The following is a 57,154-nucleotide window of genomic DNA, read 5'->3' as shown; positions in this document are numbered from 1 at the left end:
CGACGACCTTTCCAGTACGATGATCTCCCAGACCAACGGCAATCCGGTTCTGGTCAAGGACGTCGCCACGGTGTCGGTCGGCGAGAAGCCGCGCCTCGGCATTGCCGGTCTCAATCAGGAGGACGATATCGTCCAGGGCATCGTTCTGATGCGCCGCGGCGAGAAGAGTTCGCCGACCATCGCGCGTGTCGAACAGCTGGTGCAGCAGATCAATCGCGGAGGCATCCTGCCGCCCGGCGTGCGGATCGAACGCATCTATGACCGCAAGGACCTGATCGATACCACCACGCATACGGTGCTGCACAACATGGTCGTCGGCATCCTGCTGATCGTGCTGCTGCAGTGGATGTTCCTCGGCAACCTGCGCAGCGCGCTGATCGTCGGCGCCACTATTCCATTCGCCCTGTTTTTCGCTGTCATCATTCTGGTGCTACGCGGCGAATCCGCCAACCTGCTATCGGTGGGCGCCATCGATTTCGGCCTGATCGTCGATGGTACGGTCATCATGGTAGAGGCCATCTTCAGACGGCTGACCCAGACCACAGAGCTTTCCGAAGCGGAGCGCAGCCACATCTCGCCCGAGACCATCATGGGCATGAAGAAGCATGGTATCCTCAGCGCATCCGCTGACGTGTCGCGCTCGATCTTCTTTGCCGCCGCTATCATCATCGCCGCGTTCCTGCCGCTGTTCACGCTGTCCGGTGTTGAAGGCAATATCTTTGGACCGATGGCGCGGACCTACGCTTATGCGCTCGCCGGTGGCCTGATCGCGACATTCACCGTCACGCCTGCGCTGAGCGCGATCATTCTGCCGGCGCATGTCCAAGAGACCGAAACCTGGATTATGCGCCAGCTGCATCGCCTCTATATGCCGGTGCTGCACTGGGCGGTCGCCAGCCGAAAGATCGTACTGGGCATTGCGATTGGTCTCGTCGTGGTGACTTTCTTCATGGCGCGTTTCCTCGGCCTGGAATTTCTGCCGAAGCTGGAAGAGGGCAATCTCTGGATCCGCGCCACGCTGCCGCCGACGATCTCGCTGCAGGAAGGCAACACTTACGTCAACGAGATGCGCAGGCTGATCCGCCAGCAGCCCGAGGTAGAATCCGTCGTCTCGCAGCACGGCCGTCCCGATGACGGCACCGACGCGGCTGGCTTGTTCAACGCGGAATTCTTCGCCCCGCTGAAGCCTGCCTCCGAATGGCCGGCGCCGCAGGACAAGGATGCGCTGACGGCGCGCCTGCTCAAGGAACTGCAGACGAAATTTCCCGGCGTCGAGTTCAATTTCTCGCAATATCTGCAGGACAACGTCTCTGAAGCCGTCTCAGGCGTGAAGGGCGAGAATTCGATCAAGCTCTACGGCAACGATCTGGATGCACTGACCAAGACCGCTAACGAGATCAAGGCCGTACTGTCGACGGTGCAGGGCGTGACGGATCTCGCCGTGTTCACATCGTTGGGACAGCCAACCATCCAGATCGACGTCGACCGTGCCAAGGCTGCGCGCTACGGATTGTCGCCCGGCGATATCAACGCCACCATCAAGGTCGCGATCGGCGGCGACTCCGCGGGCGATCTCTATGAGCCCGGCAGCGATCGGCATTTCCCGATCATGGTGCGGCTGGCGCCGGAATATCGCCGTAGCGCTGAGGCGATCCAGAATTTGCGCATCGGCGCACCAGGTCCGAACGGCACGATCGCGCAGATCCCGCTAAGTGAAGTGGCATCGATCAATCTCGTCTCGGGTGCAGCCTATATCTATCGCGAGAACCAGGAGCGCTATTTGCCGATCAAGTTCTCGGTACGCGAACGCGATCTCGGCAGCGCCATTCAGGAAGCGCAGGACAAGGTCGCCGCGCTCGTTCAGCTGCCGCCGGGCTCGCGGACCGAATGGGTCGGCGAGTTCGGCAATCTTCAGGACGCTATCGCACGGCTTTCCATCGTGGTGCCGATCAGCCTCGCTCTGATCGGCGTGCTGCTCTGGTTCAACTTTGGCTCGATGGCCGACACACTGCTGGCCATGAGTGTGATCCCGATGGCGATCTTTGGCGGCGTGCTCGGTCTACTGATCACGGGTATTCCGTTCAGCGTATCGGCGGCGATCGGCTTCATCGCGCTGTTCGGCATTGCTGTCATGGACGGCATCCTGATCCTGTCACAATACAATCAGCTGATCGACGAGGGCTATGAACGCATCAAGGCTGTGATCCGGACCGGCGAGTTGCAACTGCGGCCGGTGCTCATGACCTGCATCGTTGCGGGCGTCGGCCTGCTGCCGGCGGCGCTGTCGGAGGGAATCGGGTCTCAGGTCCAGAAGCCGCTCGCGGTTGTCGTCGTCACTGGCATGATGCTGGCGCCGCTGGTGATCCTGATCACCCTGCCGGTGCTGATCTCGTTCTTCTCAAGCCGGGCGCGTTAAACCAGCTTGCGACGGGAGCGGCTCGGGCTGTCCCTAAGGCAGCCCAATCGCGCATACCTAAAAAACCGGCCTCGAAATGGATCGAAACCGGCGCTTGCCCGTTGACCGGTTCCCCACCGGGCTATTCCGCCCGTGCGCGTTGCGGTTGGTGCTCTTGAACGCTGTATTTGCTGATCTTTTTCAAAACATGCAGCCGTGCCATGCTGGTGGCCGTCGTTTCGAGCGCCGTATCTTTTCAGAGACCCTTTGATGCTCATCAAGACTGACCCTGTCGACCTGACCAATTGCGATCGCGAGCCGATCCACATTCCCGGCAGCATCCAGCCCTATGGCTGTCTGCTCGCCTGCGATGGCTCTGCCGGGATGGTCCGGCGCCATTCGGTCAATGCCGGCGCGATGCTTGGTGTGGGATCAGGCGACATCAATGGCCGCAGGCTGGACGATCTGATCGGCGAGGGGCCGGCGCACGACATTCGCAATGCCATCGCCAAATGGGGCAACCAGCAGCGCCCGGGACTGCTGATTGATTTCAAGGTCGCGCATTCGCAGACCGCGTTCAACGTCGCTGTGCATCGGCACAAGGGCGTCAACATCATCGAATTCGAGCCTGTGGACGCCAGCGAGGCGACACCGCCTCTGGAGTTGTCGCGCTTGCTGATCGGCCGCATCGGTCAATGCAACGATCTCGACGTGCTGTTTGACAATGCGGCGCGGCTGCTGCGTGGCGGACTCGGCTACGACCGGGTGATGGTCTATCAATTCGCTCATGATGGTTCCGGCCGGGTGATCAGCGAGGCGCGCCGCGGCGATCTCGAGAGCTTTCTGGGGCAGCACTTCCCGGCCGGCGACATCCCGCAGCAGGCGAGGGTGCTCTACGTCCAGAACACCGTGCGTATCGTCTCGGATGCAAGCGGTGAGCGCGTGGCCATCGAGCCGGAGTTCGACACGTCTGGTGAACCGCTCGACCTGTCCTTTGCACATCTGCGCAGCGTTTCGCCGATCCACTGCGAGTATCTGCGCAATATGGGCGTCGGTGCGTCGATGTCGATTTCCATCATCCACGACGGCGTGCTCTGGGGGCTGATCGCCTGCCATCACTATGCACCGCGCGCGCTTTCCATGGAGAAACGCGTTGCTGCAGAGATGTTTGGCGAGTTCTTTTCCATGCAACTGGCCGGGCTTCTTCAAAAACGCAAACTGGCTGCTAGCGAAAGCGCGCGGCGCTATCTCGACCAGCTGTTGCACAATGTTTCGCATCACGGCGATGTCGAAGACCTGCTCAAGGAAAGCATTCGCGATTTTAGCGTACTGATGCCGTGTGACGGTATTGGCCTATATCTCAACAAGACCTGGACGTCTTATGGCAGTGCGCCACCGGCTGCCGCAGCGCCGGCGCTCATGGGCTTCATCAATTCAGTGGCCGAGGGCAGGGTGTGGGCGACGAGCGCATTGTCAGATCGATTGCCGGCGGCTGAAGACTATGCCGTTGCCGTTTCCGGCGTGCTGGCCGTGCCCTTGTCGCAACTGCCGCGCGATTATCTTCTGTTCTTTCGTAGCGAAGTTGCGCAAACCCTGAACTGGGCGGGTGATCCCAACAAGACGTACGAAATCGGTCCATTGGGCGATCGGCTGACACCGCGCAAGAGCTTCGCGATCTGGAAGGAGACCGTACAGCGCCAGTCCCAGCCATGGTTGCAAAACGAGCGCGACACCGCCGAGGCCGTGCGCTCGGCTTTGGTGGAAGTGGTGCTTCGCCACAACGAATTACTGGCGGATGAGCGGCACAAGGCTGACCTGCGCCAGAAAATGTTGAATGAAGAGCTCAATCATCGCGTCAAGAATATCCTGGCACTGATCAAATCGCTGGTCTCCCACCCGGTCGAGGATGGCCGCAGCATCGAGGATTATGTCGCCTCCCTGAAGGGACGTATTCAGGCCTTGTCGCTTGCGCATGATCAGGTCATCCGCGGCGCCGGTGGCGGTGCGTTGAAGGGATTGCTCGATGCGGAATTTTCGCCGTATCGCGAGTCGGTGAAAGCGATCGAGGTGACCGGCCCCGATGTTTCGCTCGACGCTCGGGCCTATTCGGTACTCGCATTGGTGCTGCACGAACTGGCCACCAATGCCGCCAAATATGGTGCGCTTTCCGTAAGCACGGGGCGCTTGTCGCTCCAGTGGAAACGCACCGATATCGGCGACTGCGAAATCCACTGGCTTGAGCGCGACGGCCCCCTTGTCACACCGCCATTGCGGCCGGGCTTTGGATCGATGCTGATCAGTCGCAGCATTCCCTATGATCTCGGGGGTGAAAGTGATGTCGATTATGAGCCGGCGGGCGCGCGCGTGCGGTTGCTCATCCCGGCGCGCTTCGTTGTCTGGCCCGCGCCGGCGGCGGCGCGCAACGTGCGCGCCCGACGCGAGGATGACAGGCCGATGGCGTCGATGCGCGGCTTGAAGGTGTTGATGGTCGAGGACCAGCTTCTGATTGCCATGGACGTCGAGACCATGCTGACCCACGAGGGCGCGGCATCGGTCGAGACAGCATCTTCGGTCAAGGAGGCATTGATCGCGCTGGCGATCATGAGGCCTGATGTGGCCATCCTCGACGTCAATCTCGGCAATGGCAGTTCGGTGCCGGTAGCCCAGGCATTGCGCGAGCGGGGCATCCCCTTCGTCTTCGCCACAGGCTATGGCGAAACCAGCCTGATCCCGGCGTCGATGGATGAAGTGCCGATCGTACGCAAGCCCTACGACCTCGCATCGCTGGTCGCTGCGATGACCACGGCGATGGTGAAGAAGAGTTCGGCCGGATAGTTTACTGCCCCGAGGGCGTGCGCAGCCCGTGCCAGGCATCGCGCACCTGATGGTAATGAACTTCTGGTAGATAGTCTGGCGTGTTCAGCCCAAGCGTCTTCACATCCAGCCTGCCAATTGCGCTGAGCAGCGAATAGGATGCGATGACCCGGTCACGTTGCGCGCCAATCAGGCGTGCCTTTGCCTGTACGAGATCCTGCTGTGAGTTCAGGACGTCGACAGTGGTGCGCTGACCGCCTTGGGCCTCGCGCTGTACGCCCTGCAGTGCAACGCCAGCAGCGCGTACTTCGGCTTCAGCGGCACTCACCGCCGTCTTGGCGCCTTCATTTGACACCCATGCACCGACGACTGCTGTGCGGGCCTGATTGCGGACCTGCTCGAGCACCAGACGGCTAACCGATGACAGTTCCTTGGCCTGGCGCGTCTGCGCAGCACCGAGGCCGCCGTCATAGATCGGCGCCGTCAATTGGCCGACGATCGAAGCCTGGTCGGTGCCAAAAGTGCCAAGCGTCGGATCCGATTGGCTGGATTTGCTGGCGCTGCCTTGTAGCGTCAGAGTAGGCAACAGGCTGCTCTCGGCCACTTTAATCGTCGTGGTCGCCACGTCGACATCGTAGCCGGCTGCCAGCACGGCGGGGTGCGCCTTGAAAGCCTGATTGACGGCATCGTCGCGGTTGCGCGGCAGCAGCCGATCCATCGGTTCCGCCGGACTGAGCCGCGAGGGTGCAGCACCAATCACCTGCGTATAAGTTGCCTGGCTGATGGCGAGATTGACCTCAGCGGCGTTGAGATCGGCCTGGCCACGCGCCAGTCGCGCTTCGGCCTGTGACGTGTCGGTGGGCGTGACGTCACCGGCGTTGAGCCGCTTCTGGGCGATGCCAAGGGTTTCGCGCAGGGAGGTGACGTTGGTGCGCTGGGCTTCGACCAGCGATTGGTTGGCGAGAACATTGGTATAGGCAACGACAGCATCGAGCAGCACGCCCTGGCCGACATTGCGCAGCGCTTCCCGGCCGGACTGGACCTGCAATTCCGCGACGCGGACACTGTTGGCTGTCTTGTTTCCGTTATAAAGCGTCTGGGTGACTGTGACGCCGATGGTCCATGGCTTCAGCGTTGCGCCCTGGATGGTGTTGTCCACGAGCAGGTTGCGTACGGCCTGAAGGCCATAGCTCAGTGTGGCTGCCACCTGAGGCCGGTAGCCGGCCATCGCTTGCGGGACGTTCTCATCGGTGGCGCGCTGGCGGGCCCGTTCGCCGTTCAGCTGCGGATTGGACTGATAGGCTTTGGCAAGGGCTTCCGACACCGTTTCGGCTCGGGCATCGACCGCAGCAAAAATGCCATAGCCAATCAGGCTCAGGGCCATGCCTGTCCGAAGCGCGCGCCTTGCGGCGAGGCCAAATATGCCGTGACGAACCATATTATCCCAAAGCAATCTTCGGACGTCCGCCCCCGCTGACGTCTAGGTATGTTTAGAGGGCGTTGCCTTTGCAGGCAAACCATCCGGCGAAGAACCTCCGGGCTTTTGCGCTTTCCCCACAGGCATTTGGCTGCCCCGATTTGCTTGATTGATCAGGACCCTAGGGTGGATGAAGCGCTCCGTGAATGCGACGAATAAACCCGCTTCACATGGCCGCGTGTGTTGCATGTCGGGCACATTTCTGAATAACCGCACGCAGTGGTAACTCTGTCCGGCTTTGCTGCGCGATTGCGCTGAGGAGCTGCCGATCCTGCCCAGCCGGAATGCCTATGCCCAAGATCTTCACTGATCCCGACGCCATCGCCGAAGACATCATTCGCGACGTTGGGACGACGCTCGTGGTCGGGCTGCCGCTCGGGCTTGGCAAGGCCAACCATATCATCAATGCGCTCTATCAGCGCGCGCTGGCCGATCGCAATGTCAGACTGACGTTCTTCTCTGCCCTGACACTGGAGAAGCCGAGACCATCCAGCGAGCTGGAGAAGCGCTTCATCAATCCGGTGATCGAACGGCTGTTCGGGGGCTATCCCGGTCTCGCTTATGCAAACGCGCTGCATAAAGGTGAGCTGCCGCCAAACATTCAGGTCAACGAATTCTTCTTCCTTGCGGGAAAATGGCTGCGGGTTGCCGACGCGCAGCAGCACTATATTTCGGCGAACTACACCCATGCGTCGTCCTATCTTCTGACGCGCGGGCTTAACGTGATCACGCAATTGGTGTCGAAGCGTGTGGTCGATGGCGCCGCGCGCTATAGTCTGAGCTGCAATACCGACACCACGCTTGATCTGATGCGGGCGCGCAATGAAGGTCGCGTCTCGTTCAGGCTAATCGGTCAGGTCAATTCGGAATTGCCCTTCATGCCGGGGCAGGGTGATCTTACCAGCGATGAGTTTCACGCGGTGCTCGAAAGCCCGGAGACTGAATTTCCGCTGTTTGCGCCCCCGTCCGAACCGGTCAACGACACCAAATACGCGATTGGATTGCACGCTGCCGGCCTGGTGCGCGACGGCGGCACGCTGCAGATCGGCATTGGGCAAGTGGGCGATGCGCTGGCGCAGGGCCTGATCGTTCGCCACCGCGACAATCCGGCGTTTCGCAATCTGATGCAGCGTCTTGCCCCCGACGCGCCTCCAAAGGAAGTCGCGACGTTCGAACACGGCCTCTACGGTGTCAGTGAAATGCTGTTCGAAGCATTTCTCGGCCTGATCGACGCCGGCATTCTCAAGCGCGAGGTGGATGGCACCATCGTGCATGGCGCGTTCTTTCTTGGGCCGAAGGCATTCTATCAGGCGCTGCGCGATATGGCGCCGGAGCGTCTGGCGAAAATCCAGATGATGCCGGTATCGTTCACCAATGAGCTCTATGGCAACGAAGAGGCGAAACGACAGGCGCGCGTCGATGCGCGCTTCGTCAACAACACGATGATGGCGACGCTGATGGGCGCCGCGATCTCCGACGGTCTTGAGAACGGCCAGGTCGTGAGCGGCGTCGGTGGGCAGTATAATTTCGTCTCGCAGGCTTTCGCTCTGGACGGCGCGCGCTCGATCCTGACTCTCGAATCCACACGCGCCGGCAAGAAGCCAGCCTCCAATATTCGCTGGAGCTATGGTCACACCACGATCCCGCGACACCTGCGCGATATCATCGTGACGGAGTATGGCGTCGCCGATCTGCGCGGAAAATCTGATGCGGATGTGATCGCGGCCATGCTGCAGGTGTCCGACTCGCGCTTTCAGCCGGAGCTGATGAAGCAGGCCAAGGATGCGGGAAAGCTTTCCAAGAGCTATGATATTCCTGCAGCATATCGCGACAACGTGCCCCAGCGGATCTCCGTTGCCCTCAAGCCGGCGCGGGACGCCGGTCTTCTGCCGATGTTCCCGTTTGGCACCGATTTCACTGCCGTGGAGCAGCGCCTGATCCCTGCGCTGCAGGTCCTGAGCGCCGCATCGGTGTCGCCACAACAACTCGCAGGCCTGTTCTGGCAGGGCATGACGCACGCCCCGAGTGCGTCAGATGAATCGGCGCTGGCGCGGCTCGGGCTCGATCGTCCGGCCACATGGGCCGAACGCGCCTATCGTGTGCTGGTTTCCGCCGCACTCGCGCGCAGCGGCTCAGCCTAGCGGTTTTTGTTGACTGGCTTCCGCTTCTCGATGAACGCAGCCATGCCTTCAGAGCGATCCTCCAGCGCAAAGGTTGCGTGAAACAGATCGCGCTCGACCTTGAGGCCTTCGGCGAGCGGCGTCTCGAAGGCGCGATTGACGGCGTTCTTCGCCATCGTCGCCACCGGGCGCGACATGGCGGCGATCTTTTCCGCCATGGCGATGGCTTCGTCCATCAGCTTGTCGGCCGGGACAATGCGGCTGACGAGACCGGAGCGCTCGGCTTCCGCCGCATCCATCATACGGCCCGTCAGGCAGAGGTCCATCGCCTTCGATTTGCCAATGGCGCGTGTGAGGCGCTGGGTGCCGCCGATGCCGGGAATGGTGCCAAGCGTGATTTCCGGCTGGCCGAACTTCGCGGTGTCCGCTGCGATCATGATATCACACATCATAGCCAGCTCGCAGCCGCCACCGAGCGCATAGCCTGAGACGGCAGCAATGGTCGGTTTGGTACAGGTGGCGACACGGTCGCCGCCGATCGCGGTGAAATCACTGGAGAACATGTCGATGAAGCTCTTTGGCTGCATCTCCTTGATATCTGCCCCGGCGGCAAATGCCTTCTCGCTGCCGGTCACGATGATGCAGCCCACGGCGGTGTCGGCTTCCAGCTCGTCGATGGCGATCTTGATTTCGCCGAACACACCGAAAGAAAGCGCATTCAGCATCTTCGGGCGATTCAGCGTGATGATGCCGACCGCGTCTTTGCGCTCAACGATGAGGTGTTCGTAGCTGCTCATGTTCCATCCCGCGGATTTTTGCGAAGCTGCCAGGATCGACAGCCCCGCGCAATTTGCCCGCTCGGGGGATGGGGTTCAAGCAATAAACATACGGGCCGCAGAGGCCATGGTCAGCAAACCGCCAAATGCGATGAAGATCTTACCAACAAGGGAGGTCTTGTCCCAGGTCGTGCTGCTCTCGGTGGCGACTTCCGGTGCCGGTGTGTCGATGGTGGCCTTTGCGAGCGTCAGCGGCGGCTTATCGTTGCTGATGGCACGATCGAGGTCGTTGAGCTGGTCAGCGGCAACGAGCTGCGCGTTGCTGGCGCCGGAATCCGGCGACGTCGTTGCGGGCTGTTCCTGCTGGCCGCCGATTTGGCCAAGCGCGCTGCCGGCTTGCGATGACATGTTGTAGGTGTTGGTCGCTGCTGTCTCAGAGGGCCATTGCGCATTGGCATTGGCGACCAATGACGGGATGGCAGTATCGCTGCTTCCCGGCTTCGCGTCTTCCGTTTTGGCAGTGTCCTCATCAGCCGATTTTTTCGACGTCTTGGTTGCCTGCCGGTCGGACTTGCGCGATTTCGTTTCGCTCTTCCTGGCACTGCGGTGCTTGGTGGCCTTCGCTGCTGGTTCGGCGGACGTGTCTGCAGCGCTGCCAACCGCTGCGGCCGGCTCGGATGCTGGAGCGTCGTTTTCGGTCGCGTGAAGCGGTGCCGATGTGCAGATCCACAATCCGGCTGCGATGACCAATGCCGCACGTCCGCTGGCTCTGATGTTCATGGAAATCTCCCCAAAGTACCGGCCCCCAATGGCCGCAAGGGAAACTGCGCAGGTGTTCACACCGGGGCAAAAAAAGGGAATCTTCGGACGAGTCCGGCAAAAACGGGGCATGAACGCTGCCGCAATTATCGTCTCCACAGGCGTCAGCTAAAATCTGCCTTTGAAATCAAGGCGACGGATGTCACTCTGACGGTTCGATGGTATGAGCCGGATGTCTTTGAATCTTCGGCTCGGGATTGGGGCGTAGGTAAGGGCTTCACGGTTCCGTGATTTTTCTCTCAGCTAGCGTAACAAACTGAATTATCCGCCGAATTGGCTTTAGGAGCGCGCGTGCGCGGACGTGACGACGAATGGACCGATCTGATGCGGTCGGCCAATGCAGGGGATAGCGTTGCTTATCATCGCCTGCTGAAGTCGGTTACGCCCGTGCTGCGCGCCGGAGCGCGGCAGGGCCTGTCACGGGCTGGCCAGCCGCCCGATCAGGCCGAGGATATTGTGCAGGACATTTTACTGGCGGTGCATTTGAAGCGGCAGACCTGGGACGCGAACGCGCCATTCGCGCCGTGGCTGTTTGCGATCGCCCGCAACAAGCTGATCGATGCGCTGCGTCGCCGCGGACGTCGCGTCTTCGTCAATATCGACGATTTTGCCGAGACGATTCCGAGCGAGCCGCCGGCCGAAACATTGCCCACCGTCGAGATATCCAATCATCTCGCCGATCTTCCGCCGCGGCAGCGCGACGTGTTGAGATCGATCGCGGTGGAGAGCGCATCCATCAAGACCACGGCGTCGAAATTGTCGATGACCGAAGGCGCCGTGCGCGTGGCGTTGCATCGTGGGCTCGCGAGCCTCGCAGCCAAGCTGCGAAAGGATTGACCATGGATACCGATCGCCTGATTCAAACGCTCGCCGCCGACAATGATCAGAGGCCACGTCCCGTGAGCACGCAGCTCGCGATGGCCCTGTTGGTCACCCTGCCGGTTGTGGCGGCGATGTTGCTGGTGACGCTTGGCATTCGCCCGGACTTCATGTCGGCCATGCGCAATCCGTTCTTCGATACGAAGTTTCTGGTGACCTTGGCGCTTGCCATTCCAGCCATCGTGATCAGTGTCCATCTGTCCCGGCCCGAGGCGTCGTTGGGGCGCTGGATCTGGCTGTTGCTGCTGTCGCCGTTTATTCTCATTGTCGCGTTGATCGTCGAAATGACGATGCCGCAGCGCGCGCCGATGATGGTGCGCATTATCGGCAGAAACTCGTCGCTGTGCTCGGCGGCGATCACGTTGCTGTCGCTGCCGATCCTCGGCGGCGCGATGATCGCGCTGCGCCACGGCGCGCCGTCACGCCCCGCCGTTGCCGGTGCGCTCGCGGGATTGATGTCAGCCGGGCTAGGGGCGACGTTTTACGCCGCGCATTGCGCAGACGACTCGCCGCTGTTTGTGGCGACCTGGTACACGCTCGCAGCCCTCGTCGTGGCGGCGCTGGGTGCAGCCATCGGTTCGAAAGTGTTGCGCTATTGAGCTGCGCGTGAGCCACGCGTTCCGCGAAAAATGAATCCGGTCAGGCCGATGCCACGGCCGCAGGACGGCCGCTCGCCGCCTTCGCGATGTCGCCGTTCAACTCGCTGGTATAGTCCTTGAAGTCGACTTCCAGCGTGTAGCGCGCTGAATTGAGCCAGGTGCTGATCTTCCTCTGGTGGAAGTCGCGGACCTCCAGCGCCATATCGCCAGGGCTGGGCAGGGCGACTTTGCCTGTCAGCACAGCTGCGATCCATCGAGCCTGGATTTCGACCAGCGGAATGGTCGGTCCGATGGGCTGCACCAATCCGGCAAAGAACAGGCCTGGTCGGTTCGGCGGTTTAATGCGCCGATAGAGATCAACCATGCCTCCGTCTTCCGGCACCGAGAAGATCTCGGGCGCGAGGAACGGGAAGCTGGTCTTGTAACCTGTCGCGTAGATCACCGCGTCGAAGCCCTCCTGCGTGCCATCGGCGAAGGCGATGGCGTCCCCCTCCAACGAGGTGACGTTCGGCTTGATGCTGATCCAGCCATGGCCGATATAAGGCAGCAACTCCTGGCTCAACGTCGCATGTTCGCGCCACATGGGATGTTTCGGCTTCGGCACGCCGAAGCGGGTCTGGTCGCCGACAGCGAGATAGATCAGGCGTGCCATGAGCATGCGCGTCAGCAGTGTCGGGAATTTCAGCTTGCGCGCGAAGAAGGCCGACCAGCGATCGATCGGGATGCCCATCATGTATTTCGGCATGATATGGGCGCCGGTTCGCGTGGACAGCACGACGCTGCTGGCGCGCTTGCAAAGATCGACGGCGATATCGACGGCCGAATTTCCGATGCCAACGACCAGCACCTTCTTGTCCTCGAAAGGCTGCGCGGTGCGATACTGGCTGGAATGAATCGCCGTGCCGTTGAATGTGCCAGAGAAGGTCGGCCAACGCGGATCCCAGAGATGGCCGTTGGCGACAATCACCGTCTTGTATTCGCGGGTGCCTTCCTTCGTCGTTACGCGCCAGCCGTCGTCGGTCTTTTCGACCGAGATCACTTCGGAGTTGAAGCGGATGCGAGATCGTGCGCCAAACCGGTCAGCATAGGCTTCAAGATAATCCAGCAATTGCTGGTGTGACAGGAAATCAGGCTTGTCGGCTGGAATCGGAAAATCGGAATAGCCGAGATTGCTGCGGCTGGTGTCGATATGCAGACTGCGATAGGCGCAAGACAGGCCATTGTCATTGCCGTAGCGCCACATCCCGCCGATATTTGAGCCCTTCTCGTAGATATCGAAACTGAGCCCCTTGTCGTGCAAGGCCTTGGCGACGGCAATGCCGGATGAGCCGGCGCCAATGACGCAGATGTCGACTGCAGGTTCGGTCATGCAGCAGATTTTTCGGCAAGACGCTGGCGATACTGGCTCACGATGTCCTCGAAACTCTTGTCAGCGACGACGCCGAGGGATGGCGCGCGGGTGGAGATGAAACCTTTCGGCCAGCTATCGACGATCTTCTTGAGATCGGAATCGAGGGCATATGTCACGTTCGGCGTGGTGTTGGTGACACGTGCGATCGATTCAATAATGTCTTCCATGCTGATCGTCAAAGCAGGTTGATTGAGCGCGCGTTTGCCGCGCATCTTGGCTGGATCGGCATTGTGAAGCGTGATCAAATTCTGCGCAACGGTCTCCACCGAAACGATCGGCACTTTCGTGTCCGCGCGCAATGGGCAAATCGACGGCTTTCCGGCGACGCCATCACGAACGATGCCTGCGATACGGTCAGATACCGACTGTGTTGGCGGGCCGGGGTGCACCAGCACGATCGGCAGGCGCAGGGCACGTGCATCGACCATTCCGTGACGCGTGGCATCCGCCAGCATCAATTCGGCAATGGCCTTGTGCGTGCCATAGGAGGTCTGTGGACGCTGCAAATGATCGTCATCGACATGATCAGGCAATAAGCCGCCGAAGACTGCGATCGAACTTGGAAAGATCAGGCGGGGCGGAGCATCCTTCGCGCCGATGGCGTCGATCAATTCCGCCAGCGCCGAAACATTCACCGCCAGCGCGCGCGTCGGGTCCTGTTCTGCGGCGCTGGTCAGCACAGCGGCGAGGTGAAACACGCTATGGGGCTTCCAGGCAGCGATCCGCCTCAGCGTATCGGGCGCCGCGATGCTGGCTGGCAGATGTCTCACGCGTCGGTCGGATGCTGGCGGCAAATGTGTGTCGAGAAGGAGGAGCTCCTCGATTGTTTCGCTTGTGCCTGCAGCATTGGTGAGAGCGCCTGCTTGAAGCAGCGCAGAAGTGAGGGTTCTGCCGATGAAGCCACCGGCGCCTGTAATCAAGACGCGCATGAATCCCGCCCTGCTTGATGCCAACCTGTTCCGGCGTTATTCGCCGTGATCGAGGCATCACTATCAGCGCCTTCACCGGCAAGTCGATGCCTGCTGACGGAATGGCTGCTCAGCGCAATTGGCGTTGCGGCGCTCGGTCGCAATGGCCAGACTGCGGCCATTCGCGTGGAAACATGTTGACTGACAAACGTCAGGCGGCAGGTAGGTCGGACGTCGCCTGCTGCATGCGGTGGAAGCGCAGGACTTGTTGCGCCGCGGAGATGCGCAGACGTTCATAGGTCTCGCGGTCGGTCGCGCTGTCAGACAGCTGTGTTCCAGCGAGTTGCTCGCGCATGTTGATGATGGTCTTGACCGTCTTCCATGAGAAATTTGCGACCTTGCACAGAATGAAAATGCCCTCGCTGCGGGATTCGACCATCATGGTTTCCGCGACGGAGATTGGCACGTTGGCCAGGCACGCGAGCGCAGCGTTTGCTTCGTCGAACTTGCTGGCTTCGGCGAATTTCGCCACTTCGTTTTCATCCAGCCGACCGTCTTCAAACAGTGAGCGCACGAGACCATGAGCAATGATGGTCTGCTGACTGATTCCGCCTGGTGCGGAGCGTGCCCGCCGCGCGACCTGCTGAACCACCAGCGATATGTCGGCGGTGTGGTGTACGTGGGCGGCTTCCAGCTTCGCCCGGACCGAGGCCGACGCCTTGGCAACGAGCTTCAGATAGTGGTGGCGCGGAATGGAGGGACGCAGGCCGACACACGTCGCAATCGTATCGTTGCCCTCGGCCCGGGAGAGCAGGGTATTGTACCCGCGCTCTGAAATGTCTGCCCCGCGATTGTTGACGGTGCTGGTGACGACGGCGTCATTGCCGCGCTCGACGAGGACATCCGTCAGGGCGCCGCTCAGGACGCTGCGCGTCGAAATCGCGAGCAGATGGTCCTGGCTCTTGGTGCGTGCATTCTCAATCAGCGCATGGTCGTCCAGTTGCTCCGATTGGGAGAGCACGGGGGCGGCGACCTCGATCAAATCGTCGAATGCGAGGGTCCGGACGACCCGGGGCGGTGCGACAGGGATGGGTGCCAGTCGCTCGGCCAGAAGGGCCCTTGCAGACGCTTCCATATGCGTCAGCAGGCAATCGAAGATGTCGTCGAACACTGCGATCTGCGCGTCGGAGTAATCCACGGCGTTGTTGACGAACAGATCCGTGACGCGGCGCAGCGTTTCCACGCGCCGCGCAACCGTCCCGTGGGCCAGTGCGGCGTCAAGCTCGTCGAGTAAATTTGCCGATAACGGTGACTTCGAAGACATAAATCAAATCCCGTAACTCTAATCGTGTCCTGCCGCGAAAATGTTGCAGTTAGGGTTCGTGAAATTCGTTCAGGCGCTTGCAATTCGATTTCGTCCGCGCTCCTTGGCGGCGTAGAGTGCGCTGTCGGCACGTGCGAGTAAGGTGTCTGGCGTGTCGTTCGGACCCAATGTCGCAACGCCGCCCGAAATCGTCACGGTCAAGCCGTCGGAAAATGCGCTCCAATCCAGTGCTTCGACGATTGCGCGCAGACGGTCGAGCATTTGCAAGGCCTTGTCATGCGGCGTGTCCGGTAGCACCAGCAGGAATTCCTCGCCGCCATAGCGGCCGAATTTGTCGATGCTGCGGATATTGGCGAAAATGGTGATGGCGAAGGTTCGCAGTACTTCGTCGCCGGTTGGATGTCCGAAATTGTCGTTAATCCGCTTGAACCAGTCGAGATCGATCAGCGCGGCGGTGCAGGGCGTATTACTGCGCTGTGCACGAATGATTTCATCGTCGAGCAGCCGCATGATGCAGCGGCGATTGAACGATCCCGTCAGTTCGTCGAGCTCCGCTAGCTCTTCGATGCGCTTGTAGGCGGCTTCGAGCTCAACGCGGCGCCGAAACAGCGCATCGCGTAGCGAGCTGGAGAAAATGCCAATGAACATACTGCGGGCGATGGTCATCGAGAATGTCAGCAAGGTGCCGAAGCGCTCGAGGGAATTGCCGGAGGGCAACGTCAAGGGCAGATCGACGAAGAAATACAGCAGCGCGAGGCCGCCGGTCATGACGCTCCAGGCGCCGACACCTTCACGGGGCGAGGTACGCAAGGCGATGACATTGGCCACAAGAAACAATGCGCAGAGAAACACGACGGCGACATTGGGCGCGGTGTAAACGAAGGCGAGCAGAAGTGCGTAAGTGACAGCCGTGTAGGGCGCTGCGAAGAAGTGATCGCGCCAGTCATCCGTCAGGCCGCTCTCGGAGATCGCGAGGAAGATCAGGACAGAGGTAAAAGCGCAGCCGGCATAGGCCGCGACGATGGTGCCATCGATAGTGCCTGCTGCAAGGAAGACGAAAAGCAGCACGACGTTGACGGCATGACTGGCGGCCGCCAATGCGAGCATTTGGCGCCGCCGCTTCAGGCGACGTGCGAGCATATCAGACCGCAACTCTCCATCGACGGCTTCGAAGTCGCCGTTGACTGGATTCAAGACTGATGAAGCGGCTGCGGTCATTGAGCCCATCGATGGGTTTTGCTGATGGAACTCTAGTGCTCAAAGCCTTTAGGTTTGGTATCTATTGCCGCAAGTCAAATCTGGTAACGGGCTACTCATTTGCTGCTCCCGGCGACATCTGTCGACAGATCGCTTACTGCGGGACTGCCAGAAGGTTTCAAGCATAGCTTTGTTGTTTAAGTAAAAATGCCCGGACCGATGACGGGCCCGGGCGAGTTGACTTGATGTGGCGGACAAGCCGCCGGGACAAGTTACGGTATTCATTGACGAGGGTTTCGGGATATGGCTGCAAAATGCAGGTTCCGCCGTCTCAAGGCTGTTCCGGAAGCCACGACTTGGTAAGGTTGCCGTGTGAATCGCTGGCGTTCGGGTCGGAAATGCCCCAGCATTATGCTACCTGTTACCCGTTCCGCCCAAGAAAAGGGCGGTAAAAGCCCGTTCGGCGCGGTTAAAACAGCCGCGACCGGTATATTCCTGCCCATTCGAGAAGATTTTATCTTGTCAATCGAACCTCTTACATCCTCATTCAGACCAACTTTGCGAGACGGGCAGTGAGTGCAACACAGGCGGCATCGGATGAGATTCTGATCGCCCGGATTGCGCAAGGCGACCGTCTTGCCATGCAGGTGCTTTATGGCAGGCACCACGTCCGGGTGTTTCGCTTCGGCCTTCGGCTGGTGCGGAACGAACAGATTGCTGAGGATCTTATCAGCGAAGTGTTCCTGGATGTGTGGCGGCAGGCAGGCAAATTCGAGGGCCGTTCCGCGGTCTCGACCTGGCTCCTGGCGATTACGAGGTTCAAGGCGCTGTCCGCGCTGCGCAAGCGCAAGGACGCCGAACTGGACGACGAGACGGCCAACGCGATCGAGGATACGTCCGATAATCCCGAAGTGTCGGTTCAGAAAAAGGATACCAGTGACGCGTTGCGAAAGTGCCTGACATCCCTTTCGCCCGAGCATCGGGAAATCGTCGATCTCGTCTACTACCACGAGAAGTCCGTGGAAGAGGTGGCCGAGATCGTCGGAATTCCCGAGAACACCGTCAAGACGCGCCTGTTTTATGCGCGCAAGAAATTAGCCGATCTGCTCAAGGCAGCCGGCATTGAACGAGGCTGGCCATGATGGCGATGAGCAACAAAGTGCCGACCCAGGAGCCAGGCGAAATCGAGGCATTGCTGCCTTGGCACGCCGCGGGCACGCTCAACGCGCGTGATGCTCGCCGCGTCGATGATGCACTGGCCAAGGATCCGGAACTGGCGAAGCAATATGCCGTGATCCAGGAAGAATACGCGGAGACCATTGGCCTCAATGAGAGCCTCGGTGCGCCGTCCTCACGGGCAATGCAGAAGCTGTTTGCTGCGATTGACGCCGAGCCGGTGCGCAGCGGATCGACGTCGGTCGGTCTGTCGGCGCGGATTTCCGGATTTTTCGCATCGCTTTCGCCGCGGACGCTGGCGGCTTCGGCCGCTGTTGGTGCGCTCGCCATCATGCTGCAGGCCGGTGTGATTGGCACCGTGCTGATGCAGCGCGATACACGCACATTCCAGACTGCGTCCTATGAAGCCGCGCCGTCGCCAACGAGTGCACCGACCACTGTCACCCGGTCGCTCGCGCCGGCACCGGCCTCGGTAGAAGCCCCGACGCGCCTGTTCGTCCGTTTTGCGCCGACTGCGCGGGTGTCTGACATCACGGCGCTGCTCGATGGCTATCAGGGTACGATTGTTGACAACGGCAAGGACGGGCTGTTCCGGCTGCAGTTCGGCAATCGGGTGATGACCAAGGACCAGATCGCCGGGCTGATCCGCCGGCTGGAGAACGAGAAGATCGTCAGCATGGCGGTTCAGGCGCAGTAGGCGCCGTCGGTTGATCCGATCCGCATTGTGCGTGCGAGGCCTGTTCCATGAGACATGATCGTGGTGCCTCCGGGCCAATGATGAAATGCACGGCCGCTGTGCTTTCGCTCGCTGTCGCATGGCCGTTCGGCCTTTCGGTCGCGGGCGCGCAGAGTATGATGCGCTCGCCGAGCCTCAATATCGGATCGCGCGTTCCCACGATCGCACCCAGCACGACACCGCGCATCAATCCGAACATCGCTGCCGGCGCGGGTCGCATCGCCGGCCGTGGTCCGAATATCGTGAGCCGTGGACCCATTGCTGGTCGCGTCGGTATCACCAGCGTCGGCCCGCGCGGGGCGGCGATCGGCACGACAGCCGGCCGGACACCGCCCATATCCTCGCGGCCAGGGCGTACGCCGCCGCTGAAGATCGTGGGAGTGCTGCCAACCATTCCTTATGTGCGCTATTCCCCCAACACCTATCCGAGCTGCGCCTATGCCAATCGCGCGGCATCCGGCGAATGCAACGAGAAGCCATTCGTTGCTGATCTCGGCGGCGGCCCGACGCCGCGCAGCCAGAATGCCGGTGGTGGACCGCGCAGCAATGGCCCACAGGCGGCGCTGAACACGCGTTATGTCCCCCGACAGATCGTCGCCGAACTCGACAGCGCGCTGACGCCCGACCAGGCAGATGCGCTGGCGCGCCGTCTGCGCCTGGAGCGTCTGTCGTCGCAGGACTTTCCGCTGATCGGCGCCAATATCAGCCTGTTCCGCATCACCGACAACCGTTCGGTCGAGACTGTCGAATCCCAGATGCGCGCCGAGGCCGACGTGCGCGCTGTGCAACCCAATTTCCGCTATGTGCTGCAGGACCAGGTGACAACGCCGGCACCGGGTGAGGGCGATCCTGCGCAATATGCGCTGGCGAAGCTTCGTCTGCCTGAGGCGCACAAGCTGTCGGCCGGTGCCAATGTCACAGTTGCCGTGATCGACTCCGGCATCGACGTCGCGCATCCCGAACTCGCTGATGCCATCGTGGGTTCGTTCGATGCGCTTCGCAGCAAGGAAGGGGCGCACGTGCACGGCACTGGCATTGCGGGGGCGATCGTATCGCATGCACGGCTGATGGGCAGCGCGCCGCGCGCGCGCATCTTGGCCATTCGCGCTTTTGGTGTGTCGCAGGGCGGTGCCGAGAGTTCGTCTTTCGTGATCCTCAAGGGTATCAACCACGCGGCCATGAATGGCGCCCAGGTCATCAATATGAGCTTTGCCGGTCCGCAGGATCCGCTGATCGAGCGCGGTATTGCGGCCTCAGCCAGCAAGGGCATCGTGATGGTCGCAGCATCAGGCAATGCCGGACCGAAATCGCCGCCGCTTTATCCTGCTGCAAGCCCCAGCGTGATCGCAGTCAGCGCCACCGATGCGTATGACAGGCTGTTCTCCGCGTCGAACCGTGGCAGCCACATCGCGGTGGCTGCGCCGGGCGTCGATATCTTCCTGCCCGCGCCGGACAACAAGTACCAGATGACGTCGGGCACCTCGTTCTCGGCGGCTTACATCAGCGGGCTCGCCGCATTGATGATCGAGCGCAATCCGCAACTACGGCCGAACGAGATCCGCAGCATCCTGATGACAACCGCGCGTGATCTTGGTGCGCCCGGCCGTGACGACCTGTTCGGTGCCGGCGCGGCGGATGCCTATAGTGCGGTATCGGCAGTGCAGGGCGCTCAGCAACCCGTGGCGACAGCGCCTGCGCCCGTGACGCCCGTTGTCGTCACCGCACCGGCGCCGACGACGCGTGCGGTCGAGGCGTCGTCGCCGTCGATGGCGTCAGACGTCCAAAAATAATCCCCTGATCGTTGAACGTTTGGCCGGGTCTGCCGGACATATGGATGTGGGAGCGGCATTCCCTCCCCAACGAGGCCATATCCGGCGCATGCGCCCAAACATTCGCGCCGGTATAGCTTGACCCGTCCGGTTGTCCCCCCGGACGGGTCTTTCGTTTTTGTTAACCAAAAATTTTAACCTTCAGGTCATAGATTGCCGGTGCATGGCCCGGCATCGAGCAAGGCTCAAGCAAGGCTTGACTGCAATACCTCAGGTTTGACGGGGCTTTCTCACGCGTTTCCAACGCAATTGTCCAAGTTTGACCACATTGCGCTGGACCCCGAAAACTTTTCCACAGAAACTCTCCAAGTATTGGTGAGTGATTCGTTTGTTGCTTTGCGTCCGTTTTTTCTCTTGCGGACATTTCCATGTCATCTCACCTGAATTTTCCTTACCCGCATGCCGGCATCGGTCGGCCACTGGCCCAGCGCTGGTGCGCTCTTGCCGAGAGCCGGCTGGATTACCTGACAGAACTGTTCGAGAGCGGGCGGTGGCGCCGTTTTCACAGTGAAGCTGAATTCCTCGACAACATTCAGGAAGCCAAGGACGCGGTTGAACGCTGGCGGCTGATGGTCGAGGGCGAGACCGCCGCCGTGAGGCGCGTGCTGTCTTCGGAAGGGGTGATCTACCGGGCGCCGCGCGCCCCTGAACCACCACGGCCTGCTGCCGTCGCGGCTCCTGCCATTGCAGCGCCTGCGGTTGCGCCCTTGCAGCCCGACATCGAGCCGGTGGCTGAAGCGGCTTCGCCCGTCCTGATCCCGATCGAAACCCTGTTGCGGCAGGCTCCGCCGCGGCAGGCGGCGGTGACGCCGGCGGATCTGGATTGGCAGAAAGCGCTTGATCCTCTGGTGATGAGCGCGCGCTATCCGATGCTGCGGACAGCGCTTTAGCGCACCGTGTTCCCGGAGAGGGCAATCTGCTGATAGCGCTGTGCGCCATCGGCCGTGAGGTCAGGGGTCACCGGCTTTGCATGATCGAGGCCGACCACAGCGCCGCGTGGCGCGCCTGAAATCATGTTGTTGCTCACCAGCGCGGTGCCGGCTCCCGGTGCCACCGATACACCGATGCCGATGAAGCTGTTGCGCACCACGTTGCCGGTGATGGCGACATCGCGCAGATACTTGCCCCAGCCCGCGATCATGCCAAAGGATGGCGCGTTCTCGACGACATTGCCCGTCACACTGGCATCCGCCTCGATATAGATGCCGATGCCGGCATCGTCGTCGGGCGCCGTGCCGATCGGTCGCTTCGGGAGCAGGTTGCGGATGATGTTGCCCTGAACCACAGCGATGCGGCCGCCCTCGTTGAAGTTGCAAACCGAGATACCGAGCGCCGCACCATCGACGGTGTTGTTGGCGATCACTGCAGCCTCAAAGGCAAATTCCGAATAGAGCGCGACTTCACGCACGCTCGACACGCTGTTGCCGGTGATGTGGATGTTCGACGCGGAATTGCCGCGCACGGCCGAGTAGTCACAGTTTCGAATGCGATTGCCGGAGACGATGACATTGCTCGCACGAAAAGCGTTGATGGCGTTGCCATATTGACCGGAGCCGCCAGGGCCGGCCTTGATATCCTCGATACGATTGTCGATCACTTGCGTGCCGTCATCGCCGATGGCGGTGCGCAGGATCTCGATGCCGTTGCTGCTGGTGCCGGAAATGGTGTTTTGCGCGACGATCAATCCCTGCGCATCGAACGAGACGATGGCCGTGGTGGCGATGTTGGTTAGTGTATTGCTGGTGATCGCGCCCGCCGTGTTGTCCAGCCAGATGCCCGCGCCGCCGCTATTGGTCACGGTGCAATCGCTGATGCGGAGTTCGCGCGCCTGCACGATGTGCAGCAGCCCGCGCCGTGGCGGCAGGTTGGCGAAATTGCCGTCCAGCGTGAGGCCGCTGAGGCTGACATAGTCCGCGCCTTCGCCTGACAGCAGTGACGCGCCGCCGCTGAAGGTGAGGGTCGTTGCACCGCGCATGCCGATGATCTGCGAGCCGCGCGCGAGCCTGAGCATGCCGGTGCGATAGTTGCCGGGCGGCAATGCGAGCGGTGCCTGCGCACGTGCCGCCTCGTCGATGGCGCGTTGCAATGCGCGCGTTTGGTCGTCCTGGCTATTGGCGCGCACGCCATATTGCGCGGCGTCGCGTCCGAGCGTCGAGGTGAGCGGGGCGGCGCGTGCCGCATCGCTCGATGCGGCGAATGCGCCGGCGGCGAGACCCGCGCCGGACGCAGTCAGCAGATGGCGGCGATGCAGGTCCATGGTTCGAGGTCCCGGTGGATGTCCGCTGATGAGGTAACGCAAGATGATGCGTGTGACGTTGCCAGGCGAGAGTGGCCGCGATGAATGTGCAGGGTAGGGTTAATGATGCTCTGACATATGGAACGGTAAGAGCGGGTGCATCACTCCCGGTCGTCATGGCCGGATGGCGCGAAGCGAGCTTCGCAATAATCCCAGACCTCTCCCCACGTCATGGCCGGGCTTGACCCGGCCATCCACCTTGTCTTGTGCGACGGTGTGCGGGCCAAGCTGGATCCCCGGGTCAAGCCCGGGGATGACACCTGTGGGTCCGGCGCCTCCATCGCGCCGTCGCAAATCCAAAATGTCAAATAGCCACTGCTCTTCAGACATGCGTCATCGCCCCCATTGTTTGCGGCGCGGGGGCGCCGTCGTCTCTTGCATTCCCGCCCCCCTGTGAGAGGGCGTGCGGAACGCCGGGTGCCCGTTGCACCCTTGGGCCTGATGCGAATGCGGTCTTCCGCAGGTTAGTGTGCATCAGGACTTTCGGATGCGCCGAGCAAGTGCCCGGCGTTCCGCATACGGTGTTTTTTCGGTTGCTTGCACTTTGCCTCGACGAACGCTCCGATCGCGAATTAAAGTCCCAAGGCGATGGGAAGGGAGCCTCAAGCGAGTAAGCCGAACGCGTTTCGACTTGGTCGTCCGTCACACTGTCCAGGGGTCTGTCCATCCCAAGGTCGGCCGTCTCCTTGCCAGTGGCAGTGCTGGCGCAGATCCGTCCTGCCCGAAGACAGACGTTCCCCCATGAACCGCGTGACGCCGCATCTCCGGCGTCCACCGCATCCTGCCCCGCGAACGTGACGATCGCGATCGCCCTTCTCGGTGGGGTAGGACGGAGGGGAATATAAACCTGGTGGGGATATTGTCAACGGGAAATAGGAAAATATGTTTGGGTCGAACCTCTCCGCTGTCGTCCCCGCCTAGCACGCCGAAGGCGTGCCCGGGGCGGGACCCATAACCTCCGAGCAGGAAGTTGAGACAGCGGCGTCGCGACGACGACGGTTTCGCTGTCTCTTCGGTGTGTATGGATCCCCGCCCCGCGCACGCCTTCGGCGTGCTACGCGGGGATGACAATGGAGAGGTCATCGCGCCTTCACACTCAGGTGTGCCTGGGAATGACGAGCGTGTGTCGAGGAATGACATGCGTATGAAGTAGCGCCCCGCGCTATCGTCCCTTCAGCGCGAGCTGGAAATCCTTCTCGGCCTGGGCGTCGCGTTCGTTCTTTTCCGGGCACTCGCCGGGCTCCGCCTGGCAGGGACGGATCTCATAGTCGTTGTCGAGCACGCGGTACGGTGTCGGCTTCGAATTCTTGGCTTCGACATCGGTGACAAGGCCGCTCTCCGCGGCGAGTTTCCAGACGTCGGCCTCGGTCGGATAGGATTTGCTTAGTTTCGCGTCGTCACAGAACAGTGCGTAGGGCATCGGATTGCTCCGGTAAAAATTGATAACGTTCATGGCGGCGCCGGGTTCGCCCCGACGTATTCCCAGACATTTCAAAATTGCGCGACGGCCATTCGGCTACGCCGCGAGAGCGTTCAGCTCACCATCTTGTGAGACTTGAACAGGCGGCCTTTTTCCACCACGAGGATCACCGCGAATGCAGTGAGGGTGCAAAGAAAAAGGCCGGTCGCGAACGGCAGCAGAGTGCCGTCATAGTGCTGGCCGATAACCGTGCCGATGGCGATACCCAGCAGCGTGGTCAGCGTCCCGTAGAGCGAGGAGGCCGTGCCGGCGATGTGGCCCTGCGGCTCCATCGCCAGTGCGGTGAAATTCGAGAACATCAGGCCGAAGGCAAACATCATCAGCATCGACAGCGCGATGAACAACCATAGCGGCACGAAGCCCATCGCCACGGCCAATAACATCGCCGCGCCAGCAGTGACGAAACCGAGCAGGGCGCCGTGGGAGAGTGCGCGCATGCCAAGGCGATGGACTACGCGCGAGTTGAAGAAGCTGGCCGCAGCGACGCCGAAAGCGATGGAAGCAAAGGCAAGCGGGAAATATGGCCCGAGATGGAAAATCTCGGTGAACACCTGCTGCGACGTAAACACGAAGGCGAACAGTGCGCCCTGCAGGATGCCGGCAGCGAGGCCGTAACCGAGCGTCTGCCGATGGCTGACAGTTTGCCGATAGGCATACAGCACATCACGAATGGCGAGGGAGCGGCGTTTGGCGACCGGCAGCGTCTCCGGCATTCGCCAGGCACTCCAGGCCAGCGTCAGCAGGCCGTATAGCATCAGCACGACAAAGATGCCCCGCCATTCCGTGAGCACCATCAGGGCTTGGCCGAAAGACGGGGCGATGACCGGCACCGAAATGAAAACCATGATGGCCAGTGACATGACGCTAGCCATGCGGCCGCCGGCATAGCAGTCCCGGACGATCGACACCGCGATTACACGCGTCGCCGCGGTGCCGACGCCCTGCAGCAGGCGGGCAAGCAGCAGGATTTCGAACGAGGGTGCGAACAGCGCGAGCACGCTCGCGGCGCAATAGACGGCCATTCCGCCGAGCAGGATGGGGCGCCGACCGTAGCGGTCCGACAGCGGGCCCATGGCGAATTGGGCCACGCCGAAGCCGAGCAGGAAGACCGAGAGGACGGTCTGAAGGTGGTTGGCATCAGGGACCTTGAAGGCCGCACCGATATGCGGCAGCGCCGGCAGCATGATGTCCATGGCAAGCGGATTCAGCGCCATGATCGAAGCGATCACGACGACGAATTCGCCAAATTTCATTGGGCTATGGGTCGATGACACCGCGAGGGGGGCGTCGGCGTTGATGTCGGTCACAAAGCTGTCCCTGAAAGCATTCCCGCCATTAGGGTCTTCATGTTGCGATGCACAAGTTGACTTTCGGCATGGCTGCGTCGCGGAAACCGGCGGAATTTCCCCAACTTATGAATTAATGTTCAGAGAATAACCGGGGGCGCCGTCTTGACGGCCTCACACCCCGGAATTCCGGGCTGCGTCACGCAGCTTGACCCGGGTCATGCGGATCATTTCCAGCAGGATCGCTTCACCGGTATCGGTGAGCTCGTCGGAGGTCATGCGGTGCGAGGTGGCGTCTTGTGCCAGCAGCGGCACATGGACGAAGGCCGCGAGGCGTGGCCCGTTCGGCGCGCGGGTGGCCTCGATGCTGCGCCAGGACAGGTAATTGCAGAGATAGCGGCCGGCATCGCGTGAGGGGCGCACGTCGGCGCCACTGGCGAGGGCAGCCCGGAACAGACGTGCCGTGTGCGGGCCGAACATCTGCGCGTCAGCGCCCGGAACAATGCTGGCGCGGCGCACCGTTGTGTGGCCGGCATCGGGCCACAGCATCGACACCGCATTGCGGGCGCGCGTCTCGATCCGGATATAGGGCGTGCGTGCGGCGAGGCCGAACATCAGCAGCGCATCCGGGCGATGGCGTGCGATCTGCTCCGGCAGTTCGCGATCGACGGTGGCATAGGTGACGTCGAAAATATGCGCGATGCGGGTGACGTCAGCGAAAGCGGGGCGGCGCAGCGTTGCGAGTTTTCGCACCAGCGCCTGCGTCGGGTTCACCGGCGCGCCGGGGAAGGGGCCGAAGCCGGTGATGAGGATGCGGGGGGCGCTGCCCATCTCAATCCTTCAACAGCGTGACGATCGCCTCCGCCGCGACGGCAGGCGTCATCGTGCCGTCGGCGACGTCGCGTTCGACCTGTTTGACCTTGCTGCGAATGCCGGGATCGCTGCGCAGCCGCGCCTTCAACCGATCCTCCAGCATGGTCCACATCCATTTCACCTGCTGCTCGCGGCGGCGGCCGGCGAAATCGCCGGAAGCATTCATCGCCGTGCGATGCGCGACGACCTTGTCCCAGAGCTCGGCGATACCCGTCTTGGTCAGCGCCGAATAGGTGACCACCGGCGGATGCCAGTGCTCCGAGCGTGGCGCCAGGATATGCAGCGCGCCGCGATAATCCCCAGCGGTGATATTGGCGCGTTTGAGGTTGTCGCCATCGGCCTTGTTGATGGCGATCATGTCGGCGAGTTCGATCAGGCCTTTCTTGATGCCCTGCAACTCGTCGCCGCCGCCGGGCAACATCAGCGCCAGAAAGAAGTCGGTCATGTCGCAGACCGCGGTTTCCGACTGGCCGATGCCGACGGTCTCCACCAGCACCACGTCGAAACCTGCCGCCTCACAAAGTAACATCGCCTCGCGCGTTTTCGCCGCGACGCCGCCGAGCGTGCCGGAGGACGGCGAGGGACGGATGAAGGCGTTCGGATGGGCAGACAGATCGTTCATCCGCGTCTTGTCGCCGAGGATCGAACCACCGGTGCGCGCCGAGGATGGATCGACGGCCAGCACCGCGACCTTGTGGCCGCGCTCGATCAGATACATGCCGAGCACATCGATGGTGGTCGACTTGCCGACGCCGGGCGAGCCGGTGATGCCGACGCGAAACGCACGGCCGGTGTCGGGCAGGAGTGCCTGCACGAGTTCGCGCGCGGCGGCCTGATGATCGGCACGGCGGCTTTCCACCAGCGTGATCGCCCGCGCCAGCGCGGCGCGGCTGCCGGCGCGGACGTCACGCGCGAGGGCGTCGATGTCGATGGGTGCTCTCGTCACTGCGGCCCCTTGTCGTCGTCCTTCGGCCGCTCGCCGGCGAAGATCGCGCTGCCCTCGGCGGACAGATAGGGCTTGAGTTTCTCCCACGGCACGAAGGCGTCGTAATCGCCCTCGGCATAGGATCCGACCGCATAGGGGCCGTAATGGAAGCTGAGACCGGAGCTCTTGCCGGCTGACGTCGATGGCGTCAGCGATACCGGCCCGATCTTGAGCAGCTTCGGCTCCAGCGCATCGACGAGGCTCATGTCGGGATTGTCGTTGTCGCGCTTTTTCTTCTCGATTTTCAGATCGGCGACGACCGCATCGCGGATCGCCGTCATCGCCGGCCCGCTATCGGCGAGCTCGGTGAAGAAAGGACGAATGCTGATCATCTTGCCGACCTGCCTGTCCCACAGCAGCGTGTCATTGGCACGATTGGGATGCGCGCCGCCGGTGTAGTTGTAGTCCGCGCGAATGATGCTGACATAGCGACCCGCGACCAATGAGCTTTGCGCATAGGTTCGTTCGGATTCCCATGGCCGGTTGCGGATGTCGGCAGGGAGATCGTTCATCTCCTTGCGCTGCTCGGCCAGCTCCTTGAGCGTCTTCGCAGCCCAGCCATTGCTGGCGGATGTGAGATATTTCAGCAGCGGGGCATCCGACTTGATCGCGGCATCGAAGAAGACGGCGACCTCGGTGTATTTGGCCTTGAGCTGGATGTCGGGCTTTAGCTCAGCGGCGAGGGCGGGCGCGATGCATGGCAGTGCGAGGAGCAAAGCCGCAAGCAGCGACTGATGAAAGGCACGTATAGTCATTCGCGGATGACGCTTTCAACAAAGGCTTTGAGGGGAGGCAGGTCATTCTGCACGATCTGCCAGACTTCGTCCGCATCCGTTAGATGATAAGCGTGACGGAGGTGATTTCCGAAATCATTCATTCTTCGCCAATTGATATGCGGAGCGAGAATCTTGACGTTATCCGGTAACCGCAATGACGCTTCGCAGATGATGGCAAGGAAGCGCTCTACCGCACCGCGAACAACTTCGTCTTCGGCGAACTGATCCGGCGCCATGCCGCTCGTGACGCGCTCGATGAGATGAACGCGATCAAGAATGTCTTTCAGACGATCTTCGGACGTGGGAGGCATCAAAACACCTCGATCAGATCGTCGGCCATGCGTTCCCTGATGCGAGGTGTCAATTCGGTTGGAAACATGACGTGCGGCCAAATTCCAATCGTATCCTCGATGAGATGCATGACCTTGAACAGATCGAAGCGTCGCGCTGAAGACGCTCTGTCGAACGTCTCAATCAAAATATCCAGATCGCTGTCCGGCCGTGCGTCACCGCGAACCCTAGAGCCGAACACGGCCAGCCGCGTCACGCCTTCTGCTTTGATGGCAGGCGCAATCGCTCGCAGTTTTGCGAGGATCGTCTCCAGCGGGATGTCGATCACGTCGGTCATCCCGCGATCCTACCACGTTTGCCGTGACGCTGCAGCTACGCCGCCGCCTCGCTATGGCCCAGCCGTGCATTGAGCTTGTGGATCAGCTCTTCGGCGGCCTCGGAGATCACCGTGCCGGGCGGGAAGATCGCCTCGGCGCCGGCCTTGTAGAGTTCGTCGTAATCCTGCGGGGGGACGACGCCGCCGATGATGATCATGATGTCCTCGCGGCCCTGCTTCTTGAGCGCGGCCTTGAGTTCGGGCACCGCGGTCAGATGGGCTGCGGCCAGCGACGACAGGCCGAGGATGTGCACGTCGTTTTCGACGGCCTGCCGCGCGGCTTCATCGGCGGTGGCGAAGAGCGGCCCGATATCGACGTCGAAGCCGACATCGGCGAAGGCCGAAGCGATCACCTTCTGGCCGCGGTCATGGCCGTCCTGACCGATTTTCGCGACGAGGATGCGCGGGCGGCGGCCCTCGGCGTCCTCGAAGGCGTCGATCAGCGCCTGAACCTTCTGGACCTTGTCGTTCATGGTGGACGCCTCGCGCTTGTAGACACCGGTGATGGATTTGATCTCGGCGCGGTGGCGGCCGAACACCTTTTCCATCGCATCGGAAATTTCGCCGACGGTGGCCTTGGCCCGCGCGGCATCGATCGCCAGCGCCAGCAGGTTGCCGTTGCCGTCCTTGGCGCTGCGCGTCAGCGCCGCCAGCGCGGCATCGACGTCGGCCTGGCTGCGCTCGCCACGAAGCCTCTTCAATTTGTCGATCTGCAGCCGGCGCACGGTGGAGTTTTCCACCTTGAGCACGTCGAGCGCTTCTTCATTTTCCGGCTTGTACTTGTTGACGCCGATCACCGCCTGACGGCCGGCATCGATGCGTGCCTGGGTCTTCGCCGAGGCTTCCTCGATGCGCAGCTTGGGCACACCGGCCTCGATGGCCTTGGCCATGCCGCCGAGCTCTTCCACTTCCTGGATGTGCGCCCAGGCCTTGGTGGCGAGATCATGTGTCAGGCGCTCGACGTAATAGGAGCCGCCCCATGGATCGATGATGCGGTTGGTGCCGGTTTCCTGCTGCAGGAACAGCTGCGTGTTGCGGGCAATGCGCGCCGAGAAGTCGGTGGGCAGCGCCAGCGCTTCGTCGAGCGCATTGGTGTGCAGTGACTGGGTGTGGCCCTGCGTCGCCGCCATCGCCTCGATGGTGGTGCGCATCACGTTATTGTAGACGTCCTGCGCGGTCAGCGACCAGCCCGAGGTCTGGCAATGGGTGCGCAGCGACAGCGATTTCGGGTCCTTCGGATTGAACTGCGTCAGGAGTTTGGCCCACAGCAGCCGCGCGGCGCGCATCTTGGCGACTTCCATGAAGAAGTTCATGCCGATCGCCCAGAAGAACGACAGCCGGGGCGCGAAGCGGTCGACATCGATGCCGGCGGCAAGACCCGCGCGCAGATATTCGACGCCGTCGGCGAGCGTGTAAGCCAGCTCAAGATCCTGCGTCGCGCCGGCCTCCTGCATGTGATAGCCGGAGATCGAAATCGAATTGTACTTGGGCATCTTTTGCGAGGTGTAGGCGAAGATGTCCGAGATGATCCGCATCGAGGGCGTCGGCGGATAGATATAGGTGTTGCGCACCATGAACTCTTTCAGAATGTCATTCTGAATCGTTCCGGTCAGCTTCTCCGGCGGCACGCCCTGTTCTTCGGCGGCGGCGACATAGAGCGCGAGGATCGGCAGCACCGCGCCGTTCATGGTCATCGACACGCTCATCTGGTCGAGCGGAATACCGGCGAACAACGTGCGCATGTCATAGATCGAGTCGATCGCCACGCCGGCCATGCCGACATCGCCCGAGACGCGCGGATGATCGCTGTCATAGCCGCGATGGGTGGCCAGATCGAACGCGACCGAGAGGCCCTTCTGGCCGGCGGCGAGATTACGGCGATAGAAGGCGTTGGAATCTTCCGCGGTGGAGAAGCCGGCATATTGCCGGATCGTCCAGGGCTGGTTGACATACATGGTCGGGTAGGGGCCGCGCAGGAATGGCGCGATGCCGGGATAGGTATCGAGGAAATCGATGCCCTTGACGTCATCCTCGCCGTAACCCGGCTTCACCAGGATGCCTTCGGGCGTCAACCATGGTTCGCCCTGCGACGGCGCGCCGGCGGCACGGGCGGCGAAATCGATCTCGGCGAAGTTCGGAATCTTGCTCACGAGCGGCGTTCCTTCAATTTCTTGATTCTTGTTTCGCAGTCAGCGAGGCGTTGACGTATTTGGGGTTCACCGGCCGTTTGTCCGCCGGGGACGAGAAAGATGAGTTCGAATACTGTAATCGGAATGCCGAAGACGGTTATCTTGCGCATTCCGATCAACGCCATGAGCGCCAGGACGATGGTCAGCGCGACAACGTTCAACAGACTATATTCACCCGCTATCACTCCGGACACGAAAATCCACCCGAGGAGCAAGAGCATTCCGGCACACAACCCGACGGCCAACGGCGGGATCGTCGTGGAAGTCGACGGATTGCGATAATCGAGTGTCGGATTGTGATAGTCGATCATCGACTGCAAGCGGGCTCGCTCCGCTTCGAGTTTATCCAGCTCGTGTTGGTGAGACATGAGTCAGTTCCCATCATCTCAATCATGATCCGGGTGCTGATAGCTGAACACTTCCGCGCATTTCTCCGGTCCGAAATTCTGCATCGTCGTCTTGCTCGGCAGGTTCGACACGTTGCCGACCCAGCCCAGGCGTGACTCCGTGCCGAATTGCTGCGTCGGCACCACGCGGTCCGGCCTGTCGAAGGCGCCGGTCATGATCTCGATTTTGGGGCCGCCGATGGCGCGATAGCTCAGCGGCGTGCCGCATTTGGCGCAGAAGTCGCGCTCCGCAATCGACGATGACTTGAACGCCGCCGGCTTGCCGCGGGTCCATGCAAAGTTCTCGTTCGGGATATCGGCCAACGAGGCGAATGGCGCGCCGGTGGCCTTCTGGCACATGCGGCAATGGCAGATGCTGACCCGGGTCGGCGCAGCCGACAGCGCAAAGCGGATCGCGCCGCATTGGCAGCCGCCGGTCAGCGCGGGTTTGCTCGCCGTTGCCGTCATGGCTTACTCCATCAGGCTGAATTTAGTAGATCGTGGGCCTGCACCAGCATCGCCAGCGCATCGCCGCCGGCAATGATAAAATCCCTAACGCCTGCGTCGCGCAAGGGCGCCTCGAGGTCGCCGGGGCGGCCTGCCAGATAGATATGCTTTGCGCCGGCGGCCTGAAGCGCTTTTGCTGCGGGCGCGGCCTGGCCGGCATAGAGCTTGTCGGACGAGCAGATACATACCAGCGCGGCGCCGGAGGCCTTCCAGGCCTTGGCGAGTACGGCCGGATCGGCGAACCCGTCGCTGTCGAGGGCTTCGATGCCGCCGGTCTCGAAGAAGCTCTTGGCGAAGGTCGCGCGGGCCGTGAAATCGGCCGGCGTGCCGAGATTGGCCAGAAACACTTTCGGACGGGCACCCTTGCGCGCCAGCAGATGATCCGACTTGTCGCGCAGCGCCTCGAAGGGCGAGGCCAGCCGGATCGGTTCCAGCGGGTTGAACTTGATCTTGTCCTTGCCATAGGGCTTGCCGGGGATCGGCTTCACCTTCAGCACGGTGGCGCGGGCCTCATGCAGGTTCGGGAATTCGCTGGCGCCGGTGAGCACTTCGCGGCGCTTGGCGACGCTGGCCTGACGTGCAGCGCGGGTGGCGGCGACCTTCGGCTGGATCAGGTTGTTGCCAAGCGCCGGGAAAGCGCCGCCGGCTTTTTCGATGTCCTGGAACTGCGCCCATGCGGCGTCGCACAGTTCGCGCGTCAGCGCCTCGATGCCGCCGGCACCGGCGGCGGGATCGGTGACCTTGGCGAGATTGGACTCTTCCAGCAGCACCAGTTGGGTGTTGCGCGCAGCACGGCGTGCGAAACCGTCGGGCAGGCCGAGGGCCAGCGTGTGCGGCAGCACGCAGATGGAGTTGGCACCGCCGAGACCGGCGGCGAAGGTTGCCATGGTCGCACGCAACATATTCACATAGGGATCGCGCTGCGTGAGCATGCGCCATGCGGTATCAGCAGCGATGAACAGCGGCTTCGGCGCGAGGCCACAGCTTTCCTCGATGCGCGCCCAGAGCAGGCGCAGCGCGCGGAATTTCGCCATGGTGAGAAATTGATCGGCATCAGCCGCGAGACGCGCATAGACCATGCCGCGGGCCGTCTCGAGCGGAATGTTATGGTCTTCCATCGCGCGCAGATAGGACACCATCACTGCGAGGACGTAGGACAGCTCCTGCACTTCGGAGCCGCCGGCATCGTGAATGATGCGGCCGTCGGCGACGGCGAACGGGCCCTTGAAGCCTTGCGCGGCGAGCTTCTTGATGGTGTCGGTGACGGCGGGCGCCATCTCCCACCAGTTATAGGCGCTGGTGCCCCATACTGCGGTGGCGCCGATGGGATCGAGACCAAAGCGGATGTCGCATGTGGCGGGATCGATGCCCTTCGTCTTGATGTAATCGGCCAGATGCGTCACGGCCATGCGCGACTGCGGGCCGGCATGGAGTTCGATGCCGATGCCGGCGTCGAGGTAAATGCCGTCGAACAGCGTCTCGATGGTGTCGGGCGACGCGACGAGGCCGAAGCCACGCGCGCCATTGGCGCCTTCGAACACCAGCGTGAGACCAGTGGCGCCGTTTTCGAGATCGTGCAGGGCCTGCTTGTTCGACTTCGCGGCATCGGGGTGGTCGATCCGCTGCATGATCTGCCATGGCGCCGCGGCCGGCCGGCCGGCAATCGGCGCCGCATCCTGGGCGCGCGGATAGATCGGCTGGATCTTGACGCCGTCATAGGTCTTGCTGATCAGCTTCTCGAACGGCGCGCCTTTCAGCACGCCATCGACGAGCTTGCGCCAGTCATCGTAACTCGCAGGCGCAAAATCGGCGGCCAGCCGCAGGTCGTCAGTCGCAGTCGACATTGAGGAACTTCACTCCCGGTATTGCTTCGTGGTTGAGCCGGAAAATGCCATGCCGAGAAGGGGTTGCCAATGGCTGTTCGAGCATGGGGATGCGCGGAATTGGCGCTTTCTTCCCTCTCCCCGCAATGCGGGGAGAGGGCGGCGTCGCGCAGCGACGACGGGTGAGGGGCGGGGCACAGAGCCAAACCAATCTGGTCGGAGCGGATCGCACGGTGGGATCCGCGAATGACGTCGTGACGATAGGCGGCGCGCTGCCCGTCGCCCGCCGTGAAGGCGCGGTGACCTCTCCCGCCTAGCGAAGCTTCGCTAGGCACGGGGGCGGGGAGAGGTTAGAGGCCGGCGCTCAATCCAGATCCGGCAGCTTCTCGATGCCGTCGGTTGAGAGCGCCTTCAGATGCTCGGCAACGGTCTTGCCTGATATCATCCGGTCCGGGGCGATCTCGGCCAGCGGCACCAGGACGAAGGCGCGTTCAGTGGAGCGCGGGTGGGGGAGGTGCAGTTCCGGCTTGGCGATGACCACGTCGTCATAGGCGATCATGTCGAGATCGAGCGGACGCGGACCCCAGTGCCCCTCGGCAACGCGGTTGCGGCCGAACTTGTGTTCGATCCTGTGCAGCGTGAACAACAGCGCGTGCGGATCGAGTTCGGTCTCGATCTCGATTGCCGCATTGACGAAGTGGTCCTGCGGCACATCGCCCACCGGCGGTGTGCTGTAGTCTGCCGAGCGTTCGATCAACGCGGCCTGCGTCATGCCGCAGATATTGCCGATCGCCTTGCGGAAGGTCATGCGGACATCGCCGACATTGCCGCCGAGCGCGATGAGGACGCTGGCCATCGGTTATGCCCGCGATCTGCGCAGCACCACGCCGACATCGTCGAAGATCGCGGCGATCGGCGCGTGCGGCTTGTGCACGGTGACCTTGACCGAGCTGATACGCGGAAAATCCGCGAGCACCGCATCGGCTACCGCACCGGCGGCGCGTTCCAGCAGCTTGTAATTGGTGTCTTTGAAAGCAGCGATCGCGGTGGCGACGACATTGGCATAGGACACGGTATCGGCAAGGCGGTCGGTGCGCGAGGCAAGGTCGATATCGGCATCGAGTTCGAGATCGATGACGAAGCGCTGCCCAACCACGCCTTCGTAATCGAGCACGCCGTGATGGGCATGCACGGATACGCCCTTGATGAAGATCATGTCGGTCATCTTAATTCCTCGATGGCTGCGGTGACGCGCAGGGCCTGAACGGTTTCCGCGACGTCATGGGCGCGGACGATTTTGGCGCCGTGCCGCACCGCCAGCAGATGCGCGGCGAGGGATCCGCCAATGCGCTGCTGTGGCTCCGACGGTACGACGGTCGATATGAATTTCTTGCGCGAGGCGGCGATCAGCACCGGCAGGCCGAAGCTGGTCAGCGCGTCGAACCGCGCCAGAGCAATCATGCTCTGCTCAGGCGTCTTGCCGAAGCCGATGCCGGGGTCGAGCACGATGTGGCCCGCAGGGATGCCGGCCCTGGCGGCGATCTCCAGCGAGCGCGCGAAAAAGTCTTTCATGTCGGCGACGATATCGATGCTGCCATCGACCTCGTCGCGGTTATGCATGACGACGACCGGCGCGCTGTGCTCGGCGATGACGCGCGCCATGTCGGGATCGCGCTGCAGTCCCCAGATGTCATTGGCGATGGCGACGCCGGCGGCGAGCGCTTTCGCGACGACGGACGCCTTCATGCTGTCGATCGACACCGGCGTGCCGAGCGCGACGACGTCGGCCAGCACCGGCACGAGCCGCGCCCACTCTTCATCGGCAGTGACCGGCCGGGACCCATAGGGGCGCGTGGACTCGGCGCCGATGTCGATGATCCCGGCGCCCTCGGCAATCATCCGCCTGGCCTGCGCCAGCGCGCGCTCCGGGGCATCGAACTGGCCGCCATCGGAGAAGGAATCCGGGGTGACATTCAGGATGCCCATCACGGCAGGCACCGGCGATGCCAGCAGCGCGGCCAGCACCGGGTGGGCGGTCGGAGCAGACGTGGTCGGACGCGCGATCATGAGGTCGCTTTGCGCGGTCGGGGGGAGGGAGTCAAGATGGGGCGATGCCCAACCTCTCCCCGCTAGGCGGGGAGAGGTCGCCGCGCCTTCGCGGCGGGTGAGGGGCCATGCTCGATAGAAAGAGCAGGGGCCGCACCAACGGGTCGGTTTGAATAAACGCCTTATCGATCCGAGAGATCTTTGCAGAGGTTGATCGTGTGCCTCGCCCCTCACCCCACCCCTCTCCCCGCAAAGCGCGGGGAGAGGGAGCGCTGCCGCGCCTTCGCTGACAGAATGGGTTGTCTCAATACGAAATCTTCAGCGGCAACTGGCGGGCCTTCTCGATCAGGTCGCCGACCGACTTCTCCGAGGGCATCACCCGCACCAGCTTGCGCTTGTCATTGGCCTCGCGCATCGCCTGAGCCAGGCGGGACGGGTTGCGGTGGGTCAATTCGCGTACCGTGTTGACGCCGGAGGCGCGGAGCAGTTCGGCCTTGGCCTTGCCCATGCCGGGGATGCGCAGGTAGTCGGCGAGGTTCGCCCATTCGAGCAGTTGCTGTTCGCTGAACCCGGTCTTGGCAGCGAGTTCCTTGCGGCACTTCGCGGAGTGAGCGGCGTCCAGCAGCCCTTCCATGGTGCGGATGCCTGCCTTTTTCAGTTTGGTCGCGGCGAAGGCCGTCAAACCGTCAATCTTGGAGATGGGATATGTCATGGTACTCAGACGTATGAAGATCGGACGTATGAAGATGCTGGACGCTTACGCGCGGCTGCTGACGTAACAGACGGTCAGGAGAACTGGCTCAGGCCAGGTGTGCCGGCAACGATCTCGTCCATGGCATCCGCGCCGATCTTCTCGCGGCCGAACTTGAACAGTTCGCGCGCGACGCTCTGGATCTCGCCCATGCCGAGGCCAAGACCCATCAGCTTGCTGCCCAGGGCCATGATGCCGCCGCCCATCAGGCTGCTCAATCCACCACCGCCCTCTGACGATGCGATGGCTGCATCCGCACCCGGAATTTTTTCGATGAGCGCATTGACCGGCGCGGCCGGTGCTTCCTTGCGCAGGAACCCCAAGATAATGCCGACAGCCTTTTCAGCCACAGCTTCGTCGATGCCGACCTTTGCGGTCAGCGCTTTGATCAATTCGTCCATGATGCCCCGCCTCACATCGGTTGAGTGCCGATGCCCTTATGTTGAAAAGTGATCTTGAGCCGCTGTGATTCGAATTACAAGCGCGCCAACTCGCCCGACGTGCGATTCAGTGTGATCGCGTATCGAGTGTTGCACCAATGCAAGAGCAAACGTGAAATTTTGGTCAATTGTTCGCAGATGCGACAGCGCCGTACTTTGGAAAGAGCAAAAAGATACGGCTTGTGTTTCGTCCGTGGGAACGACGGACGGGTTTCAAGTGTGGCGGGAACGCTTTGCGTTTCAATCGCTCGCCAAGATGCGGTAAGATCATGGTGAGCCGCAAATTTTTTTGAAATCTTTTTCTTGATGCGCGCGACAGAGGCGATCCGATGGCGACCACCGAACTGAAGTCAGGCGATACCGACGGCAAGATCTTCATCGGCAAGGGCGACCAACCGGCATGGCTGACGCTGGCCCTCGGCAATCGCCACGGTCTCGTCACGGGCGCGACGGGAACAGGTAAAACCGTATCGCTGCAGGTGATGGCGGAGGGCTTTGCACGTGCCGGTGTGCCGGTCTTCGCTGCGGACATCAAGGGCGACCTCTCGGGTATCGCCGAAGTCGGCGAGGGCAAGGACTTCATTTTGCAGCGCGCCAAGGAGATGGCGCTGACGTTCCAGCCCGATCAGTTCTCGACCGTGTTCTGGGACGTGTTCGGCGAGCAGGGCCATCCGGTGCGCGCGACCATTTCGGAGATGGGGCCACTATTGCTGGCGCGGCTGCTCGATCTCAACGATGTGCAGGAAGGCGTGCTCAACGTCGCCTTCCGCGTCGCCGACGAGAACGGTTTGACGCTGCTCGACATGAAGGATCTGCGCGCGCTGCTCGATGCCATCGTGCCGATGACCGCCAAGAAGGACGAGGTCGATCCACTCGCCGATGTCCGCAAGTCAGCCTTGAGCTTCGGAAACGTCACCAAGGCGACAATCGGCACCATCCAGCGCCAATTGCTCGTGCTGGAGAACCAGGGCGCCGATAAATTCTTCGGCGAGCCGGCGCTGGAGCTGAAAGATTTTCTGAAAACCGACCGCGACGGCCGCGGCATGGTCAATATCCTCGTTGCCGACAAGCTGATGTCGAGCCCGCGGCTCTACGCAACCTTCCTGCTGTGGCTACTTTCGGAACTGTTCGAGGAATTGCCCGAAGTCGGCGACCTGCCGAAGCCCAAACTGGTATTCTTCTTCGACGAGGCGCATCTCTTGTTCAACGATGCGCCGAAGGCGCTGCTCGACAAGATCGAACAGGTGGTGCGCCTGATCCGCTCCAAGGGTGTCGGCGTCTATTTCGTCACCCAGAACCCGATCGATGTGCCCGATCGCGTACTCGCCCAGCTTGGCAATCGCGTTCAGCACGCTCTGCGCGCCTTTACGCCGCGGGACCAGAAGGCGGTGCAGGCGGCAGCACAGACCTTCCGTGCCAATCCGAAACTCGACACGGCCACGGTCATCACCGAACTCGGCAAGGGCGAGGCACTGGTCTCATTCCTCGAAGGCAACGGCACGCCTGCGATGGTCGAACGCATCATGGTGCGTCCGCCGACCGCACGGATCGGGCCGATCACGCCTGAGGAGCGCAAGGCAATCCTCGCGGCGAGCCCGGTGAAGGGCAAATACGACACCGCGATCGATTCCGAATCCGCTTACGAGACGCTGCAGAAGCGCATCGCCGGGACGGCGGCGACGCCCGCCGAGGCTGGCGACGCGGCGGGCGGTGGTGGTGGATTTTTGGGCCAGCTCGGTGCGATCGTCGGCACCATCTTCGGCACCAATACCGGCCGCAACAGGCTCTCCACCGGCCAGGTGATTGCGCGCAGCGTCACCCGCAGCGTGACCAACAAGGTCGTCGGCGGCATCGTCGCCAATATCGGCAAGCAGGTGGGCGGCTCGCTGGGAAGCTCGATCGGCCGCGAGATCGTACGCGGGACGCTGGGCGGGATTTTGAAGCGGTAAGTGCCATTCACCACGTCGGTATACGCCGGCCTGCGCCTTTGCAGGTCCGGCGCCATCTGCTACCCACCGCGGTCTGAACGCGCTGCCTCGGCGCGTCTTTGAAGCGGGACTGCGAAGTGACGAAAAGTGACGGCGAAATGCCGGTTTTGCGGTGGCCGTCCTTGCGGCAGCCGCTCGACGTGCTGTTCCTGATCACCTGCGTCCTGCTGACGGCGGATGTGCTCGTTCCGGAAATCTTCGGCAACGGCAAGACCAAGGACTACGCGCTGTGGTTCTGGGCCGGGCGGCAGGTGCTGCATGGTGCGCCGCTCTATGAGGCGAAGACCAATGGGGCGCTGGACTTCATCTATCCACCGCTGTCCGCGGTCTTGCTGGCGCTCCCGAGCTGGTTCGGCAAGGTCCCGCTTTATCTCTTGCTCTCGATCCTGAATTCGGCGGCCTGGGCGATCACCAGCCAGCTGTCCAATGCCATGACCGGCTCGAAGAAAATTCCGGCGGCGTGGCTTGCGGCGCTGCCGGGCTTTGCGACCATCACCTTCGTGTTCGACATGTACGATCTCGGCCAGCCCAATCTCGTGCTGCTGGCGATGATGCTGCTCGGCTTCTGGTGGATGCAGAAGGATCGGCCGTGGCTCGGCGGCAGCATGTTTGCGCTCGCCACGGCCATCAAGGTGTTTCCGGTGGCGGTGCTACCCTATCTGATCTGGCGGCGGCACTGGGCGGCCTCGGCCAGCATGATCATCTGCACGCTGCTGTTGCTCTATGTCGTGCCGGCGCCGTTTCGCGGCTTCGAGCGCAATGCGGCCGAGGTGAAGACCTGGTACACGGAAATGGTCGGCTCCAGCTCCGAGAAAGGCTTCGGCCAGCGCGACGAACAGAACTGGTCCTGGGTCAATCAATCGATCATCGCGATGACGCATCGCCTGGTGCGGCCGATCGATTATTTCCAGGACGATCGCAAGCGTGGATCGGCCACGATGAACCTGATCGATGTCAGCTACAAAACCGCGAACCTGATCGTGCTCGCGGTGTCAGGTCTGATCGGCCTCGGCTTCATCTGGTCGCTGCTGCCGCGATCGAAACTCACGCCGCGCTCACGTGCCGAAGAACTCGGCGTGCTGTTCTGCCTGATGACGGTGGCATCGCCGCTGGCGCGGCAATATTACTTCATGTGGCTATTCCTGCCGCTCACGGTGCTGATGCATCGCGCTGCCGATGATCCCAGGCCGAATGTACGGACCGGAACATGGTGGCTGCTCGGCGTTGTCGGCGCGTTGATGGCGCTGTCGATCCCGGTATTCCCGGCCATGCTGCAGGCTTGGGGCAATAATCTGCTGGCAACGGCCATCCTCGCAGGCGGATTGATCTGGCATATGCACCACCCGCCGGTGCTGCTAGATTCCACCGAAGTTCCGGACCATCACGCTTAAGGAAATTCGCCCATGTCCAATACGCAGCTTGCATCCGTTCTCGATCGCGTCGATGCCGATTTCGACAAGGCTCTGGAGCGGTTGTTCGCACTGTTGCGGATCAAGTCGATTTCCGCCGATCCGGCTTACGCCGAGGACTGCAAGGCGGCGGCAAAGCATCTGGCCGGCGAGATCGAGAGCCTGGGCTTCAACGCCGAGGTACGGCCGACGGCGGGCCATCCCGCCATCGTCGCCACCGCCAAGGGCAACACCGGCAAGCGGCCGCATGTTCTGTTCTATGGTCATTACGACGTTCAGCCGGTCGATCCGCTGAACCTGTGGCATCGTCCGCCGTTTGAACCGGTCGTCACCAAACATGCCGATGGCCGCGACATCATCGTTGCGCGCGGTGCGCAGGACGACAAGGGCCAGCTTTCGACCTTCGTGGAAGCCTGCCGGGCCTGGGTGAATGTCACGGGCTCGCTGCCCATCGATCTCACCATCTGCATCGAAGGCGAGGAGGAGGTCGGCTCAAAGAATTTCGTGCCGTTCCTCGAAGCCAACAAGAAGGATCTCGCCGCCGATTTCGCGGTGGTCTGCGACACCGGCATGTGGGACCCGTCGACCCCGGCGATCACCACGTCGCTGCGCGGGCTCGTCTATGAAGAGGTGAAGATCACCGCGGCCAACCGCGATCTGCATTCCGGGATCTATGGCGGCGGTGCGCGCAATCCGATCCGCGTGCTGACCAATATTCTCGGCAAGCTGCATGACGACAATGGCCGCATCACCATTCCCGGCTTCTATGATGGCGTGAAGGATCTGCCTGCCGATATTCTGGCGCAGTGGAAGGGCCTCGGTCTCACCGCTGAGTCATTCCTGAAGCCAATCGGCCTGTCGATCCCGGCCGGCGAGACAGGCCGCGAACTGATCGAACAGATCACGTCGCGCCCCACATGTGACATCAACGGCATCGTCGGCGGTTACACGGGCGAGGGCTCCAAGACGGTGATCGCCTCGCATGCCTCGGCCAAGGTTTCGTTCCGCATCGTCGAGGGCCAGGACCCCGGCAAGATCCGCGATGCGTTCCGCGCTTTCGTCACGTCGCAATTGCCCGGCGATTGCACCGCGGAGTTTCTCGATCACTCCAACGCGCCGGCTATCGCGCTCGACTGGAACATGAAGCCGCTCGCCGCAGCGCGCGATGCGCTGACCGACGAATGGGGCAAGCAGGCGCTGCTGATCGGCTCAGGTGCGTCGATTCCCATCGTCGCGGATTTCAAGCGCACGCTTGGTCTGGACTCGCTCCTGATCGGCTTCGGCCTCGATGACGACAATATCCATTCGCCGAACGAGAAGTACGACCTCAAGAGCTTCCACAAGGGCATCCGGTCGTGGGCGCGGATCATTGCGGCGCTGGCGGATGTGAAGAAGTAAGCTACACATTCGTCATTCCGGGGCGCGAGCGCCACTTGGCGATCGCGAACCCGGAATCTCGACGTGTTCATCACTGCGGGATTCCGGGTTCGGTCCTGTCGCCTTCGGCGCCCGTTCCGCCCCGGAATGACGAGTATGGCTGCGCGTTGACCCACATCAAGGCTTGCGTCAGGCTTTCCTGATCGAAAGACAAAAGGGAGAGAACGCCGTGTCTGCATCCGAAATCGCCAATACTCATTTCTCTGCTGCGATGGCGGCAGCACAAGCCGCCGGGGTCGATCAGGATGGCGTCTGCCGCTCCCTGGTGAATCTCGTGGTCTCGAAATATCTCGAAACCAGGAGCGCGACTGACGTGCAGTCGGAGCTGCATTTCGTTGCCGATAATTGCGATCCCGACACGGATTTTGCGTTCATGCGGCCGTGATTAATCCCGTCATTCCGGGGCAGAACCAACGCCGAAGGCGATGGGGCTGAGCCCGGAATCTCGTGGTGATGAACAGGTCGGGATTCCGGGTTCGCTCGCAAGTGCGAGCGCCCCGGAATAACGAGAAAACCAAAACAAAGAAAAAACGCCGTCCGGAATTGGACGGCGTTTTGAATCACTGTGTAGAGGTCTATGACCTCTCTATAGCACCAAATCTCAGGTCTTGTAAGACGGATCGCGGCGGTCGAGCTTGCGCAGCATCGGCGGCCAGACCAGCTTGGTCGAGCGCAGTTCGGCCTTGTCGGGGTTGCCCACCAGCGCGGCGTTCTTGTCGATGACGATCTGGTCGACCGGATAGGCGGTCGGGCCGAGCATCCGGGTGCGGACCTGCATGGTGCAGGCGCGTTCCAGGTAATACATGCGCTCGAACGCCGAGGCGACCGAGCGGCCGACGGTCAGCGTGCCGTGATTGCGCAGCAGCATGGCGTTCTTGGTGCCAAGATCCTTCTGCAGGCGCGGGCGCTCGTCGTGATCGAGCGCGACGCCTTCATAGTCGTGATAGGCGAGTTCGGGGATCACGAGCTGAGCAGTCTGGTTCAGGGGCTGCAGGCCCTCCATGCAGGAGGCCACTGCGGTGCCGTCCGGGGTGTGCAGATGCATCACGCAGCCGGCGTCTTCGCGGACTTCGTGGATTGCCGAATGGATGGTGAAGCCGGCCGGGTTGATGCTGTATTCGCTTTCGGACAGCTGGTTGCCGTCGAGATCGACCTTGACCAGCGACGATGCCGTGATCTCTTCGAAGATCAGGCCATAGGGATTGATCAGGAAGTGATGGTCGGGGCCGGGCACGCGGGCGGAGATGTGGGTGTCGATGAGATCGTCCCAGCCGTAGAGCGCAACGAGGCGATAGGCAGCGGCGAGATTGACGCGCTGGGCCCATTCGCCCTCACTCATATGCGACGGCACTTCCTTGAGGCGGGCTTCGGCTGGTGACATGTTGAGTGCTCCCGGATTGACTGGCAGTGTTTTGGCGTTTGGCTGATGCCAGCCTAATCCCGCCCTGTTGCGGCAGCAAGCCAGACGGTTTGCGCGGCAGACATGCTTACCAGGGTGGCAGAAGGCCCGATCGCGACATTCAGGAACTGAAACGCGCGCGATAGTCCTGCGGCGTGGCAGAAAGCAATCGCAGGAAGCTGCGTCGCATGGTTTCTTCGGAACCGAAGCCGCAGCGTTGCGAAATGCGTTTCACCGGCAGTTTCGTTTCCGAGAGCAGCCGCCGTGCGGCTTCGACGCGCAACTGCTCGACGGCGCGGGCGGGCGTGATGCCGGTGGCGTCCGCATAGTGCCGGCTGAAGCTGCGCTCGCTCATGCCGGCCTGTTCTGCCAGCATGGGTAGCGAAATGTCGTCGGCGAGATGCTTGCCGATCCACTCATGCAGCGCGCCGAATTTGTCGTCCGCGGTCTGCAGCGACAATGCCGCGCTGAATTGCGACTGGCCGCCGGGGCGCTTGAGAAATACCACGAGATGGCGCGCCACCATCAGCGCGACGCTGCGTCCGAGGTCTTCCTCCACCAGCGCCAGCGCGAGATCGATTCCCGCGGTCACGCCGGCCGATGTCCAGAACGCGCCGTCGCGGACGAAGATCGGGTCGGACTCCACATGCACGTCGGGAAAGCGCTGCGCGAGTTCGGAACACCAGGACCAGTGGGTGGCGGCACGACGGCCGTCGAGCACGCCGGTTGACGCAAGCAGGAACGCGCCGGTGCAGACCGAGGCGGTGCGCCGCGCCTTGGCCGCGCGCTTGCGCACCCAGGCGACCATAGCGGGATCGGAAGCGGCGGCGTGTACGCCGGGACCGCCGGCAATGAGCAGCGTGTCGATCGGTTCGGCCTGGCGCGGCAGATCGCTCACGGCGAGGCCAAGTCCGGCAGAGGCGGTCACACTATGGCCGCCGCGCGCGATCACGCGCAGCCTATAGGGCGCAGGTTGTCCCTTGCGTTGCATGATCTCATTGACCGTGGCGAAGACCTGCAGCGGGCCGGACACGTCGAGCAGTTGCACCGACGGGAACGCCAGCACGTCGATAACGCGCGGAACCGTCGCAACAGAGTTTGGCGGGGAACGAGGGGTCTTTGGCATATTCGCCAGACTGTGCCGGGCTAGGTTCGGCTTGTCCATTCACAAATGCTTGGAGCATTCCATGATCCCGCCAGACCAACATCTCCAGATCGGCTCGCTGTTGTTTGAGGGGCTTGACCAGATCGATCTCACCGGCCCGTTCGAAGTGCTGTCGCGGATCCCGAATTCGACCTATCGAATCTATGGCAAGACCACCGATCCCGTGCGCGACTACAGGGGGCTTCGTATTACGCCGGATGCCGCCATTGGCGACGCGCCCCAGCTCGACGTGCTGCATGTGCCCGGCGGCTTCGGCCAGGAAGCGCTGATGGACGATACGGTTGTGCTCGATTGGCTCCGTCAGCAGGCCGGACATGCTCGAATCTTTTCGGTCTGCACCGGCGCGCTGATCTGCGGCGCTGCGGGATTGCTGATGGGCCGCCGCGCGACCACGCATTGGGCGTCGTTTCATCTGCTGCGCTATTTTGGCGCAACGCCGGTCAACGAGCGCGTGGTGATCGACGGCGACTGGATCTTCGCCGCCGGCGTGACGTCGGGCATCGATGGCGCGCTGCGTCTGGCTGCAGAACTGCGCGGCGACGAGGTGGCGCAGGGAATTCAGCTGTTCATGGAATATGCGCCACAGCCGCCGTTCAACAGCGGCACGCCCGAAACCGCACCGGCGACGGTGCTGGCGCAGACCCGTCAGTCGGTGGCGAAGATCACCGCGCAACGCGAGGCCACCGCACAACGCATCGCGACGAAGCTTGGCATCATCGTGCCGACAGCGGCGGAGTGAGTTGCGCAAGCCGCTTCTAATATGATCGAAAGGATCATGATCATGAACCTCACGCACATCCATGCATTTACCCAAGCGATGCAGCGCAAAGACCTCGATGCCATGCTCTCGCATATGGCCGACGACATCGTGCTGAAGACGCCGCTCGCGGCCGAGCCGTTCAAGGGCAAGGCAGCGATCCGGCCGGTGGTCACGGCGCTGCTGGGTGTCGTCGACAGCTTCGACTTCCACGAAGTGCTGCAGGGCCCGGAACACGTGTCCGCCTTCTTCGGTATCACCGTTGGCACAGAACAGCTGGATGGCGTCGACTACTGGCGTCTGAACGACGCCGGCCTCATACAGGAAATGACGGTGCTGTGGCGACCGCTGCCGGCGGCGCTGGCCGTCGAGAAGAAGCTCGCGGCTGCATAGGAACGTCAGCCCTTCGGCCGCTTCGGTGCCTTGCCGGAGTGGCCGCGTGGCGGAGCTGTGGCGCGCAGCACCTGTCCGACGATGGCGGCAGCCTTGTCGATCTCCTGTTCGTTCCAGGCGGAAAAGCCCATGAACAATCCCTGGCCGGCCACAGGTCCGGTGAAATACATCGATAGCGGGCGGCCGGTCACGCCGAGCTCGGAAAGTCGTGCCGAAATGGTGCGGTCGTCGCGATCGAGATCGAGATGGGCTAGCAACTGCATGCCGCCGGCCGGCGGTTCGATCGTCAGGTGATCGCCGGCATGAACTTGCAGTGCCTGCAGCAGGTGATCGCGCCTGCTGCGATAGACACGCGTCATCTTGCGGATATGCGCCGCGAAGTGACCGTCGTCGATGAATTCGGCCAGCGCATCCTGCACCGGCGCCGGCACGATATGGCTGCCGTGGCGCTGCGCCTTTTCGAACAGGTCGGCAAGATCCGGCGGCACGATGGCGTAGCCGCTGCGCACATCCGCGAACATCGGTTTCGAGAACGTGCCCACATAGAACACGCGGCCGTTGTCATCGAGGCCCTGCAGGGCGGCGACGGGGCGGCCGTCATAGTGGAATTCGCTGTCATAGTCGTCCTCGACGATGGCAGCCCCAATGTCATTGGCAAATGCAAGCAATTGCTGCCGCCGGCTCACAGGCATCAGCCGTCCGGTGGGATGCTGATGCGACGGGGTCACGAAGATCAGCCGCGGGCGATCGCGCCGGCCTTTGATGGAGAGGCCGCTGCCATCCAGCGAAATGCCGCGCATGGTCGCGCCGGCCGCATTGAGCGCCGCATATGCGCCGCCATAGCCGGGGCTTTCGACCCAGGCGAGATCGCCGGCATCGAGTAACACGCGCGCGATGAGTTCAAGCGCAGACTGCGCCGATGGCATCAGGATAATCTGTCGTGCCTCGGCCCGCACGCCGCGATAGGCGATGAGATGGCGGAGCAGGGCGTTGCGCAACGAGGCGCGATTGATGGCGGGATCGCCGGTCGATCCGCGTCGCGCCGCGCGGCGCAGGCAGCGCGCCCAGATGTCGTGGGGAAACAGCCGCGCATCTGCCAGCGCCGGGGCCAACAGCAGTGGCCTCCCTTTGTTGATGAACGGCCAATCCGACTTCTGCACGCGCTCGGCCCAGCGCGACAGGCCGAGCGGCTTCGGCGTCTTGCCGGCAATGTTGCGCCCGGTCAGCAACGCCTTGCGCTCAGCGGCGGCGACCGTCGGGCGTCGTCCCTGCGCGACGTCGAGATAGCCTTCCATGGCCAACTGATCGATGACGGACGAGACGGTGTTGCGGGCGAGGCCGAGCTGCTGCGCGCAGTCGCGGCTCGACGGCAGGCGATGGCCTGGCGGCAGCGCGCCGCTCAGGATCGCCGCGCGGAGCTGATCATAGAGCTGCCGCGTCAACGTCTCGCCGCTCGCGGACCCGCGCGCGATATCGATCAGCCCTGCGAGAATGTCGCCCATCAAACTGGCTCAGTCATTTTTACTGGAATGGATCTTTGATTGGGGCCAGTAAAACCTAGTGTCCTCGGTCTGTCGAGTGCGCCATGCACCGAAGCCGTGAGATGAAGCCATGTCCGAACATCCCCTGTCGCGCCGCACGGCGCTGCTGCTGTTTGCCGTCGTCGTGACCATGTGGGGGCTGAACTGGACGCTGACGAAATTTCTGGTGCAGCACATTTCGCCGCTGTGGTCGGTGGCGATCCGCGCCGTGATTGCCACGCTCGCTCTTGCGGCGATTACGCTGGCGCGCCGGCAATTCATCGTGCCGCGGCGCGGCGACATGCCTGTGATCGTCAGTGTCGCGGTTCTGCATATGGGCCTATTCTCGGTGCTGGTTGCCTTCGGCCTGCAATTTGTGCCGGTCGGGCGCTCCATCGTGCTCGGCTACACCACGCCGCTCTGGGTCGCGCCGGCCGCTTGGCTGCTGCTGCGTGAGCCCGTTCCGCGAGAACGTCTCGCGGGCATCGTGCTCGGGCTTGCCGGCATCGCTGTCATGTTCAACCCGTCGGCATTCGACTGGAGCAACGGCAATGCGCTGATCGGCAGCGGGCTGTTATTACTCGCGGCGCTGTGCTGGGCGGCGAACATCGTCTATGTCCGCGGCCACCGCTGGATCTCCGAGCCGTTTCAACTCGTGTTCTGGCAGGCGCTGCTCGCGAGCGTGCTGCTGACAGTGCTGGCGCTGATCCGCGAAGGCGTCCCCGATATCGCCTGGACGCGCGAACTCGTCGGCGCATTGCTGTTCGGCGGGATCTTCGGCACGGCGCTGGCGCATTGGGCGATGGTGATCATCAACCGCAGCCTGCCGGCGACCATTACGTCGCTCGGCCTGCTGGCAACGCCGGTAATGGGCGTTGCGATTTCCGCGCTGGTGCTGGGCGAGGCGATCGAGCTGTCGCTGATCGCCTCGATGGCCATGATTCTTGGCGGGATTGTCGTCGGAACGATGTCGCGCCGGAAGCCAGATGTTCTGCCGACGACGCAGCCTATCCCAGTTGCCGCCCGACCATCTCGCCAATCGCCGTGAACACCGTCTCCAGTTGCGGAGCCGTCGGCGTGCCGCCCTGCGTATAGGCGGCGATGACGACGGGCTGGTCTGGCTTCGGCCAGGTCACGGCGATGTCGCCGGCGGCGTCCTTGCCGTTGTTGCCGGTCTTGTCGCCGATCTTCCATGTCTTCGGCAGCCCGGCGCGCAGGCGCTTGTCGCCGGTCTTGCAGTTCACCATCCAGTCGGTGAGGCGTTCGCGCGAGGCGGGCGTTAACACGTCGCCTGTCACGAAGCGTTTGACGTTGCCGGCCATCGCGGCAGGCGTGGTCGTGTCCTGCGGATTGCCGGGACGCGAACGGTTCAATAGCGGCTCGTTGTGATCGAGGCGCGAGACGCCGTCGCCGGTCTTGGTCCAGAAGGCGGTGAGGGCGGCCGGACCGCCGACGCGCGCCAGCAGCATGTTGGCGCAGGTGTTGTCGCTGAGCTCGACGATGGCCTTGCACATGTCGGCGACCGAGAGCGCGCCCTTGGCAAGATTGTCGCGCGCGACCGGTGCATATTGCAGAAGGTCTGCAGCGGCATAGGCAATCATCTGATCGGGCTTGTCTTCGCCGCGGTCGATGCGGGCGAGAACGCAGGCGGCGAGCGAGGCCTTGAACGTGCTGCACATCACGAAGCGCTCATGGGCGCGCCACGCGATCTTTGCGCCCGTCTTGAGGTTTTCGGCATAGACGCCGATCCGCCCGCCGGTGTCGCGTTCATAGGCTTGCAACGCTGCCGGCGCGTCCTTTGCCGTTTCCTTGGCAAAGGCCGGCCACGCCATGAGCGCCGGCGCAGCCGCCAGCAATGTTCGTCGATTGATCATCATGGCGTGTCATTCGCGGGCGAAGAGGGAGAATTGATGGCGGGCGATTGGAAGTCCGCAATTTCGCGGGGAAGGGGATTGCGCTACACTGTGATTCTGGCGCGGCCCACGCCTCCCCCCTCCAGCGGGAAAGTATCGATCATACCGGGCTCTCTGATCACCGAACCAACTGTTCGAGCATCAAGCATAAGGAGGGGTTGTGACAACGCTCGCACCAGGAGGTTCTCACAATGCGTCTTTCTGCGCCTGTTTATCAATTGAAGCGCAAGGCCAGGCTTCTATCCCGCGCCGATAACATTCCTCTGCACGAGGCACTCGACCGGATCGCCGTGCGAGAAGGCTTTGCTGCCTGGAGCCTGCTTGTGGCCCGAATGTCTTCGGTGGCACCTGCCGCGAAACTGTTCGAACAACTGTCTCCTGGCGATCTCGTGCTGGTCGGCGCGCGCCCGGGCCATGGCAAGACGCTGATGAGCCTGAAGCTCGCCGTGGAGGCGATGCAATCCGGCCATCGCAGCGTGTTCTTTTCGCTGGAATACAGCGAAAAGGACGTGCTGGACCGTTTCAGTGCCATCGGCGTGGAGCGGGGGCGTTTCGATACTCTGTTCGAATTCGACAATTCCGACGACATCAGCGCCGACTACGTCGTCCGGAAACTGGCCGATGCGCCGCGCGGCACGCTTGTGGTGATCGACTATCTGCAACTGCTCGATCAGAAACGCGAGAACCCGGCCTTGATGGTGCAGGTGCGTGCGCTGCAGTCATTCGCGAGGGAACGCGGGCTGATCTTCGTCTTCATCTCGCAGATTCATCGGTCCTACGACCCCGCCGTGAAGCCATGTCCCGATCTGGACGATGTGCGGTTGCCGAATCCTGTCGATCTCGGCCTGTTCAGCAAGACGTGCTTTCTGAACAACGGCGACATCAGGTTTCAGGCGGCGCGTTAGTCTACGACACGGGCCATGAACAACAAGAGTCGTCATGGCCGGGCTTGTCCCGGCCATCCACGCCTTTCATGATCGCCAAGACGTGGATGCCCGGCACAAGGCCGGGCACGACGAAAACTTGGAACTTAGTACTAACGCAGAATTTTACGGCGCGGGGATCGCGAGCAGGCTCGAAATGCTGCTGCCGCGGATGTCGTAGACTTTGGCGAAGACGACGTCGTCGCGCTTGATCTCGGCAATCACGGGGGCGGTGAGGCCCTTGCAGTAGAACTCGCCAAGCGTCATCGCAAAGTCGGCCGACTGGCTGTCCCAGCCGATGGTGAAGTCGGGACCGAGCGCGACCTGTGCCGGACGCTGCGGGCCGCACACGGCGACCTTCCACTTGCGGCCGACCGGCGGGCTTTCCTGGCGCTCGACGATCTGCTCGCGCAGCGCATCGGAGGCCTGCTTCAGCGCAAGGCCCCAATAGTCCAGCATGTACAGCGCATCGGCCTGGCGAACGGTGCCGGCGATGTAGTTGAAGTGGGTGTACTGATACGGATGCAGCCGGATCATCTCGGCCGTCGGCAGCATCAGGCCGAAGGAGAACACGGCGACGGCAGCCGCTTGCGCGCCGCGATGATTGACGCGCAGCCAGTCCATCAGCGCCGCGAAAGCCGCGCCGCCGAGCACGGCCATCGGCGGAAGCACGAAGATGAAATGCCGGATGCCGTTATACAGCGCCGGGCGCTTCACCATGGCGATCACCAGCGGCAATGTGGCGGCAAAGGTCAGCATCAACAGGATGGTCTTGCGACGTGCGGGCACGGTGTCGCGCGACAGCGACATGATGGTCAGCGCGATGCCGCCGAAGGTGAGGCTGAGCAGCACTTCCGGAAGCTGCAGCGCGAACAGCGTCGGCAGATAGGACCACGGCATGTCCGGCACCGAGATCATCGCGCCGTCGAACATCTCTTTCCACGGTTTCTCGAAGAAGTGAGAGAAGTAGCCCAGGGCGCGCAGCGGATTGGCGGGCTCGAGAATCGACCACGGCCAGATCAGGCCCATGATCAGATAGCCGAAAGCGAGGCCGGGCAGCAGCACGTAAAGGACATGCAGCAAGCGGTGCACGCTCTCGCGCACGCCATTGGTGCGGACATCCTCGATCCACAGCGGCATGAAGCCGATCACCGCGTAGATCAGCGTCAGGCCGGCGAGAATGCGGCAGCCGATCGCGCAGCCGGCACCGAGGCCGAGGATCAGGACCGTGCGCGGCGACGGATTCGGATATTCCTGCGCAAGGCGCACCAGCCCGAGCATCAGGATGACCATCGCCACGGCGAAAGGCGCATCCTTCGGGTTCATGAACATATGGCCGTAGAAGGTCGGGCACAGCGCCAGCAGCAGCAGCGTGGCGAGGCCGCCCACGGGGCCGGCGACACGGCGGCCGAGGCGCCAGGTGACGCCGAGGCCGATGACGCCGACGATCGCGCCGAGCAGGCGTCGCGTCTCGAACAGCTCCAGCGGGATGATCTTGTGCAGCAGCGCGGCCGCCATATCGAAGCCGCCGCCATACATGTAGAGATTTGCAAACGACAAAGCGCCGGTGTCGGTGAAGCCCGACCCGTACATCTTCAATAGAAGATCTGCATATTCAGCGTGGGTATAGTCGTCCCATCCGAGACCATAGTCCCGGAACGTGAAGCTTGCGACGATACTGACAACGACAAGCGCCAGGATGGCGAGGTCGTCACACGTCCGTTCCACCGAGCGCCTTACTGGCGTGTCGATGGCCGCAGTCGTAATCGATGACATGGCGATGGATAACCCGGTGTCCCCAATGGCTCGGCTTTAGCGCTCTTTGAGCCTCGTTTCCCCGGCATCGATATAGCGCACTTCTCTTTTGAAGTAATTGAGAATTGTGGCTGAAGTTTCTTAATGCGTTGCAACAAACAGGACAAGGTAAAAGCTTTACCGTTTAGGGATAGATCGGCGTCGGCTGTCCCAAACCTGTTGTCTCCGGTGGAAGAAAACTCTCCCAAAACTTACCACCAGGCCGATGTACAAGGGATGAACGCAAAATGCCGTTTGGCGGTGCACGCAATATGACGCTATCGTGGCACCCATGACGAGACTCGCGAGTGGTCCGTCGAGGAGTTCGAAGACTATGAAATTGCTGCTGATTGCCGGGATCGGGGTCATTCTGGCGGGCCTTGCCGCGATCGGCTTCGGCATTCCGGTCAAGGAATTCGGCTTCGGCAATACCCTGATCCTGACCGGAACGGTCGGCGCCTGCACCGGCCTGATCATGGTCAGCATGGCGCTCGCCGTCGGCGAGCTGAAGAAGTTTGGACCACAGGGCGAGATCGATGAACTGGTTCCGTCGCCCCGGCTGCCGCGCCGGGAACTGAAACTGCCGCCGGTTCCGAGGGAGGACGCAGAGGAGGCGGATGACGCGCCGGCGCCGGCCCCGCTGTTCAGCCGTGACCAGCCGGCCGCGCGACCTGCCGTTCCGGAGCCAGGTGTTCCCCCATGGCAGGACGAAGTGCTGCGCGACCGTGAGCGGCTTGCGTCCGCGGCCGCCGAGGCACCGGTGCCTGAGGAGCCGAAGCGTCGCAATCTGCTGTTCCAGTCGTCGCGCCGGGAGCGGGAGAGGGCCGAGGCAGCTGCCGCATTCGAGGCGGCCATGCCAACGCCGGAGGCGCCCGCCGAGCAGCCGAAGAGTTTCGAGGATGCCTGGCCGCAGCCGGATCGGTCGCGCTCCGACGCGATCCGCCGCGCCGCCCGTACCTCGTCCTCGCCAAGCGACAAGCTGCCCGATGCCGCGCTGATTCCGGATCGCTACGTTCCGCCGACGCCGGCTGAAGAGCCGTCGCAAGCACCGGACGTCACCGTGCTGAAATCGGGGGTCGTCGATGGCATGGCCTATTCGCTGTATTCCGACGGCTCCATCGAGGCGCAGATGCCCGAAGGCATGATGCGCTTCGCCTCGATCGACGAGTTGCGCGAACATCTCGACAACAGGGGCTGACGCTCAGCCCATTGCCGTTGGCGGTCACTTTCAGCTGATCTCGACTAATCTTGCGCGCAGAATGAAATCGGCGCGCTATACGTTGTTATTGCCCTCGTGGCTGTAATGCCCGCATGATTGTCAAGTAAAGTGCGGCTCCAATCCTTGAAAGACGACGGATCATGAACGACATCGCCGGCAAGAGCTTCATCGATCTCACGGCGACGATCGTGTCGGCCTATGTCGGTCACAATCCAACACCGGCGTCAGAACTGCCGGCGCTGATCGGTCAGGTTCACGCTGCCCTGGTGCGGGTGTCGAACGGCCGGCCGGAGGTCGCAGCGGAGCCGGCCAAACCGGCGGTGTCCGTCAAGAAATCGATGACCGCCGAATATCTGGTCTGTCTCGAGGACGGAAAACGCTTCAAGTCGTTGAAGCGCCATCTGCGCACGCAGTACGCGATGACGCCGGAACAGTATCGCGAGAAGTGGGGCCTGCCGGCCGACTATCCGATGGTCGCGCCGAACTATGCGGTGGCGCGTTCGCAGCTCGCCAAGAAAATGGGGCTGGGTCAGCAGCGCCGCCGGCGCAAGTGACCTGAACAGGTGACCTGAGCAAGCGATCTGGGCGAGCGATCCCGCAAGTAATCCGCACAAGTAAAGCTAAGCAATAAAGTCAGGTTCCATCCGCAGGAACCAATATAGAACAAATCGGAGACGAAGAAAGTTCTACGTCGGGATGCGGGATACATCTCCCGCCACGCGCAATTGGTGTGTGACACCACAGGCAGGCGATACGTGAACTTGGCGGGTATGACGGGAGACTTTCAAGCGGACGTTGAGGCCATCCCGCGCATCGATGCCGTGCCGCGAATTCTGGACGTGATCTGTCGGACGACAGGGGTGGGCTTTGCCCGCAGGTCGTGGCCGAAGACTGCGATGAACTCTTCGCGCGCGCCGGCCGCGGATCAATCGCGGTCGCCGCCGGAAACCCGCTTTCTCAACGCCGCAGCTTCGAGCGATCGTGCGAAGGCACTCGTTCCTTTGAATAAAAGCCGATAAAGGAATAAAGTCTAAAATTCTGCTTGTCGGGCCGTTCGGGATGTGAGCTTATTGTCCTAAATGGAGTCGCCCGATGAAGACATCCCGCAGCACCGCCAAGCATCCCGACCGCGTCGACCACCATCGCGCGCAGCATCTATCGCTGGAAACGCGGCAGATCCTCACCGATGACGGCGTCGCCAGCGTCCTCGTCAATGACAGTGAAAGCCCGCTCGGCTGGCTGGCCCGGCGCAAGGGCCGCGATGGTCGCAGCATGATCAGCCCGCATCAGTTCATCGCCGGCGAGAAACTGCGTGCCGATTTCACGCGCGGCAACATGGCGCCGCGCATGACGGCGAACTGGGCCGCGCCAACCGGCGGTCGCCCACGCGGGGCCAGCAGTAGTCCCGGCGAGATGACGGACGTCATGGTGACGTCGCGCCAGCGCGTCAGTCAGGCGCTGGAGGCCTGCGGGCCCGAATTTTCAGGGGTTCTGATGGATGTGTGCTGCTTTCTGCGCGGCCTCGAAGACATCGAGCGCGAACGCAACTGGCCGGCGCGTTCCGCCAAGGTCGTGTTGCAACTCGCGCTGGATCGCCTCGCGCGGCACTACGGCTTCGCCAGTGAGGTCAGGGGGCAGCCATCGAAAGTGCGAACCTGGCTCGCAGACGATGCGGCGTTCGAGAGCTAGGAACGCTGAGTCGATCGTAGGCAGCCGGGTGCGGATGGATGCGAGCCTGACGACGGGGAGGTGGGTGGCCGCGCTCACAGGCCCGCGACGTCAAGCAGCTTTCGTTGACGCATGCGCGTTTTGCCGCCATATACGGCGCATGAACAAGCTTCGATCAGCTGCATTGACCACCACGGCGACCGCTCACGGCGGATCGCCTTCTGGTCGCGCGCGCTAGAGACAAGCGTACTTCACCCAGAAAAGGCCCCGCCGGCGACGGACGGGGCCTTTTCTGTTTTTGATGATCCCCGTCCGCGCTTTTTCCCCTCGTAAGGAACACAGCCATGGACGATCTCGACCACAGAAATCTCGGCGTACAACTCAAACTCTGGCACCTGCAGGACGATGCGCCGGGCATGGTGTTCTGGCATCCGCGCGGCTACGCGATCTACCGGGTGCTGGAGGACTATCTCCGGCGCAAGATGCGCAGAGCCGGCTATGCCGAGGTCCAAACGCCACAGCTGCTGCCAAGGGAGTTCTGGAGCCGCAGCGGCCACTGGGACAAATTCCGCGAGCACATGTTCCGGGTCGATGACGGCGAATTGGCGATGGCACTGAAGCCGATGTCATGCCCCTGCCACGTGCAGATCTTCAACAAGGGTCTGCGCTCGTGGCGAGAGCTTCCAATCCGCTATGCCGAGTTTGGCGCTTGCCACCGCAACGAGCCGTCCGGTTCGCTCCACGGCATTATGCGAACGCGCGCCTTCGAGCAGGACGATGCGCATGTGTTCTGCCGCGAGCAGGACGTGGAGGACGAAGTCGCGCGCTTCATCGCTTTGCTGGGCGAGGTGTATCGCGATCTTGGCTTCCTCGACTACGAGGTGGCGCTGTCGACGCGTCCGGCGATGCGCGCTGGCGACGACGCGGCTTGGGACTGGTCGGAGGCGACGCTCGGCGATGCCGCGCGGCAATGGGGCCTCGCGCCTCAAATCAATCCTGGCGAAGGCGCGTTCTACGGACCGAAGCTGGAATTCGCGTTGCGCGACCGGCTGGGACGATCCTGGCAGTGCGGCACGGTGCAGCTCGACAGCGTTCTCCCGCAGCGGCTCGACGCGTCCTACATCGCCGCCGACGGCAGCCGCGCGAGGCCCCTGATGATCCACCATGCCATCTTCGGATCGCTTGGCCGCATGATCGCGATCCTGCTCGAGCACCACGGCGGCGTGCTTCCTTTCTGGTTGTCGCCGGATCAGGTCGCCGTTGCGCCGATTTCGAAAGACCAGGCCGGATATGGCGCTGACGTTGTGGCGGCGTTCGAGGATGCGGGGATTAGGGCCGTTGCCTATGACGGCGCCGATACGCTTTCACGGCGCATCGTGGCGGCGCATGACATGGCGGTGCCGGTGATGGCTATCGTCGGTGGGCGCGAGATGAGGGACGGCCGTGTGAGCCTCCGCGAGCGAGACGGCTCACAGGCCGACGTTCCTTTGGCCGAGGCAGTGTCCCGCCTGCAGGAGAGGGCTCGGTCGGGCGCCCTTGGGGCCGAAGCCCGGTAAAGGTGCCTCAGCTGCGCTCCGATCAGTGAAAGCCTGGTGGGCACTAGCGCAGTGCCCGCAACAGCTCGAGCCTATGGGTTCACGCCCTGGTTCGCATCTGCCAAGGTCTCGGTGGCGTCCCGGCGGATGCGCTCGACCATGGCGCGCAGGCCGTTGGAGCGCTGCGGCGTGAGGTGTTCCTTGAAGCCGAGTTCGTCGAACACCTTGATGGCGTCGGTGGCCAGAATGTCCTCGGCCTTGCGGCCCGAATACAGCGTCAGCAGGATCGCGATCAGCCCGCGAACGATATGCGCGTCGCTGTCGCCGAGATAGCTGAGCACCGGCGTGCCGTGGTCGCGAGCGACCTGGCGCGACAGCCAGACCTGGCTCGCGCAGCCGTTGACCTTATTGGCGGAGGAATGTTCCTCATCCGGCATCGGCGTGAGGCTGCGCCCGAGTTCGATGACGTACCGGTAGCGGTCGTCCCAGTCCTCGAGTAGCTCGAAATTATCGCGGATATCGTCAATCGTGGTCATCGGGGCCTGCAAGCAATGTCAGGCCCTATATAGGGACGAACAGCGCCGAAAGCGACCGCCGTTTGCGGTATTTATCCGCCGCAATCAGCCGTTTAGGGAGCAGCGGTTGGTGGCTGCCATTCGGCGGCGAGGTCGTCCTGGGTGAGCGTGTCGGGCCGGGCCATGGCGACCGCGCCCTGATCTTCGCCTTCGCCACCGATGGAGCCGGTGGTATCCGGCTTCTTCTCGGTGATGATCTGGTAGATTTTCTTCGCGCCGTCCTTGGCACGTTCGCCGATCACGGTGGCCGCGTGGCCGCCGACTTCGCAGGTGGCCGGCTGGCGCTTGCAGAATTGCGCCATGTCGGACATCGCCGCACTCGCAGCCGATACCGCATCGGAAGCGCCGATCTGCGGCAGCTTGTCCGATTCCGGCGTCTTGTCCCTCGGCAGCAGCACGAGCACGAGCCCGAGCCAGAATGCCATGCGAAGCAGGAAGAACATCGCGAACCCCGTTAGTCTCTTCGAACCGTTGCGATTTGTCGCAATTGGGAT

Annotated in this window: 52 protein-coding genes (1 of these 52 running past the window's edge); 21 read left to right on the top strand and 31 right to left on the bottom strand. The window is 62.4% G+C overall.

All coding sequences use genetic code 11. The annotated features are described in order from the left end of the window. Positions 1-2,416: the 3' portion of an efflux RND transporter permease subunit gene (locus AB8A23_RS24330; RefSeq protein ID WP_439057909.1), read on the top strand. 707 nt of this gene lie to the left of the window's left edge; 2,416 of the gene's 3,123 nt are visible here — the last part of the coding sequence; the start codon falls outside the window, past its left edge; the stop codon is at positions 2,414-2,416. Positions 2,417-2,665: 249 nt separating this feature from the next. Next, the gene (locus AB8A23_RS24325) at positions 2,666-5,230 is read left to right on the top strand and encodes an HWE histidine kinase domain-containing protein (protein ID WP_439057911.1); all 2,565 of its coding nucleotides are present in this window, start codon (positions 2,666-2,668) and stop codon (positions 5,228-5,230) included. A gap of 1 nt (position 5,231) precedes the next feature. On the opposite strand, the gene AB8A23_RS24320 is transcribed toward AB8A23_RS24325, so the two are convergent. Further along, positions 5,232-6,647 (bottom strand): TolC family outer membrane protein, encoded by a 1,416-nt coding sequence (locus AB8A23_RS24320; protein ID WP_089266977.1) that lies wholly within the window; start codon positions 6,645-6,647, stop codon positions 5,232-5,234. Between the two features lie 329 nt (positions 6,648-6,976). Between AB8A23_RS24320 and AB8A23_RS24315 the strand changes: the two genes are divergently transcribed. Then, on the top strand, positions 6,977-8,827 hold the full coding sequence (locus AB8A23_RS24315; RefSeq protein ID WP_439057912.1) for an acetyl-CoA hydrolase/transferase C-terminal domain-containing protein: 1,851 nt from the start codon (positions 6,977-6,979) through the stop codon (positions 8,825-8,827). Here AB8A23_RS24315 and AB8A23_RS24310 read toward each other — a convergent pair. After that, a complete protein-coding gene (locus AB8A23_RS24310; RefSeq protein WP_439057913.1) occupies positions 8,824-9,603 on the bottom strand; it encodes an enoyl-CoA hydratase in 780 nt (259 codons plus the stop codon). The genes AB8A23_RS24315 and AB8A23_RS24310 overlap by 4 nt on opposite strands. Positions 9,604-9,678: 75 nt before the next feature. Continuing rightward, positions 9,679-10,362 carry a hypothetical protein gene (locus AB8A23_RS24305; protein ID WP_439057915.1) on the bottom strand — a complete coding sequence of 228 codons (684 nt, stop codon included), beginning with the start codon at positions 10,360-10,362 and terminating at the stop codon, positions 9,679-9,681. Between the two features lie 330 nt (positions 10,363-10,692). Between AB8A23_RS24305 and AB8A23_RS24300 the strand changes: the two genes are divergently transcribed. After that, positions 10,693-11,238, top strand: coding sequence for a sigma-70 family RNA polymerase sigma factor (locus AB8A23_RS24300; protein ID WP_175366665.1), 546 nt, complete (start codon positions 10,693-10,695; stop codon positions 11,236-11,238). Between the two features lie 2 nt (positions 11,239-11,240). Beyond that, a complete protein-coding gene (locus tag AB8A23_RS24295; RefSeq protein ID WP_175366664.1) occupies positions 11,241-11,879 on the top strand; it encodes an NrsF family protein in 639 nt (212 codons plus the stop codon). Positions 11,880-11,919: 40 nt separating this feature from the next. On the opposite strand, the gene AB8A23_RS24290 is transcribed toward AB8A23_RS24295, so the two are convergent. The 4 genes from AB8A23_RS24290 to AB8A23_RS24275 all read right to left on the bottom strand — a co-directional run bounded on the left by AB8A23_RS24290 (position 11,920) and on the right by AB8A23_RS24275 (position 16,662). Beyond that, complete coding sequence (locus AB8A23_RS24290) at positions 11,920-13,248, bottom strand: flavin-containing monooxygenase (RefSeq protein ID WP_439057917.1); 1,329 nt, start codon at positions 13,246-13,248, stop codon at positions 11,920-11,922. Further along, the gene (locus AB8A23_RS24285) at positions 13,245-14,219 is read right to left on the bottom strand and encodes an NAD-dependent epimerase/dehydratase family protein (protein WP_439057919.1); all 975 of its coding nucleotides are present in this window, start codon (positions 14,217-14,219) and stop codon (positions 13,245-13,247) included. The genes AB8A23_RS24290 and AB8A23_RS24285 overlap by 4 nt, the downstream gene beginning before the upstream one ends. A gap of 190 nt (positions 14,220-14,409) precedes the next feature. Further along, positions 14,410-15,522 (bottom strand): DUF2336 domain-containing protein, encoded by a 1,113-nt coding sequence (locus AB8A23_RS24280; protein ID WP_439057921.1) that lies wholly within the window; start codon positions 15,520-15,522, stop codon positions 14,410-14,412. Positions 15,523-15,591: 69 nt separating this feature from the next. Further along, positions 15,592-16,662, bottom strand: coding sequence for a GGDEF domain-containing protein (locus AB8A23_RS24275; RefSeq protein WP_439057922.1), 1,071 nt, complete (start codon positions 16,660-16,662; stop codon positions 15,592-15,594). A 629-nt stretch (positions 16,663-17,291) separates the two neighbouring features. Between AB8A23_RS24275 and AB8A23_RS24270 the strand changes: the two genes are divergently transcribed. From AB8A23_RS24270 to AB8A23_RS24255, 4 genes are all read left to right on the top strand, one after another. Beyond that, on the top strand, positions 17,292-17,861 hold the full coding sequence (locus AB8A23_RS24270; RefSeq protein WP_089266985.1) for a sigma-70 family RNA polymerase sigma factor: 570 nt from the start codon (positions 17,292-17,294) through the stop codon (positions 17,859-17,861). After that, the gene (locus tag AB8A23_RS24265; RefSeq protein WP_439057924.1) at positions 17,858-18,592 is read left to right on the top strand and encodes a hypothetical protein; all 735 of its coding nucleotides are present in this window, start codon (positions 17,858-17,860) and stop codon (positions 18,590-18,592) included. The genes AB8A23_RS24270 and AB8A23_RS24265 overlap by 4 nt, the downstream gene beginning before the upstream one ends. 47 nt (positions 18,593-18,639) lie before the next feature. After that, on the top strand, positions 18,640-20,421 hold the full coding sequence (locus tag AB8A23_RS24260) for a S8 family serine peptidase (protein ID WP_439057926.1): 1,782 nt from the start codon (positions 18,640-18,642) through the stop codon (positions 20,419-20,421). Positions 20,422-20,828: 407 nt separating this feature from the next. Beyond that, a complete protein-coding gene (locus AB8A23_RS24255; RefSeq protein ID WP_439057928.1) occupies positions 20,829-21,350 on the top strand; it encodes a TIGR03809 family protein in 522 nt (173 codons plus the stop codon). On the opposite strand, the gene AB8A23_RS24250 is transcribed toward AB8A23_RS24255, so the two are convergent. The 17 genes from AB8A23_RS24250 to AB8A23_RS24170 all read right to left on the bottom strand — a co-directional run bounded on the left by AB8A23_RS24250 (position 21,347) and on the right by AB8A23_RS24170 (position 36,926). Next, on the bottom strand, positions 21,347-22,717 hold the full coding sequence (locus tag AB8A23_RS24250; RefSeq protein WP_439057930.1) for a TIGR03808 family TAT-translocated repetitive protein: 1,371 nt from the start codon (positions 22,715-22,717) through the stop codon (positions 21,347-21,349). The genes AB8A23_RS24255 and AB8A23_RS24250 overlap by 4 nt on opposite strands. Positions 22,718-23,918: 1,201 nt before the next feature. Beyond that, positions 23,919-24,176: a hypothetical protein gene (locus tag AB8A23_RS24245; RefSeq protein WP_439060464.1), complete on the bottom strand. Its 258-nt coding sequence runs from the start codon at positions 24,174-24,176 to the stop codon at positions 23,919-23,921. A 113-nt stretch (positions 24,177-24,289) separates the two neighbouring features. Then, positions 24,290-25,543, bottom strand: a complete 1,254-nt coding sequence (locus AB8A23_RS24240) for a multidrug effflux MFS transporter (RefSeq protein ID WP_439057932.1) — start codon at positions 25,541-25,543, stop codon at positions 24,290-24,292. Between the two features lie 153 nt (positions 25,544-25,696). Then, entirely contained in the window at positions 25,697-26,353 is a 657-nt protein-coding gene (locus tag AB8A23_RS24235) for a pyroglutamyl-peptidase I family protein (RefSeq protein WP_439057933.1), read from the bottom strand. Position 26,354: 1 nt separating this feature from the next. Further along, positions 26,355-27,341, bottom strand: coding sequence for a methylmalonyl Co-A mutase-associated GTPase MeaB (gene meaB / locus AB8A23_RS24230; protein WP_439057935.1), 987 nt, complete (start codon positions 27,339-27,341; stop codon positions 26,355-26,357). After that, positions 27,338-28,135, bottom strand: coding sequence for a DUF3298 domain-containing protein (locus AB8A23_RS24225; RefSeq protein ID WP_439057937.1), 798 nt, complete (start codon positions 28,133-28,135; stop codon positions 27,338-27,340). Before AB8A23_RS24225 ends, meaB begins: the two co-directional genes overlap by 4 nt. Beyond that, positions 28,132-28,467, bottom strand: a complete 336-nt coding sequence (locus AB8A23_RS24220; RefSeq protein ID WP_175367531.1) for a HepT-like ribonuclease domain-containing protein — start codon at positions 28,465-28,467, stop codon at positions 28,132-28,134. Before AB8A23_RS24220 ends, AB8A23_RS24225 begins: the two co-directional genes overlap by 4 nt. Further along, positions 28,467-28,784: a nucleotidyltransferase family protein gene (locus AB8A23_RS24215; protein ID WP_093759043.1), complete on the bottom strand. Its 318-nt coding sequence runs from the start codon at positions 28,782-28,784 to the stop codon at positions 28,467-28,469. Before AB8A23_RS24215 ends, AB8A23_RS24220 begins: the two co-directional genes overlap by 1 nt. A 35-nt stretch (positions 28,785-28,819) precedes the next feature. Continuing rightward, the gene (gene scpA / locus AB8A23_RS24210) at positions 28,820-30,973 is read right to left on the bottom strand and encodes a methylmalonyl-CoA mutase (protein ID WP_439057939.1); all 2,154 of its coding nucleotides are present in this window, start codon (positions 30,971-30,973) and stop codon (positions 28,820-28,822) included. Beyond that, complete coding sequence (locus AB8A23_RS24205; RefSeq protein ID WP_309944810.1) at positions 30,970-31,380, bottom strand: hypothetical protein; 411 nt, start codon at positions 31,378-31,380, stop codon at positions 30,970-30,972. Before AB8A23_RS24205 ends, scpA begins: the two co-directional genes overlap by 4 nt. 18 nt (positions 31,381-31,398) lie before the next feature. Further along, positions 31,399-31,866, bottom strand: coding sequence for a GFA family protein (locus AB8A23_RS24200; RefSeq protein WP_093759041.1), 468 nt, complete (start codon positions 31,864-31,866; stop codon positions 31,399-31,401). A gap of 11 nt (positions 31,867-31,877) precedes the next feature. Continuing rightward, the gene (locus tag AB8A23_RS24195) at positions 31,878-33,749 is read right to left on the bottom strand and encodes a methylmalonyl-CoA mutase family protein (protein ID WP_439057941.1); all 1,872 of its coding nucleotides are present in this window, start codon (positions 33,747-33,749) and stop codon (positions 31,878-31,880) included. A 343-nt stretch (positions 33,750-34,092) separates the two neighbouring features. Next, the gene (gene folK / locus AB8A23_RS24190) at positions 34,093-34,584 is read right to left on the bottom strand and encodes a 2-amino-4-hydroxy-6-hydroxymethyldihydropteridine diphosphokinase (RefSeq protein ID WP_439057943.1); all 492 of its coding nucleotides are present in this window, start codon (positions 34,582-34,584) and stop codon (positions 34,093-34,095) included. 3 nt (positions 34,585-34,587) lie between these two features. After that, positions 34,588-34,953, bottom strand: coding sequence for a dihydroneopterin aldolase (gene folB / locus AB8A23_RS24185; protein ID WP_089266999.1), 366 nt, complete (start codon positions 34,951-34,953; stop codon positions 34,588-34,590). Next, positions 34,950-35,795, bottom strand: a complete 846-nt coding sequence (gene folP / locus AB8A23_RS24180) for a dihydropteroate synthase (protein ID WP_439057945.1) — start codon at positions 35,793-35,795, stop codon at positions 34,950-34,952. Before folP ends, folB begins: the two co-directional genes overlap by 4 nt. Before the next feature lie 283 nt (positions 35,796-36,078). Beyond that, positions 36,079-36,486: a DUF4332 domain-containing protein gene (locus AB8A23_RS24175; protein WP_089267001.1), complete on the bottom strand. Its 408-nt coding sequence runs from the start codon at positions 36,484-36,486 to the stop codon at positions 36,079-36,081. 74 nt (positions 36,487-36,560) lie between these two features. After that, complete coding sequence (locus AB8A23_RS24170) at positions 36,561-36,926, bottom strand: hypothetical protein (RefSeq protein WP_068734292.1); 366 nt, start codon at positions 36,924-36,926, stop codon at positions 36,561-36,563. Between the two features lie 368 nt (positions 36,927-37,294). Between AB8A23_RS24170 and AB8A23_RS24165 the strand changes: the two genes are divergently transcribed. The 4 genes from AB8A23_RS24165 (at position 37,295) to AB8A23_RS24150 (ending at position 42,184) form a co-directional block, all read left to right on the top strand. Continuing rightward, positions 37,295-38,914, top strand: coding sequence for a helicase HerA-like domain-containing protein (locus AB8A23_RS24165; RefSeq protein WP_439057948.1), 1,620 nt, complete (start codon positions 37,295-37,297; stop codon positions 38,912-38,914). A gap of 137 nt (positions 38,915-39,051) precedes the next feature. After that, a complete protein-coding gene (locus AB8A23_RS24160; RefSeq protein ID WP_439060465.1) occupies positions 39,052-40,344 on the top strand; it encodes a glycosyltransferase family 87 protein in 1,293 nt (430 codons plus the stop codon). Positions 40,345-40,356: 12 nt separating this feature from the next. Then, positions 40,357-41,760: a M20/M25/M40 family metallo-hydrolase gene (locus AB8A23_RS24155; RefSeq protein ID WP_439057950.1), complete on the top strand. Its 1,404-nt coding sequence runs from the start codon at positions 40,357-40,359 to the stop codon at positions 41,758-41,760. 208 nt (positions 41,761-41,968) lie between these two features. Continuing rightward, complete coding sequence (locus AB8A23_RS24150) at positions 41,969-42,184, top strand: hypothetical protein (RefSeq protein ID WP_439057952.1); 216 nt, start codon at positions 41,969-41,971, stop codon at positions 42,182-42,184. 216 nt (positions 42,185-42,400) lie between these two features. On the opposite strand, the gene AB8A23_RS24145 is transcribed toward AB8A23_RS24150, so the two are convergent. Continuing rightward, entirely contained in the window at positions 42,401-43,180 is a 780-nt protein-coding gene (locus AB8A23_RS24145) for a class II aldolase/adducin family protein (protein ID WP_089267004.1), read from the bottom strand. Positions 43,181-43,319: 139 nt separating this feature from the next. After that, complete coding sequence (locus tag AB8A23_RS24140; protein ID WP_439060466.1) at positions 43,320-44,324, bottom strand: GlxA family transcriptional regulator; 1,005 nt, start codon at positions 44,322-44,324, stop codon at positions 43,320-43,322. Between the two features lie 61 nt (positions 44,325-44,385). Here AB8A23_RS24140 and AB8A23_RS24135 point away from each other — a divergent pair, with 61 nt between their 5' ends. Both AB8A23_RS24135 and AB8A23_RS24130 read left to right on the top strand, forming a co-directional pair. After that, positions 44,386-45,102 carry a DJ-1/PfpI family protein gene (locus AB8A23_RS24135; RefSeq protein ID WP_089267005.1) on the top strand — a complete coding sequence of 239 codons (717 nt, stop codon included), beginning with the start codon at positions 44,386-44,388 and terminating at the stop codon, positions 45,100-45,102. A gap of 42 nt (positions 45,103-45,144) precedes the next feature. Continuing rightward, entirely contained in the window at positions 45,145-45,513 is a 369-nt protein-coding gene (locus tag AB8A23_RS24130; RefSeq protein ID WP_184519389.1) for a nuclear transport factor 2 family protein, read from the top strand. A gap of 5 nt (positions 45,514-45,518) precedes the next feature. Here AB8A23_RS24130 and AB8A23_RS24125 read toward each other — a convergent pair whose 3' ends face one another. After that, positions 45,519-47,015 carry a PLP-dependent aminotransferase family protein gene (locus tag AB8A23_RS24125; protein ID WP_439057955.1) on the bottom strand — a complete coding sequence of 499 codons (1,497 nt, stop codon included), beginning with the start codon at positions 47,013-47,015 and terminating at the stop codon, positions 45,519-45,521. A 109-nt stretch (positions 47,016-47,124) separates the two neighbouring features. On the opposite strand from AB8A23_RS24125, the gene AB8A23_RS24120 reads away from it, so the two are divergent. Beyond that, positions 47,125-48,081: a DMT family transporter gene (locus tag AB8A23_RS24120; protein ID WP_439057957.1), complete on the top strand. Its 957-nt coding sequence runs from the start codon at positions 47,125-47,127 to the stop codon at positions 48,079-48,081. On the opposite strand, the gene bla is transcribed toward AB8A23_RS24120, so the two are convergent. Next, positions 48,041-48,910 (bottom strand): class A beta-lactamase, encoded by an 870-nt coding sequence (gene bla, locus AB8A23_RS24115; protein WP_439057959.1) that lies wholly within the window; start codon positions 48,908-48,910, stop codon positions 48,041-48,043. The genes AB8A23_RS24120 and bla overlap by 41 nt on opposite strands. Positions 48,911-49,137: 227 nt before the next feature. Here bla and AB8A23_RS24110 point away from each other — a divergent pair, with 227 nt between their 5' ends. Then, on the top strand, positions 49,138-49,851 hold the full coding sequence (locus tag AB8A23_RS24110; protein WP_439057961.1) for a DNA helicase: 714 nt from the start codon (positions 49,138-49,140) through the stop codon (positions 49,849-49,851). Between the two features lie 144 nt (positions 49,852-49,995). On the opposite strand, the gene AB8A23_RS24105 is transcribed toward AB8A23_RS24110, so the two are convergent. Next, positions 49,996-51,645, bottom strand: a complete 1,650-nt coding sequence (locus AB8A23_RS24105) for a glycosyltransferase family 39 protein (RefSeq protein ID WP_089267010.1) — start codon at positions 51,643-51,645, stop codon at positions 49,996-49,998. A 352-nt stretch (positions 51,646-51,997) separates the two neighbouring features. Between AB8A23_RS24105 and AB8A23_RS24100 the strand changes: the two genes are divergently transcribed. The 4 genes from AB8A23_RS24100 to thrS all read left to right on the top strand — a co-directional run bounded on the left by AB8A23_RS24100 (position 51,998) and on the right by thrS (position 56,106). After that, positions 51,998-52,861 (top strand): DUF308 domain-containing protein, encoded by an 864-nt coding sequence (locus AB8A23_RS24100; protein WP_439057963.1) that lies wholly within the window; start codon positions 51,998-52,000, stop codon positions 52,859-52,861. 161 nt (positions 52,862-53,022) lie between these two features. Beyond that, the gene (locus AB8A23_RS24095; protein WP_089267012.1) at positions 53,023-53,436 is read left to right on the top strand and encodes a MucR family transcriptional regulator; all 414 of its coding nucleotides are present in this window, start codon (positions 53,023-53,025) and stop codon (positions 53,434-53,436) included. Positions 53,437-53,974: 538 nt separating this feature from the next. Continuing rightward, entirely contained in the window at positions 53,975-54,571 is a 597-nt protein-coding gene (locus tag AB8A23_RS24090; protein ID WP_439057965.1) for a DUF6456 domain-containing protein, read from the top strand. Positions 54,572-54,894: 323 nt separating this feature from the next. Continuing rightward, on the top strand, positions 54,895-56,106 hold the full coding sequence (gene thrS, locus AB8A23_RS24085; RefSeq protein ID WP_439057967.1) for a threonine--tRNA ligase: 1,212 nt from the start codon (positions 54,895-54,897) through the stop codon (positions 56,104-56,106). A gap of 71 nt (positions 56,107-56,177) precedes the next feature. Here the strand turns inward: thrS and AB8A23_RS24080 are convergent, their stop codons facing one another. Further along, positions 56,178-56,621, bottom strand: a complete 444-nt coding sequence (locus AB8A23_RS24080) for a SufE family protein (protein WP_439057969.1) — start codon at positions 56,619-56,621, stop codon at positions 56,178-56,180. Positions 56,622-56,713: 92 nt separating this feature from the next. Continuing rightward, positions 56,714-57,103, bottom strand: coding sequence for a DUF5330 domain-containing protein (locus tag AB8A23_RS24075; RefSeq protein WP_175367487.1), 390 nt, complete (start codon positions 57,101-57,103; stop codon positions 56,714-56,716). Between the last annotated feature and the right edge of the window lie 51 nt (positions 57,104-57,154).

This window comes from Tardiphaga sp. 619_E2_N8_4, from assembly GCF_051810905.1.
Lineage (GTDB): Bacteria > Pseudomonadota > Alphaproteobacteria > Rhizobiales > Xanthobacteraceae > Tardiphaga > Tardiphaga robiniae.
This window is presented reverse-complemented; position numbering and strand designations above follow the sequence as displayed.

Excerpts from the sequence above, each read along its gene's own strand:
- AB8A23_RS24325 (WP_439057911.1), top strand. The coding sequence starts at position 2,666 with ATGCTCATCAAGACTGACCCTGTCGACCTGACCAATTGCGATCGCGAG.
- AB8A23_RS24320 (WP_089266977.1), bottom strand. The coding sequence starts at position 6,647 with ATGGTTCGTCACGGCATATTTGGCCTCGCCGCAAGGCGCGCGCTTCGG.
- AB8A23_RS24315 (WP_439057912.1), top strand. The coding sequence starts at position 6,977 with ATGCCCAAGATCTTCACTGATCCCGACGCCATCGCCGAAGACATCATT.
- AB8A23_RS24310 (WP_439057913.1), bottom strand. The coding sequence starts at position 9,603 with ATGAGCAGCTACGAACACCTCATCGTTGAGCGCAAAGACGCGGTCGGC.
- AB8A23_RS24305 (WP_439057915.1), bottom strand. The coding sequence starts at position 10,362 with ATGAACATCAGAGCCAGCGGACGTGCGGCATTGGTCATCGCAGCCGGA.
- AB8A23_RS24295 (WP_175366664.1), top strand. The coding sequence starts at position 11,241 with ATGGATACCGATCGCCTGATTCAAACGCTCGCCGCCGACAATGATCAG.
- AB8A23_RS24290 (WP_439057917.1), bottom strand. The coding sequence starts at position 13,248 with ATGACCGAACCTGCAGTCGACATCTGCGTCATTGGCGCCGGCTCATCC.
- AB8A23_RS24285 (WP_439057919.1), bottom strand. The coding sequence starts at position 14,219 with ATGCGCGTCTTGATTACAGGCGCCGGTGGCTTCATCGGCAGAACCCTC.
- AB8A23_RS24280 (WP_439057921.1), bottom strand. The coding sequence starts at position 15,522 with ATGTCTTCGAAGTCACCGTTATCGGCAAATTTACTCGACGAGCTTGAC.
- AB8A23_RS24275 (WP_439057922.1), bottom strand. The coding sequence starts at position 16,662 with ATGCTCGCACGTCGCCTGAAGCGGCGGCGCCAAATGCTCGCATTGGCG.
- AB8A23_RS24265 (WP_439057924.1), top strand. The coding sequence starts at position 17,858 with ATGATGGCGATGAGCAACAAAGTGCCGACCCAGGAGCCAGGCGAAATC.
- AB8A23_RS24260 (WP_439057926.1), top strand. The coding sequence starts at position 18,640 with ATGAGACATGATCGTGGTGCCTCCGGGCCAATGATGAAATGCACGGCC.
- AB8A23_RS24255 (WP_439057928.1), top strand. The coding sequence starts at position 20,829 with ATGTCATCTCACCTGAATTTTCCTTACCCGCATGCCGGCATCGGTCGG.
- AB8A23_RS24250 (WP_439057930.1), bottom strand. The coding sequence starts at position 22,717 with ATGGACCTGCATCGCCGCCATCTGCTGACTGCGTCCGGCGCGGGTCTC.
- AB8A23_RS24245 (WP_439060464.1), bottom strand. The coding sequence starts at position 24,176 with ATGCCCTACGCACTGTTCTGTGACGACGCGAAACTAAGCAAATCCTAT.
- AB8A23_RS24235 (WP_439057933.1), bottom strand. The coding sequence starts at position 26,353 with ATGGGCAGCGCCCCCCGCATCCTCATCACCGGCTTCGGCCCCTTCCCC.
- AB8A23_RS24225 (WP_439057937.1), bottom strand. The coding sequence starts at position 28,135 with ATGACTATACGTGCCTTTCATCAGTCGCTGCTTGCGGCTTTGCTCCTC.
- AB8A23_RS24220 (WP_175367531.1), bottom strand. The coding sequence starts at position 28,467 with ATGCCTCCCACGTCCGAAGATCGTCTGAAAGACATTCTTGATCGCGTT.
- AB8A23_RS24215 (WP_093759043.1), bottom strand. The coding sequence starts at position 28,784 with ATGACCGACGTGATCGACATCCCGCTGGAGACGATCCTCGCAAAACTG.
- AB8A23_RS24205 (WP_309944810.1), bottom strand. The coding sequence starts at position 31,380 with ATGTCTCACCAACACGAGCTGGATAAACTCGAAGCGGAGCGAGCCCGC.
- AB8A23_RS24200 (WP_093759041.1), bottom strand. The coding sequence starts at position 31,866 with ATGACGGCAACGGCGAGCAAACCCGCGCTGACCGGCGGCTGCCAATGC.
- AB8A23_RS24195 (WP_439057941.1), bottom strand. The coding sequence starts at position 33,749 with ATGTCGACTGCGACTGACGACCTGCGGCTGGCCGCCGATTTTGCGCCT.
- folK (WP_439057943.1), bottom strand. The coding sequence starts at position 34,584 with ATGGCCAGCGTCCTCATCGCGCTCGGCGGCAATGTCGGCGATGTCCGC.
- folB (WP_089266999.1), bottom strand. The coding sequence starts at position 34,953 with ATGACCGACATGATCTTCATCAAGGGCGTATCCGTGCATGCCCATCAC.
- folP (WP_439057945.1), bottom strand. The coding sequence starts at position 35,795 with ATGATCGCGCGTCCGACCACGTCTGCTCCGACCGCCCACCCGGTGCTG.
- AB8A23_RS24175 (WP_089267001.1), bottom strand. The coding sequence starts at position 36,486 with ATGACATATCCCATCTCCAAGATTGACGGTTTGACGGCCTTCGCCGCG.
- AB8A23_RS24170 (WP_068734292.1), bottom strand. The coding sequence starts at position 36,926 with ATGGACGAATTGATCAAAGCGCTGACCGCAAAGGTCGGCATCGACGAA.
- AB8A23_RS24165 (WP_439057948.1), top strand. The coding sequence starts at position 37,295 with ATGGCGACCACCGAACTGAAGTCAGGCGATACCGACGGCAAGATCTTC.
- AB8A23_RS24160 (WP_439060465.1), top strand. The coding sequence starts at position 39,052 with ATGCCGGTTTTGCGGTGGCCGTCCTTGCGGCAGCCGCTCGACGTGCTG.
- AB8A23_RS24155 (WP_439057950.1), top strand. The coding sequence starts at position 40,357 with ATGTCCAATACGCAGCTTGCATCCGTTCTCGATCGCGTCGATGCCGAT.
- AB8A23_RS24145 (WP_089267004.1), bottom strand. The coding sequence starts at position 43,180 with ATGTCACCAGCCGAAGCCCGCCTCAAGGAAGTGCCGTCGCATATGAGT.
- AB8A23_RS24140 (WP_439060466.1), bottom strand. The coding sequence starts at position 44,324 with ATGCCAAAGACCCCTCGTTCCCCGCCAAACTCTGTTGCGACGGTTCCG.
- AB8A23_RS24135 (WP_089267005.1), top strand. The coding sequence starts at position 44,386 with ATGATCCCGCCAGACCAACATCTCCAGATCGGCTCGCTGTTGTTTGAG.
- AB8A23_RS24130 (WP_184519389.1), top strand. The coding sequence starts at position 45,145 with ATGAACCTCACGCACATCCATGCATTTACCCAAGCGATGCAGCGCAAA.
- AB8A23_RS24125 (WP_439057955.1), bottom strand. The coding sequence starts at position 47,015 with ATGGGCGACATTCTCGCAGGGCTGATCGATATCGCGCGCGGGTCCGCG.
- AB8A23_RS24120 (WP_439057957.1), top strand. The coding sequence starts at position 47,125 with ATGTCCGAACATCCCCTGTCGCGCCGCACGGCGCTGCTGCTGTTTGCC.
- bla (WP_439057959.1), bottom strand. The coding sequence starts at position 48,910 with ATGATGATCAATCGACGAACATTGCTGGCGGCTGCGCCGGCGCTCATG.
- AB8A23_RS24110 (WP_439057961.1), top strand. The coding sequence starts at position 49,138 with ATGCGTCTTTCTGCGCCTGTTTATCAATTGAAGCGCAAGGCCAGGCTT.
- AB8A23_RS24105 (WP_089267010.1), bottom strand. The coding sequence starts at position 51,645 with ATGTCATCGATTACGACTGCGGCCATCGACACGCCAGTAAGGCGCTCG.
- AB8A23_RS24100 (WP_439057963.1), top strand. The coding sequence starts at position 51,998 with ATGAAATTGCTGCTGATTGCCGGGATCGGGGTCATTCTGGCGGGCCTT.
- AB8A23_RS24095 (WP_089267012.1), top strand. The coding sequence starts at position 53,023 with ATGAACGACATCGCCGGCAAGAGCTTCATCGATCTCACGGCGACGATC.
- AB8A23_RS24090 (WP_439057965.1), top strand. The coding sequence starts at position 53,975 with ATGAAGACATCCCGCAGCACCGCCAAGCATCCCGACCGCGTCGACCAC.
- thrS (WP_439057967.1), top strand. The coding sequence starts at position 54,895 with ATGGACGATCTCGACCACAGAAATCTCGGCGTACAACTCAAACTCTGG.
- AB8A23_RS24080 (WP_439057969.1), bottom strand. The coding sequence starts at position 56,621 with ATGACCACGATTGACGATATCCGCGATAATTTCGAGCTACTCGAGGAC.
- AB8A23_RS24075 (WP_175367487.1), bottom strand. The coding sequence starts at position 57,103 with ATGTTCTTCCTGCTTCGCATGGCATTCTGGCTCGGGCTCGTGCTCGTG.